51 protein-coding genes and 2 pseudogenes (1 of these 53 running past the window's edge) are annotated in these 57,671 nt (G+C 45.3%); 52 read left to right on the top strand and 1 reads right to left on the bottom strand.

Annotated features, from left to right (window positions below):
- From alaS to V7M78_RS18135, 44 genes are all read left to right on the top strand, one after another.
- On the top strand, window positions 1–2,144 hold the 3' portion of the coding sequence (gene alaS / locus V7M78_RS18350; protein WP_333651833.1) for an alanine--tRNA ligase. Its footprint begins 463 nt before the window's first position; 2,144 of the gene's 2,607 nt are visible here — the last part of the coding sequence; its start codon lies off the left edge, out of view; its stop codon occupies window positions 2,142–2,144.
- A gap of 145 nt (window positions 2,145–2,289) precedes the next feature.
- Window positions 2,290–2,466, top strand: a complete 177-nt coding sequence (gene rpsU, locus V7M78_RS18345) for a 30S ribosomal protein S21 (RefSeq protein WP_008975787.1) — start codon at window positions 2,290–2,292, stop codon at window positions 2,464–2,466.
- Between the two features lie 129 nt (window positions 2,467–2,595).
- Window positions 2,596–2,862, top strand: a complete 267-nt coding sequence (locus V7M78_RS18340) for a YabP/YqfC family sporulation protein (protein WP_333651832.1) — start codon at window positions 2,596–2,598, stop codon at window positions 2,860–2,862.
- Between the two features lie 22 nt (window positions 2,863–2,884).
- Window positions 2,885–4,114: a sporulation protein YqfD gene (gene yqfD / locus V7M78_RS18335; protein ID WP_333651816.1), complete on the top strand. Its 1,230-nt coding sequence runs from the start codon at window positions 2,885–2,887 to the stop codon at window positions 4,112–4,114.
- Window positions 4,115–5,140 carry a PhoH family protein gene (locus V7M78_RS18330; protein WP_333651815.1) on the top strand — a complete coding sequence of 342 codons (1,026 nt, stop codon included), beginning with the start codon at window positions 4,115–4,117 and terminating at the stop codon, window positions 5,138–5,140. It abuts the gene before it with no gap.
- Window positions 5,130–5,627 carry an rRNA maturation RNase YbeY gene (gene ybeY / locus V7M78_RS18325; RefSeq protein WP_333651814.1) on the top strand — a complete coding sequence of 166 codons (498 nt, stop codon included), beginning with the start codon at window positions 5,130–5,132 and terminating at the stop codon, window positions 5,625–5,627. Before V7M78_RS18330 ends, ybeY begins: the two co-directional genes overlap by 11 nt.
- A complete protein-coding gene (locus tag V7M78_RS18320; RefSeq protein WP_333651813.1) occupies window positions 5,624–6,778 on the top strand; it encodes a DUF3048 domain-containing protein in 1,155 nt (384 codons plus the stop codon). Before ybeY ends, V7M78_RS18320 begins: the two co-directional genes overlap by 4 nt.
- Entirely contained in the window at window positions 6,765–8,441 is a 1,677-nt protein-coding gene (locus tag V7M78_RS18315; protein ID WP_333651812.1) for a putative polysaccharide biosynthesis protein, read from the top strand. The genes V7M78_RS18320 and V7M78_RS18315 overlap by 14 nt, the downstream gene beginning before the upstream one ends.
- A gap of 54 nt (window positions 8,442–8,495) precedes the next feature.
- On the top strand, window positions 8,496–8,882 hold the full coding sequence (locus tag V7M78_RS18310; RefSeq protein ID WP_158376331.1) for a hypothetical protein: 387 nt from the start codon (window positions 8,496–8,498) through the stop codon (window positions 8,880–8,882).
- A gap of 70 nt (window positions 8,883–8,952) precedes the next feature.
- Complete coding sequence (locus tag V7M78_RS18305; RefSeq protein ID WP_333651811.1) at window positions 8,953–10,173, top strand: NAD(P)/FAD-dependent oxidoreductase; 1,221 nt, start codon at window positions 8,953–8,955, stop codon at window positions 10,171–10,173.
- Window positions 10,170–11,765, top strand: coding sequence for an NAD(P)/FAD-dependent oxidoreductase (locus V7M78_RS18300; protein ID WP_333651810.1), 1,596 nt, complete (start codon window positions 10,170–10,172; stop codon window positions 11,763–11,765). The genes V7M78_RS18305 and V7M78_RS18300 overlap by 4 nt, the downstream gene beginning before the upstream one ends.
- A gap of 71 nt (window positions 11,766–11,836) precedes the next feature.
- Window positions 11,837–12,700, top strand: a complete 864-nt coding sequence (proB, locus tag V7M78_RS18295; RefSeq protein ID WP_333651831.1) for a glutamate 5-kinase — start codon at window positions 11,837–11,839, stop codon at window positions 12,698–12,700.
- A 9-nt stretch (window positions 12,701–12,709) separates the two neighbouring features.
- The gene (locus tag V7M78_RS18290; RefSeq protein ID WP_333651809.1) at window positions 12,710–12,931 is read left to right on the top strand and encodes a DUF896 domain-containing protein; all 222 of its coding nucleotides are present in this window, start codon (window positions 12,710–12,712) and stop codon (window positions 12,929–12,931) included.
- Window positions 12,915–13,451, top strand: a complete 537-nt coding sequence (locus V7M78_RS18285; protein ID WP_333651808.1) for a 5-formyltetrahydrofolate cyclo-ligase — start codon at window positions 12,915–12,917, stop codon at window positions 13,449–13,451. Before V7M78_RS18290 ends, V7M78_RS18285 begins: the two co-directional genes overlap by 17 nt.
- A 30-nt stretch (window positions 13,452–13,481) precedes the next feature.
- The gene (locus V7M78_RS18280) at window positions 13,482–14,726 is read left to right on the top strand and encodes a glutamate-5-semialdehyde dehydrogenase (RefSeq protein ID WP_333651807.1); all 1,245 of its coding nucleotides are present in this window, start codon (window positions 13,482–13,484) and stop codon (window positions 14,724–14,726) included.
- A gap of 35 nt (window positions 14,727–14,761) precedes the next feature.
- The gene (locus tag V7M78_RS18275; protein ID WP_333651806.1) at window positions 14,762–16,468 is read left to right on the top strand and encodes a LytS/YhcK type 5TM receptor domain-containing protein; all 1,707 of its coding nucleotides are present in this window, start codon (window positions 14,762–14,764) and stop codon (window positions 16,466–16,468) included.
- A gap of 23 nt (window positions 16,469–16,491) precedes the next feature.
- Window positions 16,492–17,211 (top strand): LytR/AlgR family response regulator transcription factor, encoded by a 720-nt coding sequence (locus V7M78_RS18270; protein WP_333651805.1) that lies wholly within the window; start codon window positions 16,492–16,494, stop codon window positions 17,209–17,211.
- 130 nt (window positions 17,212–17,341) lie between these two features.
- Complete coding sequence (locus V7M78_RS18265; RefSeq protein ID WP_333651804.1) at window positions 17,342–18,826, top strand: carbon starvation CstA family protein; 1,485 nt, start codon at window positions 17,342–17,344, stop codon at window positions 18,824–18,826.
- Between the two features lie 325 nt (window positions 18,827–19,151).
- Window positions 19,152–20,663, top strand: coding sequence for a ribosomal protection-like ABC-F family protein (abc-f, locus tag V7M78_RS18260; RefSeq protein WP_333651803.1), 1,512 nt, complete (start codon window positions 19,152–19,154; stop codon window positions 20,661–20,663).
- A 79-nt stretch (window positions 20,664–20,742) separates the two neighbouring features.
- The gene (locus tag V7M78_RS18255; RefSeq protein ID WP_333651802.1) at window positions 20,743–21,561 is read left to right on the top strand and encodes a DUF1189 domain-containing protein; all 819 of its coding nucleotides are present in this window, start codon (window positions 20,743–20,745) and stop codon (window positions 21,559–21,561) included.
- Window positions 21,562–21,648: 87 nt separating this feature from the next.
- Complete coding sequence (gene miaB / locus V7M78_RS18250) at window positions 21,649–23,091, top strand: tRNA (N6-isopentenyl adenosine(37)-C2)-methylthiotransferase MiaB (RefSeq protein WP_333651801.1); 1,443 nt, start codon at window positions 21,649–21,651, stop codon at window positions 23,089–23,091.
- A 44-nt stretch (window positions 23,092–23,135) separates the two neighbouring features.
- Window positions 23,136–25,790: a DNA mismatch repair protein MutS gene (mutS, locus tag V7M78_RS18245; protein WP_333651800.1), complete on the top strand. Its 2,655-nt coding sequence runs from the start codon at window positions 23,136–23,138 to the stop codon at window positions 25,788–25,790.
- 69 nt (window positions 25,791–25,859) lie between these two features.
- Window positions 25,860–27,863, top strand: a complete 2,004-nt coding sequence (gene mutL / locus V7M78_RS18240) for a DNA mismatch repair endonuclease MutL (protein WP_333651799.1) — start codon at window positions 25,860–25,862, stop codon at window positions 27,861–27,863.
- A complete protein-coding gene (gene miaA / locus V7M78_RS18235) occupies window positions 27,863–28,813 on the top strand; it encodes a tRNA (adenosine(37)-N6)-dimethylallyltransferase MiaA (protein ID WP_333651798.1) in 951 nt (316 codons plus the stop codon). The genes mutL and miaA overlap by 1 nt, the downstream gene beginning before the upstream one ends.
- Window positions 28,814–28,816: 3 nt before the next feature.
- Complete coding sequence (locus V7M78_RS18230; protein WP_333651797.1) at window positions 28,817–30,112, top strand: methionine gamma-lyase family protein; 1,296 nt, start codon at window positions 28,817–28,819, stop codon at window positions 30,110–30,112.
- A gap of 68 nt (window positions 30,113–30,180) precedes the next feature.
- Window positions 30,181–30,432, top strand: a complete 252-nt coding sequence (locus V7M78_RS18225) for a DUF4321 domain-containing protein (protein WP_333651796.1) — start codon at window positions 30,181–30,183, stop codon at window positions 30,430–30,432.
- A 48-nt stretch (window positions 30,433–30,480) separates the two neighbouring features.
- Window positions 30,481–31,176, top strand: a complete 696-nt coding sequence (gene radC / locus V7M78_RS18220; RefSeq protein WP_333651795.1) for a RadC family protein — start codon at window positions 30,481–30,483, stop codon at window positions 31,174–31,176.
- A complete protein-coding gene (gene mreC, locus V7M78_RS18215; protein WP_333651794.1) occupies window positions 31,177–32,076 on the top strand; it encodes a rod shape-determining protein MreC in 900 nt (299 codons plus the stop codon).
- Window positions 32,077–32,090: 14 nt separating this feature from the next.
- Entirely contained in the window at window positions 32,091–32,609 is a 519-nt protein-coding gene (gene mreD / locus V7M78_RS18210) for a rod shape-determining protein MreD (protein WP_333651793.1), read from the top strand.
- Window positions 32,602–35,466 (top strand): penicillin-binding transpeptidase domain-containing protein, encoded by a 2,865-nt coding sequence (locus V7M78_RS18205; protein WP_333651792.1) that lies wholly within the window; start codon window positions 32,602–32,604, stop codon window positions 35,464–35,466. Before mreD ends, V7M78_RS18205 begins: the two co-directional genes overlap by 8 nt.
- Before the next feature lie 21 nt (window positions 35,467–35,487).
- Entirely contained in the window at window positions 35,488–36,153 is a 666-nt protein-coding gene (locus V7M78_RS18200; RefSeq protein WP_333651830.1) for a septum site-determining protein MinC, read from the top strand.
- A gap of 53 nt (window positions 36,154–36,206) precedes the next feature.
- On the top strand, window positions 36,207–36,998 hold the full coding sequence (gene minD / locus V7M78_RS18195; RefSeq protein ID WP_333651791.1) for a septum site-determining protein MinD: 792 nt from the start codon (window positions 36,207–36,209) through the stop codon (window positions 36,996–36,998).
- A gap of 11 nt (window positions 36,999–37,009) precedes the next feature.
- A complete protein-coding gene (gene minE / locus V7M78_RS18190) occupies window positions 37,010–37,288 on the top strand; it encodes a cell division topological specificity factor MinE (RefSeq protein ID WP_333651790.1) in 279 nt (92 codons plus the stop codon).
- 2 nt (window positions 37,289–37,290) lie between these two features.
- Window positions 37,291–38,415: an FtsW/RodA/SpoVE family cell cycle protein gene (locus V7M78_RS18185; RefSeq protein ID WP_333651789.1), complete on the top strand. Its 1,125-nt coding sequence runs from the start codon at window positions 37,291–37,293 to the stop codon at window positions 38,413–38,415.
- Window positions 38,416–38,432: 17 nt separating this feature from the next.
- Window positions 38,433–38,828 carry a methylglyoxal synthase gene (mgsA, locus tag V7M78_RS18180; RefSeq protein WP_158376309.1) on the top strand — a complete coding sequence of 132 codons (396 nt, stop codon included), beginning with the start codon at window positions 38,433–38,435 and terminating at the stop codon, window positions 38,826–38,828.
- Window positions 38,829–38,842: 14 nt separating this feature from the next.
- Window positions 38,843–39,811, top strand: a complete 969-nt coding sequence (locus tag V7M78_RS18175) for a D-alanyl-D-alanine carboxypeptidase family protein (RefSeq protein ID WP_333651788.1) — start codon at window positions 38,843–38,845, stop codon at window positions 39,809–39,811.
- An 88-nt stretch (window positions 39,812–39,899) separates the two neighbouring features.
- The gene (locus V7M78_RS18170; RefSeq protein ID WP_333651787.1) at window positions 39,900–40,319 is read left to right on the top strand and encodes a twitching motility protein PilT; all 420 of its coding nucleotides are present in this window, start codon (window positions 39,900–39,902) and stop codon (window positions 40,317–40,319) included.
- 138 nt (window positions 40,320–40,457) lie between these two features.
- Complete coding sequence (locus V7M78_RS18165; protein WP_333651786.1) at window positions 40,458–41,873, top strand: HlyD family efflux transporter periplasmic adaptor subunit; 1,416 nt, start codon at window positions 40,458–40,460, stop codon at window positions 41,871–41,873.
- A 12-nt stretch (window positions 41,874–41,885) separates the two neighbouring features.
- A complete protein-coding gene (locus tag V7M78_RS18160) occupies window positions 41,886–42,581 on the top strand; it encodes a YggS family pyridoxal phosphate-dependent enzyme (RefSeq protein ID WP_333651785.1) in 696 nt (231 codons plus the stop codon).
- Between the two features lie 102 nt (window positions 42,582–42,683).
- Window positions 42,684–43,205 (top strand): cell division protein SepF, encoded by a 522-nt coding sequence (locus V7M78_RS18155; RefSeq protein ID WP_333651784.1) that lies wholly within the window; start codon window positions 42,684–42,686, stop codon window positions 43,203–43,205.
- Between the two features lie 170 nt (window positions 43,206–43,375).
- Window positions 43,376–44,458 carry a 3-dehydroquinate synthase gene (aroB, locus tag V7M78_RS18150; protein ID WP_442914676.1) on the top strand — a complete coding sequence of 361 codons (1,083 nt, stop codon included), beginning with the start codon at window positions 43,376–43,378 and terminating at the stop codon, window positions 44,456–44,458.
- Between the two features lie 10 nt (window positions 44,459–44,468).
- Window positions 44,469–44,987: a signal peptidase II gene (gene lspA / locus V7M78_RS18145; RefSeq protein ID WP_333651782.1), complete on the top strand. Its 519-nt coding sequence runs from the start codon at window positions 44,469–44,471 to the stop codon at window positions 44,985–44,987.
- Window positions 44,984–45,901, top strand: coding sequence for an RluA family pseudouridine synthase (locus tag V7M78_RS18140; RefSeq protein ID WP_442914674.1), 918 nt, complete (start codon window positions 44,984–44,986; stop codon window positions 45,899–45,901). The genes lspA and V7M78_RS18140 overlap by 4 nt, the downstream gene beginning before the upstream one ends.
- A gap of 105 nt (window positions 45,902–46,006) precedes the next feature.
- Entirely contained in the window at window positions 46,007–46,657 is a 651-nt protein-coding gene (locus V7M78_RS18135; protein WP_333651781.1) for a cytidylate kinase-like family protein, read from the top strand.
- A gap of 59 nt (window positions 46,658–46,716) precedes the next feature.
- Here the strand turns inward: V7M78_RS18135 and glmS are convergent, their stop codons facing one another.
- Window positions 46,717–48,534: a glutamine--fructose-6-phosphate transaminase (isomerizing) gene (gene glmS / locus V7M78_RS18130; RefSeq protein WP_333651780.1), complete on the bottom strand. Its 1,818-nt coding sequence runs from the start codon at window positions 48,532–48,534 to the stop codon at window positions 46,717–46,719.
- Window positions 48,535–48,946: 412 nt separating this feature from the next.
- Here glmS and V7M78_RS18125 point away from each other — a divergent pair, with 412 nt between their 5' ends.
- The 8 genes and pseudogenes from V7M78_RS18125 to V7M78_RS18090 form a co-directional block, all read left to right on the top strand.
- Window positions 48,947–49,804 carry a Cof-type HAD-IIB family hydrolase gene (locus V7M78_RS18125; RefSeq protein ID WP_333651779.1) on the top strand — a complete coding sequence of 286 codons (858 nt, stop codon included), beginning with the start codon at window positions 48,947–48,949 and terminating at the stop codon, window positions 49,802–49,804.
- A gap of 104 nt (window positions 49,805–49,908) precedes the next feature.
- Window positions 49,909–51,519, top strand: coding sequence for an NlpC/P60 family protein (locus V7M78_RS18120; RefSeq protein WP_333651778.1), 1,611 nt, complete (start codon window positions 49,909–49,911; stop codon window positions 51,517–51,519).
- A 98-nt stretch (window positions 51,520–51,617) separates the two neighbouring features.
- Window positions 51,618–53,087: pseudogene (locus tag V7M78_RS18115) on the top strand (LCP family protein); the annotation flags it as partial.
- A 26-nt stretch (window positions 53,088–53,113) separates the two neighbouring features.
- Window positions 53,114–53,650, top strand: coding sequence for a dCTP deaminase (gene dcd / locus V7M78_RS18110; protein WP_333651777.1), 537 nt, complete (start codon window positions 53,114–53,116; stop codon window positions 53,648–53,650).
- A gap of 157 nt (window positions 53,651–53,807) precedes the next feature.
- Window positions 53,808–54,167 (top strand): molecular chaperone Hsp90, encoded by a 360-nt coding sequence (locus V7M78_RS18105; protein WP_333651776.1) that lies wholly within the window; start codon window positions 53,808–53,810, stop codon window positions 54,165–54,167.
- Window positions 54,168–54,494: 327 nt separating this feature from the next.
- On the top strand, window positions 54,495–55,439 hold the full coding sequence (locus V7M78_RS18100; protein WP_333651775.1) for a GNAT family N-acetyltransferase: 945 nt from the start codon (window positions 54,495–54,497) through the stop codon (window positions 55,437–55,439).
- Window positions 55,440–55,833: 394 nt separating this feature from the next.
- Window positions 55,834–56,658 (top strand): choloylglycine hydrolase, encoded by an 825-nt coding sequence (locus V7M78_RS18095; RefSeq protein ID WP_333651774.1) that lies wholly within the window; start codon window positions 55,834–55,836, stop codon window positions 56,656–56,658.
- Window positions 56,659–57,091: 433 nt separating this feature from the next.
- Window positions 57,092–57,671, top strand: a pseudogene (locus tag V7M78_RS18090) (IS66 family transposase); the annotation flags it as partial.

The raw sequence follows: 57,671 nt of genomic DNA, 5'->3' as shown, positions 1-57,671 counted from the left end.
GCGGCCCATGTTCTGAGATTTACTATGACAGAGGCGAGAAATACGGCTGCGGAAAGCCGGAGTGTACCGTTGGCTGCGAATGTGACCGCTATATTGAGGTGTGGAATAACGTATTCACCCAGTTTGAAAGCGACGGCAAGGGCCATTATGAAGAATTAAAGCAGAAGAACATCGATACAGGCATGGGTCTTGAGCGTCTGGCAGTGGTGGTTCAGGATGTGGATTCCATCTTTGATGTGGATACCATAAAGGCCCTTTTAACAAGAGTCGGAGAGCTGGCAGGCAAGACCTACAAAGAGGATTACCAGGTGGATGTTTCCCTGCGTCTGATTACAGACCATATCCGTTCCTGTACCTTTATGATCTCAGACGGAATCATGCCTTCCAACGAGGGCAGAGGCTATGTACTGCGCCGTCTGTTAAGAAGAGCAGCCCGTCACGGAAAACTCCTTGGAATCGAAGGGAAATTCCTGGCTGAGCTTTCTGAAACCGTCATTGCTTTATCCAAAGACGGATATCCTGAACTGGAAGAGAAAAAGGCCATGATCTTAAAGGTTCTCACCCAGGAAGAGGATAAGTTCAACAAGACCATTGACCAGGGTCTTGCCATTTTAAATGATTTGCAGGAGGAGATGGTAAAGAACAGCGAAACCGTTCTTTCCGGAGAAAATGCCTTTAAATTATATGATACCTACGGATTTCCTCTGGATTTGACGTTGGAGATTCTGGAAGAGAAGAATTTCAGCGTGGATGAAGACGGCTTCCAGGCTGCTATGAAAAAGCAGAGGGAAACTGCCAGAAACGCCAGAAAGACCACCAATTACATGGGCGCAGATGTGACCGTATACCAGTCCCTTGATCCGGCTCTTACGACAGAATTTGCAGGTTATGACACATTAGTGCTGGATTCCTTTATTTCCGCCCTCACCACAGAGACAGAGGTGGTGGAAGCCTTAACTGATGGGGAACTGGGAACTATTGTAACGGAAAAGACACCTTTTTACGGCACCATGGGCGGCCAGCAGGGCGATGTGGGCTATATCTGCAATGAAAAGGGAGAATTTAAGGTAGAAGATACCATTCACTTACAGGGCGGCAAGGTAGGCCATGTAGGAAAGATGGTGCGCGGAATGCTGCAAAGCGGAGATGCGGTCACCCTGCGTGTGAGCGAAGAAAACCGCCAGAATACAGGAAAGAACCACAGCGCTACCCACCTTCTTCAAAAGGCATTGAGGACCGTATTAGGCAGCCATGTAGAGCAGGCAGGCTCTTTTGTGGACAAGGATAAGCTGCGCTTTGACTTCACGCATTTTTCAGCTCTGACACCGGAGGAGATTTCCCAGGTGGAAGCCCTTGTCAATGAAAAGATTAAGGATAGTCTGGCTGTAAAGACCGAAGTCATGAGCCTGGACGATGCAAAAAAAGCCGGCGCTATGGCTCTCTTTGGAGAGAAGTACGGCGAGACAGTCCGCGTGGTACGGATGGGAGATTTCTCCACCGAGCTTTGCGGCGGAACCCACATTTCCAATACAGGAGTCATCGGCGCATTTAAGATTCTTTCAGAAACAGGAATCGCAGCCGGTGTCCGCAGAATTGAGGCACTGACAGGAGACGGTCTGACACGTTATTATCAGGATACAGAAAGAGAACTTCACGAAGCTGCAAAGGCAGCTAAGACAATTCCTTCCGGCCTGACAGCAAAGATCGAATCTCTTATGGAAGAAATCAAAGCCCTTCATTCTGAAAATGAGAAATTAAAGAGCAAGCTGGCAAATGACTCCCTTGGCAATGTAACCGATCAGATCAAGGAAGTAAACGGAGTTAAGGTCCTTGCTACAAAGGTTATGGATGTGGATATGAATGGCCTTCGCAACCTTGGAGACCAGTTAAAGGATCAGTTGGGAGAAGGCGTGGTTGTCATTGCTTCCGTTCAGGATGGCAAGGTAAACTTAATGGCTTCTGCAACAGAAGAGGCTCAGAAAAAGGGTGCTCATGCAGGAAATTTAATCAAAGCCATTGCCTCTTTCGTGGGCGGCGGCGGCGGCGGACGGCCTAATATGGCTCAGGCCGGCGGCAAAAATCCGGCAGGAGTTGACACGTGTCTTGAAAAGGTTTACGAAGTAGTTGCAGAACAGGTGAAATAACCGGTTCTGTGACGATAATTGAAAAAATAATAATTTTTTTCTTGACGAATGGCAAAATTATGCTATAATCATATCAGTGCTATAAAATACCCAAACAGTTGTATTATGCACAAGTACACAACTGGAGGGAGGTTAGGTGTGAGCTATGTCAAATGTAATCGTTAAAGATAACGAGACCTTAGATAGTGCTTTACGCAGATTCAAAAGAAACTGTGCAAAAGCAGGTATCCAGCAGGAAATTCGTAAGAGAGAGCATTACGAGAAACCAAGCGTAAGACGTAAGAAAAAGTCTGAAGCTGCAAGAAAACGTAAATATAACTAATTGTTAAAAGATGAATCCCTGGTCTTGTTTCGGCATGACCAGGGGTTTTTTCGACTTTTTGGTAGGGTAGAATTTTCTGGCTTTTATTTGCATATAGTGTAGGGAAGCAGAATGGAAAGGCATATGGATATGTTGGAAGAATCAAAGGAAAAGGCAGCTTCCGCTTTAAAACTTCCCAAGGATGTGGTTCTGGGAGAGGTGCTCATATCCTTTTTAGGACGCCGAAGCGTTGTCATCGAAAACTACCGGAGCATCATCCTCTATACGGATTGTTCTATCAAGCTTCAGGCCAAAAACTGCCGGGTGATCATTTCCGGAAACAGGCTGATGATTGAATATTATACCGGAGAGGAAATGAAGATTACCGGCTACATAAAATCCCTGGAGTTTGAATAACAGGCAAAAGGAGGTGAGGCAAATGATCATATGGCTGAACCGTTACATATTTGGCTACCTTTTCGTAGAACTGACCGGATATTCTCCGGAACGTTTTTTCAATATATGCAGCGTTCATGAAATTGAATTGTGGAAGATTGTAAATACAGGGACATCCTACCGTTTTTTCATGTCAGTGAAAGGGTTCCGCAGGATCAAGCCCCTGGTCCGTAAATCGAAGGTCAGACTTAGGATACTGAAAAAGTTTGGACTTCCTTTTTTTTTATATCGAAACCGGAAGAGGAAGGCATACGGAGCAGGGTTTGCCTGCTTTTTTATCCTTCTTTACGGCCTCTCCCTTTTTATCTGGGACATTGAATTTGAAGGTAACCGGATGTATACTTACGATACCCTTTTGAAATATTTTGAGTCAGAAGAAGTTCATTACGGAATGAGAAAGTCGAACATTGACTGCGACGCCCTGGAAGAAGCTCTCCGGACTAATTTTCCGGAAATAACCTGGGTATCGGCCAGGGTATCAGGAACCAGGCTTTTGGTTAAGATAAAGGAAAATGAGGTTTTGTCTGAGATTCCTGCAAAAGATGAGACTCCCTGCAACATTGTGGCGGAAAAGGACGGGGTGATCACCTCCATGATCGTACGAAGCGGCGTGCCGAAGGCTGCCATCGGGGATCAGGTGGTAAAGGGACAGGTGCTGGTCAGCGGCGTCCTTCCTATCATCGGAGACAGCGAAGAGATCATGAATGTTCACTACATCCGGTCCGATGCGGACATCACAGCCAGAACAGAATATCATTTCACAAAACAGCTCCCGCTTCTGCAGAAAATCGATGTGGAAACAGGAAAGACCAGAAGGGGCTGGTATGGAAAGCTTTTCAGCTATTCCCTTCTTATCATCCGCCCAAGGCCGGAGGGAACCTTCTGGAAGCTGACCATGGAAGAAGAGCAGCTTCATTTATTCCAGAATTTTTATCTTCCCGTTTATTTTGGAACAATAACAGGGAAAGAATACATTTCCTATGAACGCCCTTACACAGAAGAAGAAAAAAATCTGCTGGCGGATGATATGAACGAAAGACTGAAAAAAAAATTATTGGAAAAAGGGGTACAAATTCTGGAAAATCATGTTAGAATACTAGATAATGAATCTCTATGCCAGGCTGCCATAGATTTTGTGGCAGAGGAGCCTATAGGCAGGCGGGAAGGGCTTGAGATACAAAGAACAGAGGAGCCAAAGGAGACCAGTCAATAGATGAGCGTAATTGAGACAATCATAGATATTCCGGTGGAACACGAAAAAAATGTCTGCGGACAATTCGACAGCTATTTAAAGAAAATCGAGAGAACTCTTCACGTCACCATGATCGGACGGGATGGGGCTCTTAAGATCATAGGACCGGAGCAGATGGTCCAGAGAGCAAAAAGCGTATTTAACAACTTAATCGAGCTTTCCAAACGGGGAAATGCCATTACAGAGCAAAACGTGGACTATGCCCTTTCCCTGTCATTTTCCGACAGTGAAGGCCAGATCCTGGAAATTGACAAGGATATTATCTGCAGGACTGTTGCAGGAAAACCGGTAAAGCCAAAGACCATGGGACAGAAGCATTACGTGGACCAGATCCGTAAGAAGATGATCGTTTTCGGCATTGGCCCTGCAGGAACCGGAAAGACCTACCTGGCTATGGCCATGGCCATCCAGGCTTTTAAAAACGGAGAGGTGAACCGGATCATTCTGACAAGACCAGCCATTGAAGCAGGAGAGAAGCTGGGCTTTCTTCCGGGAGATTTACAGAGCAAGATCGATCCCTATTTAAGGCCCTTATACGATGCCCTTTATCAGATCATGGGAGCGGAAAGCTACCTTCACAATTCAGAGAAGGGGCTGATTGAGGTGGCTCCCCTGGCCTATATGAGAGGCCGGACCCTGGATAATGCCTATATCATCCTGGATGAAGCCCAGAATACCACACCGGCCCAGATGAAGATGTTCCTGACCAGAATTGGATTTGGATCAAAGGTGATCGTCACCGGAGACCAGACCCAGAAGGACCTGCCTGCAGGCGCTGTATCAGGCCTTGATACGGCCGTACGGGTGTTAAAGAGAATTGACGATATCGGTTTCTGCTATTTGAGCAGCAGCGACGTGGTCCGTCATCCTCTTGTCCAGAAAATCGTACAGGCATACGATTCTTATGAGTCTAAGGAGTCTAAGAGAAAGCCGGAAGAACGAAAGACAAAGACCGTGGGAGGCAGAAAGGCGCGCAATGACAATTAATATTGAGTACGAGGCGGAAAAAAAGCTGGACATCCCTTATGAAGAGATTATCACCAAGGTAGTGGAGGAATCCATGGATTATGAGGACTGTCCTTATGAAGCGGAGGTCAATGTACTGATTACGGACAACCAGGAGATCAGGCAGATCAACCGGGAATTCCGCAGTATAGACAACCCTACCGATGTTCTGTCCTTTCCCATGGTGGAATATGAGACTCCCTCTGATTTCGACTTTTTGGAGGAAGAGGGGGGAGACTGCTTCAATCCTGAAACAGGAGAGCTTATGCTTGGAGATATCGTCATATCCGTGGACAAGGTGGAAGAGCAGGCAGAGAAATACGGTCATTCCCAGACCAGGGAACTGGCCTTTCTCACGGCCCACAGCATGCTTCATCTCTTCGGCTACGACCATATGGAAGAGGAAGAGCGGATTCTGATGGAAAAAAAGCAGGAAGAGATACTGGCCAGGGGAGGATACGAAAGATGATGAAAAAAGCGTGTTTTTGGTTTGTAAGCGTGATGCTGTGTGCCCTTTTACTTCCGGGCTGCGGCAAAAAGTATCAGGAAGTGTCTGCCAGTGAGGTATCGACGGAAACCAGCCTTTCCCAGGAAACTAAGGAAATCAAAATTGACAGCGAAACAGAGGCGAAAAGCTCTGAAGATGAGGGTTCCGGCGATTACTATACTTTTGAAGACCGCAAGGAAAGGGATGGAAAGATCCGCAGCTATTTGACAGGAGAACTGGTGGACGTTTCTAAGGGAAACCGCAGGCCGGTTGCTGTCATGATGAGCAACGATAAGGAGGCCCTTCCCCAGTACGGAATCAACCGGGCCGATGTGGTTTATGAAGCGCCTGCTGAAGGCGGCATGAACCGCTACATGGCAATTATGGAAAACTACGACGATTTAGACCGGATCGGTTCCGTCAGAAGCTGCCGGACCTATTATACATACTTTGCCCGGGAATTTGATGCCATTTATGCCCACTTTGGGCAAAGTACCTTTGCAAAACCCTACTTATCCAAGTTAAACAACATCAATGGTCTGGATGCCATTGGCTCTGTGGCCTACTTCCGCACCAAGGACAAGAAAGCTCCCCACAATGCCTATACAAGCGGGAGCCGTCTTAATGAGTCCATTGAAAAGCTGGGCTATTCAGGCACTTATGATTCATCTTACCAGGGACATTACCGTTTTGCCAGAACAGGACGGGAAGTCACTTTAGAAGGCGCGCCCGGCGTTTTAGATGCCTACAAGGTCTATCCGGCCTATGCCATTAATAAGCCATGGTTTGAGTACCATGAAGATGACGGGCTTTATTACCGGTATCAGTATGGAAAGGCCCACATGGGGGATGAGGGACAGGTTAAAGTCAAAAACATCATCCTGCAGTATTGTCCTTCCGGCCATTACGCTTCCACAGAGTATTTAAACATCAATGTGGTGGATGATTCCTATGGCTGCTACGTGACAGAGGGCCGGGCCATTCCTGTCAAATGGACCAGGGATGGAGAAGGCGGGCCCACACATTATTACGACATGGAGAATAACGAGATCATCCTGAACCAGGGAAAAACCTGGGTTTGCATTATTTCTGCACAGGATTCTCCTAATGTAGAATTTTATGGAAAACAATAGGTTACAAAGAAGTACAAAGAAAAAAAACTCCCCCAATTTTCTCATTCAGGGAGTTATCCTTGCGGCGGCGGGCATTATTGTCCGGGTAATCGGAATGTTTTACCGCATTCCTCTGGCGGATATTTTAGGTGATGAAGGAAACGGCTATTACAGTTCTGCCTTTTCCATTTATTCCATTTTGCTGATTGTATCCTCTTACAGCCTGCCGACCGCAGTTTCCAAGATGATTGCCACCAGACTGGCCCGAAAGGAATACATCAATTCCTTCCGGGTTCTTCGCGTGTCCCTGATCTACGGAACCGTGGTTGGAGCAATCGGAGCCGCTGTGCTTTGGTTTGGGGCCGATATTTTTGCAAACCATTTTTTAAAGATGCCCTATACCAGCTATGCACTGAAAACCCTGGCTCCGACCATCTGGATTATCGCTTACTTAGGCGTGTTCCGAGGGTATTTCCAGGGGATCGGCACCATGCTTCCTACAGCCATATCCCAGATTTTGGAGCAGATCGTTAATGCAGTGATCAGTATTTATGCTGCTTCCAGGCTTTTTCAGGCTGGACTTCATTCCAATCTGGTCTACGGCTCATCGAAATATTCCTTTGCTTTTGGAGCGGCAGGAGGAACCATAGGAACCGGAATTGGAGCGGTGTCCGCCCTCTTATTCCTGCTGTTTATTTTTCTCAGCTACCGCCCGGTTATGAGGCGGCAGAGAAGAAGGGATTTGAGCAGACACCGGGAATCCTATGGGGAAATTTCCAGCATCCTGGTTATGACGGTTCTTCCCATTGTATTGAGCAGTGTGGCTTATAACATCAGTACAGTCATTGATAACAGCATTTATGGAAATGTCATGGCTTCCATGGGAATGGAGGATTCTGTGATTGCAACCAACTGGGGTGTTTATTCCGGCAGATATCATCTGCTGTTCAATATTCCGGTGGCTATTGCAAACTCCCTGTCCTCAGCCCTGATTCCGGCCTTGTCAAGAGCGGTAGCAGAGAAAAACCGGGGACAGATTATAAGCAGGGTTGCCATGGTAATCCGTTTTTCCATGATCATTGCCATTCCATCTACCGTAGGACTGACCGTCCTGGCAGGTCCTATCTGCAATATGCTTTTCAGAGGAAGGGACAATGCGGCTCTCATAGAAATGATTATGTACGGCTCCACAGCAGTGGCTTTCTTTTCCCTTTCTACAGTCACCAATGCGGTGCTTCAGGGAATCAACCGGATTCAGACACCTCTTAAGAATGCGGTCATTTCTCTTGGGCTTCACGTGGTCATTTTGCTGATCATGCTTTACGTGTTCCGGATGGGAATTTACAGCGTGGTATATTCCAACATCCTGTTTGCACTTACCATGTGTCTCTTAAATGGGGCCTCCATCAGAAGATTTTTAAAATACAGGCAGGAGATGAAAAAGACTTTTATCCTGCCTACTCTGGCCGCTGGCATCATGGGCGGTCTGGCTTACGGCGTTTACTTCCTGGTTCACATCACCTTAAAGCACAATGCTTTAGGGGTTCTGGCGGCAATCGGGGCGGCAGCTGTTGTCTATGGCATTCTGCTGTTAAAATTAGGATGTGTGGATGAAACAGAACTGTTAAGCCTGCCGGGAGGCAGGAAACTGGCCCGTATAGCAGTAAAATTCCATTTATTGTGATTAAAATGGTAAAAGAAAGCAGATACTATACTTACTTGAAGGAGGTATCAACTCATGAAGAAGTATATGTTCTGCTTTCTTTTGTTTGTGGCGGCATCAGCCGTCTGCTTAGGGATCGGTTTTGCTATTACAAAAGACAGCGTACGGCCTGAGGAGGCTCTTCCCGGGGCTACCATAGAAACGGAAACTGTGACGGAGGCACAAATCGTTATTAACCAGGAAGAGGTTGAACCGGTCAATGCCAAGGGCAAAGAAAAATTTTATCTCGTTGCAGAAGACGGATATCTTCTGGTCCTTTACCAGGACAAGACCACCATCTGTCTTTACACCCATATGCCCATTGTGGATTTTCCGGAGGAGGAACGGGGAAAGCTGATGGAGGGCATATGGTTTTCCTCCATGATCGAAGTATTTAATTATCTGGAATCCTATACGAGTTAAGGAAAGTATTACTTGAAATAAAAGGACAAACTGGATACAATAGATTTGTCTGAATACACAGGAGGAATCTATGAAACCAAAGGTAATTATTGTGGGAGGGGGCGCCTCCGGTCTGGCGGCAGGAATCCAGGCAGCCAGGCTCGGGGCGTCCGTTACCATTTTAGAACATACGGCCAGGCCTGGGAAAAAGCTTCTTTCCACCGGAAACGGAAAATGCAACCTGACCAATCTGGCTTCTCCTCCCGGCGCTTACCGGGGTGAAAATCCTGATTTTGCAAAAACAGTTCTGGAAAAGGTACCGGTATCCGAGGTGCTGGACTTTTTTAAAGGCTTGGGAGTTGTGCTCACAGACCGGAACGGATACGTATATCCCAACACCGGACAGGCTTCCTCTATCGCGGATGCACTTATGTTTGAACTGGATCATCTGGGAATCACTTTGATCTGTGACTGCCGGGTCCGTGGTATTAAAAAGGATCTGACTCTCATGACCTCAAAAGGGAACATGAAGGGAGATGCGGTGATTCTGGCTGCAGGTTCCATGGCAGCACCCAAAACAGGCTCTGACGGAAGCGGGTATGAACTGGCTGCCGCTCTGGGCCATACCATTATAAAGCCCCTTCCCGCCCTGGTTCAGCTTAGGTGCAGGGAAAAGTGGTATAAGCAGGCCGCTGGAGTGAGAACAGAGGCTTTGATAACTTTGAAAATAAACGGAAAAACAGCCACAGAGGACAGGGGAGAGCTTCAGTTTACGGATTACGGAATATCCGGAATCCCTGTATTCCAGGTCAGCCGTTTTGCCACCCGGGCTCTTGATGAAGGGCAGGATGTGACAGCGGAGCTGGATTTACTGCCTTCCATAGCTGAAAAGGCCGTGGAGGAGCTTTTGATTGACCGGGTAAAGCACTTTGCTTACCGCCCGGCTGAGGAGTTCTTAAACGGAGTCCTGAATCAGAAGCTGGCCCGGATATTGTTAAATGAAACAGGAATCACAAAGACGGCCAAAACCGGGGAAATCAAACCCGCCCAGATAAAAAAACTTACCGCAGCCATTAAGGGACTTAAAACAGCAGTCATTGCTGCCAATTCCTTTGACCAGGCTCAGATATGCAGCGGGGGAGTGGATACAAGGGAGATCGATCCATGTACCATGGAATCGAAACTGGTAAAACGGCTTTACTTTGCCGGAGAAATCCTCGATGTGGACGGCATCTGCGGAGGCTACAATCTGCAGTGGGCCTGGTCCAGCGGGATTTTAGCAGGCACTTATGCAGGAAGAGAGAAAATATGATCCGAATCAATCAATTAAAGCTGTCGGTGAACCATACGGAAGAGGATTTATGGAACAAGGCGGCAAAAACATTAAAAATTCCAGCGGGCGAAATACGCTCCCTTAAAATAATAAAACAGTCCATTGATGCCAGAAAAAAAGAAGAAATTCATTTCACCTACTGCGTGGAGGTGGAAGCCTTAAGAGAAGAGGCTGTTGTACATAAAGCTAAAAATGTCAATGTGACCATTGCAGAAAAGAGAGAATACGTTTTTCCAAAGCCGGGAAAGGAAACACTGGCACACCGTCCGGTCATCATCGGAACAGGTCCGGCGGGGCTTTTTTGCGGTATCATGCTGGCAAGAAACGGATACAAGCCCCTGCTTTTAGAGCGGGGAGAGGATGTGGACCGGCGCAGGGAAAGCGTGGACCGGTTCTGGGAAGGGGGAAGGCTGAAACCGGACAGCAACGTGCAGTTTGGAGAAGGAGGAGCTGGAACCTTTTCCGACGGAAAGCTGAACACCCTTGTGAAAGATCCTTTTATGAGAAACAGGAAGGTGCTGGAGCTGTTTGTGGAGTTCGGCGCAGATCCTTCCATCCTCTATGTCAATAAGCCTCATATCGGAACCGATGTTTTAAGCGGTATTGTAAAAAACATGAGGGAGGAGATTATAAGACTTGGAGGAGAAGTCCGCTTTCAAAGCCGTGTGACTGACTTTATAGCAGAAGACGGAAAGCTGAAAGAAATCGTTGTGGGAGAGGGAGAGAGGATTTTAACCGATGTCCTGATTCTTGCCATCGGACACAGCGCAAGGGATACCTTTGAGGTTCTGGAAAAGAGAGGAATCCCCATGGAGGCAAAGGCTTTTGCCATGGGACTTAGAATCCAGCATCCCCAGGAGACCATTGACCTTTCCCAGTACGGCACGAAGGATCAATCCCTTCTTGGTGCGGCGGATTACAAGCTGACCCATTCCTGCAAAAACGGAAGGGGAATTTACACCTTCTGCATGTGCCCCGGCGGATACGTGGTCAATGCTTCCTCAGAAGAGGGACGGCTGGCTGTCAATGGGATGAGTTATCATAAGCGGGATGGAAAAAACGCCAACAGCGCCCTGATCGTTACCATAACGCCTGAGGATTTCGGAGGAAAAGGGCCTCTTTCCGGAATCGCTTACCAGAGAAGGCTGGAGGAAGCTGCATTTTTGCAAAGCAATGGGAAGATTCCCATTCAGCTTTACGAAGATTTTAAGAAGGGCAGAAAAAGCCAGGCATTGGGCGGGGTGGAACCGGCATTTAAGGGCTTGTACGAATTTGCTGATTTAAGGGAAATCCTTCCGGCATATATGGCGGAATCCATTGTGGAGGGCGTAGAGGCCTTTGACCGGCGGATTCGCGGCTTTGCAAGGCCTGATGCCGTTTTGGCGGGGATAGAAAGCCGTACCTCGTCTCCTGTCCGTATATTCCGGGATGAAGCGCTGGAAAGCAGTGTGAAAGGAATATACCCCTGCGGAGAAGGAGCGGGATATGCGGGAGGAATCACCTCTGCCGCCATGGATGGTTTAAAGGTGGCAGAGGCCGTTGCAGCCAGGTTTCAGATGCAGGGATTATAAATTTGACGAACACGGGAAAATGATGTAAGATATGAGACAAAAAGAATACCAGAAAGCAGATGAAAATGACCATGAACGTTGAGGAACGAAAGAAACTGAGGGATAAGAAGAGGATTGTCATTAAGATCGGGTCTTCTTCTTTAACCCATACCTATACAGGAGACTTAAACCTGATGAAGATTGAAAAGCTGGTCCGGGTGATCAGTGATTTAAAGGGTCAGGGAAAAGAAGTAGTGCTGGTATCTTCCGGCGCCATTGCGGCAGGACGTCAGGCTTTAGGACACCATACCAGGCCGGGAACCCTGGCGGAAAAGCAGGCATTTGCCGCTGTGGGCCAGGCCAGGCTTATGATGGTGTATCAGAAGCTCTTTGCAGAATACAACCAAATCGCAGCACAGGTACTTTTGACCAAGAATAATATGGTGGATGACAGCACCCGCTACAATGCCCAGAACACCTTTGACGAGCTGTTAAAGCTGGGAACCATCCCCATTGTCAATGAAAACGATACCGTGTCTACCTCTGAAATCCCTTTTGTGGATAATTTCGGAGACAACGACAGGCTTTCCGCCATTGTGGCAGCTCTTATAGGAGCAGACCTTCTGATTCTTTTATCAGATATTGACGGGCTTTATTCTGACGACCCCAGGCAGAATCCTGATGCAGAATTTATTGGCCTGGTAAGGGAGATCACACCGGAGCTTCTTGAAATGGGAAAATCCACTTCCGGAAGCGATGTAGGCACCGGAGGCATGGCGGCTAAGCTGGCTGCAGCCAGAATCGCCACAGACAGCGGTTCTGACATGGTCATTTCCAATGGAGAGGACATAGACGGGATCTGGCAGATCGTGTCGGGAGAGGAAAAAGGAACCTTGTTCCTGGCCCATCAGAACCACGATTTTGATTTAATGGATTATCTTAACAAAGAATATTAAGGAGAAATTATGAATCAAGAGAGAATAGACAGAATCAATACACTTTATCACAAGTCAAAATCCGTAGGGCTTACGGAGGAGGAAAAGGCAGAGCAGCAGGCTCTCCGCCAGGAATACATTCTTGCAATCCGCAACAGCCTGAGAGGAAACTTAAATAATATATCAATTCAGGAAGCAGACGGTTCCGTTACGGACCTGGGTAAGAAGTATGGAGATGTGGGAAAAGAATGAAATCCGTAAATGGGTAAAGGAGCAGAGGGAAGCCCTGGATGCGGCCACCCAGACCTTGTGGGATGAGTCCATCTGCCGCCAGGTTTTAAATACACCCGCAATTCGGCGGGCGTTCTGCGTGTTCTGTTACGCCTCCTTTGGTAAGGAGGCAGGGACCTGGAAGCTTATGGAGGCCCTATGGAACCAGGGAAAATACATAGCGCTGCCTAAAGTTTCCGGAAAGAATCTGGAGTTTTATGCCATTTCCGGAAAAAGGGATCTGGAAGAGGGGGTTATGGGAATTATGGAGCCCAAGCCCACCTGCTTAAGAATCTGGGATGAGGGAGCGCCGGTAGTGGTTCCCGGCCTTGCTTTTGACAAGTCAGGAAACAGGATCGGGTACGGCGGAGGCTATTATGACCGCTTTTTCAAGCAGGAGCCCGATCATTTCCGCCTTGCTATCGGCTATGGCTTCCAGTTGTTCGAAAGTCTTCCGGCGGAACCTCATGACATACCCATGAACCGGATCATCACTCCTTAGGGAGAGGAAAAAAGATTGGAGGACTTCATTATGACGATTACAGAAATTGGAAAAAAAGCAAAAGAAGTGACATCACTCATTGGAATTCTGGGTACTGAGAGAAAGAATGAAGGACTGAAAGCGGCTGCGGCTGCCCTTTTGGAGGGTGAGGCAGAAATCCTTGCTGCAAACCAGGATGATGTGATCAAAGCCGTTGCAGCCGGCATGAATCCCGGTTTGGTGGACCGGCTGGAGCTGACTCCGGGAAGAGTCGAAGCCATGGCTGACGGCCTTCTATCTGTGGCAGCTTTGGAAGACCCGGTAGGCGAAGTGCTTTCCATGAAGGTCCGTCCAAACGGTCTTACCATCGGCCAGAAACGGGTTCCCATGGGTGTGGTAGGCATCATCTATGAGGCCAGACCCAACGTGACTGCAGATGCCTTCGGCCTTTGCTTTAAATCCGGCAATGCAGTGATCTTAAAAGGTGGAAGCGATGCCCTGGAGTCCAATAAGGCCATCGTGAAATGGCTGCGCCTGGGGCTTAAAAACGCCGGCCTGCCTGAAGATGCCATTCAACTGATCACCGATACAGACCGGGAAGTGACAAAAGAGTTTATGCGCATGAGAGAATACGTGGATGTTCTGATTCCAAGAGGCGGGGCAGGGCTTATTAAGAGCGTGGTGGATAACAGCACCATTCCCGTCATTGAAACAGGAACCGGAAACTGCCATATCTTTGTGGATGAATCCGCTGATTTTAACATGGCGCTGGATATTATATTCAATGCAAAGACCCAGAGAATCGGAGTGTGCAATGCCTGTGAGGCTCTGGTCATTCACCAGAGTATTGCCCCTGCCTTTCTGCCACTTTTAAAGGAGCGGCTTTCCTCCAAGTCCGTTGAAATACGGGCTGATGAGGCTGCCTGTGCCATCGTAGAGGGTCTGGTTCCTGCTTTAGAGGAGGACTGGGGACAGGAATATCTGGATTATATTTTATCCTTAAAGCTTGTGGATTCCCTGGAGGAAGCTATTGCCCATATCAACCGCTACAGCACCGGACATTCAGAGGCCATCATCACCTCGGATTATGAGAATGCCCAGAAGTTTTTAAATGAAATCAATTCTGCTGCCGTTTACGTAAATGCTTCCACCCGGTTTACCGACGGATATGAATTCGGCTTCGGAGCGGAAATCGGCATCAGCACCCAGAAGCTTCACGCCAGAGGTCCTATGGGGCTGAAAGAACTGACTACCACCAAATATATCATTTACGGAAACGGACAGGTGCGTCCATAGTGGGGTTTTGCCGGTGATTTCATGGAGGGGAGCAAATGAATGTAGAAGTCATGAAAAGCATTGTGCTGAATATCGGCCTTCTGGTGATCCTGGCCCAGATTTTAGCCAGGATGGGGTTGGTAAAAAGGTGTATTGCCAGAGAACGGCATGAGGCAAAAGAGGTCATCATACTGATTCTTATTTTTGGTTCTTTCAGCATATTTTCCACATACATTGGATACGGAATAAAGGGAGCCATTGCCAATACCCGTATCATCGGTGTTATGGCAGGAGGAGTCATCGGTGGTCCTGTGGTCGGCATCGGGGCCGCCGTCATTGGAAGCATCCACCGGTATATGATTGATATAGGGGGATTTGCCTCTTTCGCATGTACGGTTTCCACTTTGGCAGGAGGCCTTATCAGTGCCGCTGTCGGGAAATATGTAAAAAAGAATAAATACAGAAGTCTGGATTTGTTTATCATTACCTTTGCCGCAGAGCTTTTGCAAATGGGCATTATCCTGGCTTTTGCAAAGCCCTATGAGGAGGCTGTTGCACTGGTAAGGATCATTGCAGTTCCTATGACATTTCTCAACGCCATGGGCATGGTTTTGTTTGCCGGAGTATTTAAGCACATGCTTGAAGAAATAGAGTATGAGGTAGGGCACAAAATGGGCCTTATCTTTGAAATATCCAAAAAGTGTCTTCCTTTTTTGCAATCCGGTGTTTATAATGAGGAAATATGCGGAAAAATCGGCGATATTATGCTGGAATATTCAAAGGATCTGTCCGTTATTTTTACGGATAAGAAAAATATTATCTGCACCAAAGGAAAAATATTAAACAGTCTGAATAGCAGCAGGGCCTTGCCGGATCTGGCCGGAGAAATTTTGTCCGGTGAACAGGTATGTATTGCGGAAGATGCTCCCATAGGTGATATTCTGCATAAAACACTGGAAAAAAACGTTGCAATCGGAGCCCCTCTGATGAAATATGGAAAGCCTATTGGCTGTCTCATTATCTTTGCAAATAAACTCAGAGTCTCTTATCATTCGGATGTCCAGCTGGTGGAAGGCTTAAGCAAATTGTTCTCCATGGAATTTGAGCTGGAGGAAATGGAAAAACAGCAGGTGCTTTTACAGAAAGCGGAATTTAAAGCCCTCCAATCTCAGATTAATCCCCACTTCATATTCAATTGTTTAAATACCATCAGCTCTTTTTGCAGGGAAAAGCCGGACAAGGCCAGGGAGCTTTTAATTGCTCTTGCCACTTATTTCAGAAACTCCATTGAGACTAAGGATGGGGTTGTGAGCATTTACGATGAGATCGATTATGTGATTGCCTATCTGCAGCTTGAAAAAGCCAGATTTGACGAACGACTGGATATTACACTGGATATTCCGGAAAACCTGGAATGCAAAATTCCCTGTCTGATTTTACAGCCCATTGTGGAAAATGCGGTAAAGCACGGTGCTATGAAGAAGAAACACGGCGAAGTGAAGATCATAATCCGGGAGGAATCAGAAGGGATTAAGATTTCTGTCATGGATAATGGCTTTGGAATTCCGGAACATGTGGTCAATGGATTAAAGTGCAATACCTCAGACGGCCGCAGAATCGGGCTGATCAATGTAGAAAAACGGTTGCGCTATGTTTACGGAGAGAAAAACGGTCTGGACATTGTAACTTCGGAAAATGGCTCTATTGTTAATATCCGTCTGCCCAAGGGGATTTCCGGGGTTCTGGAAATGGAACACGTATAACTGCAGAAAAGGGAGAAAAGATCATGAGAATCGCCATTATTGATGATGAAAAACCATCAAGAAATGAATTGACATATCTGATTAAAAAAGTGTTGCCTGATGCATCAGTATCGGAATTTGCAAGCGGGGAAGAAGGTCTGAAAGCCATTGCAGAGGAGCCCTTTGACCTGCTTTGCATTGACATTAATCTAGGAGACATCAGCGGGATCTCTCTTGCTGTGGCTGCCAGGAAATTTATACCGGAAGCGGAGATTGTGTTTGCTACGGCTTATAATAATTATGCGGATAAGGCATTTGAAGTGGAGGCGCTGTACTATCTGTTAAAACCCTTTTCAGAGGGGAAAGTAAGACAGATGCTGGAGAAATACAATCAAAAGCATGAAAAAAACATTTACGATACCAGACCACTTCTTTCGAAAATTTCATTATACGTGGATAAGAAGATTGTTTTGCTTGAGATTTCTTCTATTATATATATTGAGTCCCAGAACAGGGTCTGTATTGTCCATACCAAAGGAAAAAGCTATAAAGACAGCAATCCTTTAAGTTATTTTGAAGAACGGCTGGCAGAGAACGGATTTTTCCGGATACAGAAAAGTTATTTGATCAACTTAAACTATGCTGTGGAATTATATCCCTGGTTTAATAATACATATTGTGTGAAGATGGAAGGATTTGAAGATGCAGTTTTGCCAATAAGCAGGAACCAAATTAAGAAATTAAAAAATATAATTTGCATTTGATACATGTTATTTTACATATCGCCCCTGAAAATATACAATATACACAAAAAACGGAATATGTGTTAAGAAAGTGTGGTAAAATGAATGAAAGACAAGATGAATCAACATTCATTTATTTCAGGAGGTAGTCATGATTATATTTTTAGTTGGTATGGCAATTTTGATTTTCGGAGGGGCCTTCTATGGAAAGTTCTGCGAAAAAGTTTTTGAACCGGATGACAGGGAGACTCCGGCAGTGGCAATGGCAGACGGTGTTGACTATGTTGCCATGAAGCCCTGGAAGAACAAATTGATTGAGCTCTTAAACATTGCGGGAACAGGGCCGATTCTGGGGCCCATTCAGGGGATTTTGTTCGGTCCTATTGCATTTCTTACAATTCCCATTGGCTGCGTCATTGCCGGTTCCCTTCATGATTATTTTGTGGGCATGATTTCCATGCGAAACGGAGGAGCCCAGGTTCCGAAGATGATGTATAAGTTTATGGGCAAAGGAGCAACAAGAGTTTATACTATTATTATCTGGATTTTAATGCTCCTTACGGGTGTAGTATTTATTTATACCCCAGGAGACTTAATTGTCGGTGATGTGCTGGGAATGGATGTAAAGAGCAGCGTAATATGGGTTGTATATGCAGTTATTTTGCTTTATTATGTTATTTCCACCATCTTCCCCATTGACCAGATTATCGGACGTGTTTACCCGGTATTCGGTGCGGTGCTGATTATATCTGCTATTGGTGTATTTGGCGGAGTTATGATGGATGGCGGTGCCAGCATGATGGATTTAAGCAGCGGTTTATTGATGCAGCATCCCACCGGGCAGTCTTTTATTCCAGTATTTTTTATTACCGTTGCATGCGGAATTATGTCAGGCTTTCATGGCAGCCAGGCAACCTTGATTTCCAGAACTGTAAAGCATGAAAAAGAGGGGCGTCATACCTTCTACACCATGATGCTGGTGGAAGGAGCTATTGCTATGGTCTGGGCGGCGGGAGCCATGACTTTATTTGGCAGAGGAACCGGTATGGATACTGGGGCAACCCAGATGGTAGGAATCATTTCCAGAGAATTCATGGGAAATATAGGAGGATTGTTTGCGATTATCGGAGTTATTGTTCTACCCATAACCTCCGGTGACACTGCATTCCGTGCTCTTCGTCTGATGATTGCAGAGCAGTTTAATATTGATCAAAAGGAAGCAAAAAAGCGGGTCACGTTATCCTTAATAATTTTTATTCCTGCTATTGCAATTCTCTTCTATGCAAAATCCTCTCCGGGCGGATTTAACTTATTGTGGAGATACTTTGGATTTACAAACCAACTGGTTGCCGTGTTTGCCCTTGCAATGATCACGGTATACTTAAAAACGAACGGGAAAAATTACATGATTTCCCTACTGCCGGGAACCTTTTATACCTTTATTGTATTCAGCTACATATTCCATGAGAAAATTGGCTTTGGCCTGGAAGCCAGAATAGGCAGAATATTTAATATTCCTGCCACCAGCTATGTCATCTCCTATGTATTAGGTGTGATTTGTGCAGTCCTGTTTTTCTGGCTGGTGCCGAAGCTGGCTGTTAAGAGAAAGGATACCATTCTCAATTATAAAATGTAATTTAAGGTCAGGAGCTATTATTTGACAATACTTTGTGTTTGTGATAGAATATCAGCAGATTAATGGAAAGGGGTGAAAGGATGAAGTAATGATTCTTGCTTAAGTAACTGCATGATGAAAAAACAGTGGAGTAACATCCATTTTTTGTCGTGCCTGTTTTGCAAGAATATTATTTCATCCTCAAGCCCTTTTTTTCGTGTCCGGAAGGGACAGAAAAAACGTAGACTGCCCTAATGGGAGTTTTGAAGCAATGCGGCTGCGGGAAACATTCTTGCAGCTTTTTTGTGTGCAGAAGAAAATTTTCTGCTTGAATGGAGGATTGTCTATGTCGTTGATACAGGTTACAGATTTATCATTTACCTATGAAGGAAGCTATGATCCGGTATTTGAACACGTTTCGTTCCAGATTGATACAGACTGGAAGCTGGGATTTACGGGAAGAAACGGAAGGGGGAAAACCACCTTTTTAAACCTTTTGATGAACCGGTTTGAATATTCCGGAAGTATTTCTTCCAGTGTTATATTTGATTATTTCCCTTTTTCGGTGCCGGACCAGGAGAGGGACACTCAGGAGATTTTAGATTCCCTGCTTGGGGATTATGAATATTGGGAGTTGAAAAGAGAATTAAATAAGCTGCAGGTTTCAGAGGATGTAATGTACCGGCCATTTTACACCTTGTCAAACGGGGAGAGAACCAAGGTTCTTTTGGCGGCTCTTTTCCTGCGGGAAGGCCATTTTCTTCTGATTGACGAGCCTACCAACCATCTCGACCGGGAGGGAAGAAGACTGGTGAGCCAGTATTTAAGCGGTAAAAAAGGCTTTATTCTGGTATCCCATGACAGGAAGTTTTTAGACGCTTCGGTGGATCATATTTTATCCATCAATAAAAGGGATATTGAGGTACAGAAAGGGAATTTCACCTCCTGGTATGAGAATAAGCAGAGACAGGACCAGTATGAGTTGTCCGAAAATGAAAAGCTGAAAAAGGATATCCGTCACTTAGAGGAATCTGCCAGACGGTCCGGCCAATGGGCGGATCAGGTGGAATCCACGAAAATCGGTAAGAAATCCGCAGGCCAGGAAAAATCCATTGACAGACGGGCGTATATCGGTGAAAAGTCCAGGCGTATGCAGATGAGGAGAAAAAACCTGGAGAGAAGACAGGACCGCGCCTTGGAGGAGAAAAGAGGACTGCTAACCAATATAGAAGAAGCGGAAAGCTTAAAGCTTTATCCGTTAAGGCACCATTCCCAAAGGCTTATTTCCTTAAAGGATGTGGTTCCTTATTATGACGGCCCGGTCTGTGAGCCTGTAAGCTTTGTCTTAGAACAGGGACAGCGCGTTTCCCTCCAGGGGAAAAACGGCTGCGGAAAATCCAGCTTATTAAAGCTGATTCTTGGAAATGAAATGACTGACGGCCCTTCTCATAAGGGAACGGTAGAACTTGCCTCCGGTCTGAAAATCTCCTATGTGTCCCAGGATACTTCATTTTTAAAAGGCAGCTTAACAGAATATGCCAGGGAAAGCGGGGTGGAGGACTTTCTTTTTAAGGCCCTTTTGCGCAAGCTGGATTTTTCCAGGGAACAGTTTGAAAAGCCCATGGAATCCTACAGCGAAGGACAGAAGAAAAAGGTTCTCATTGCCAGCAGCCTTTGCCAGCAGGCTCATGTCTATATATGGGATGAACCCCTTAACTTTATTGATGTGTATTCCAGAATCCAGATTGAAGACCTGATTCTCAAATTCCAGCCTTCTATGGTACTTGTAGAGCATGATGAAGCTTTTACGGGAAATGTGGCAGACGTGGTGGTACAGATTCAGATGGATTTACCGTAAGAAATACTATTTTACTTCCATACAGCCATATGATAAGATTATTATGTGTAAAAACTCTTAAGGGAAAGGATATGCGCTGATGGGCGGAGTATGGAATGAAAAAGCTGATGAAGGAGAACAGAGAGTAAAAATGAATGTATTCAAGGAACTTATACTATCGGTTTATAAATATGAAAGCTATAGAGATTTTTTGAAAAACAAACGCAGGAAAGCTTTTTTAGCAGGGATTGTTCTTATGGTCATATATTTTTCTTTGACCATGATTTTCCCCTTTATAAGATTTCAGGTTCATACAGGAGGATTTGCAAGGATTATAGAGGATTTTATACCTGACTTTGATTTAAGCGGCGGAAAGCTTTGGGTGGAAAGGCCTATTGAATATGAATCCGGCGGCATCTATCTGAATATTAATACAGACCCGGATAACTCTTTTTATGATGTGGATGAAATTGGGGAATATATTTCAGATTATTATCAGGTAGTGTTGATGGATTCGGAAAAGGTTATTACAAAGAATCAGGGTGAAATATTAGGAGAATATTTTTCTGATCTTAATATAGAGTTCAACCGGGACAGACTTCAGCAGCTGGTTCCTCAGGCTTACCTGATTGCGGCGGCTTTTATGGTCCTTGCATTTATCTTTATGACGGCGGTGTTTTTCTTTGGCGTACTGATCGTTGCCCTTCTTGGTATGATCGTTGCCTCCGTCATGAACTACCGGCTGACCTTCGGACAATTGTATCAAATGGGTATCTATACCAGAACACTGCCTTTAATGACTAAGGCCCTTCTATCCTTTTTACCCTTTCCCATGCCCATGTTCGAAATTATCAATTTCGGTCTTTCCGTGCTGTATATTGTATTTGCCATCAGAAAAATGAAGGAGCTTGATGAGTGACTTTTTTGGTATTTGCAATAAAAGGGATTTATGATATACTGTTCACTGCGGATATATGCCATAATAAAAATTTAAGAGGTTATGTAAATGAATGATATAAATATGACTTATGAAGAAGCCCTCAGTCACGCTCCAAATGAAGAACCGGCAAGACAGTACTTTTTTATTGAGCGCTGTCAGGATATGCTGGAAAAATTAAAGGAGTCCTCAGGAAAAGAAGAATTTACCTTTCACATCGCCACATTCGGCTGCCAGATGAATTCCAGGGATTCTGAAAAGCTCCAGGGTATTTTGGAAGCAATCGGCTTTGTGGAAACCGATACGGAAGAAGCAGACTTCGTTCTTTATAACACATGCACAGTCAGGGAAAATGCCAATGACAGGGTTTATGGCCGTCTGGGCTTTTTAAACAGCTTAAAAAAGAAAAATCCCCACATGATGATCGCTTTATGCGGCTGCATGATGCAGGAAGAGAAGGTAGTTGCCAAGATTAAGAAAAGCTACCGCTTTGTGGATATTATTTTCGGCACTCACAATATTTTCAAACTGGCAGAGCTGATCCATGAACGCCTGGAAGCGAAAAAGATGGTTGTAGACATCTGGGAAGGCACGGACCGCATTGTGGAGGATCTCCCGACGGAACGGAAATACCCCTTCAAATCCGGCGTCAATATTATGTTCGGCTGCAACAATTTCTGCAGCTACTGCATTGTTCCTTATGTAAGGGGCAGAGAGAGAAGCAGAAGCCCCAAGGATATTGTGGAAGAGGTAAGGCAGCTTGCAGCAGATGGTGTTGTGGAAATCATGCTTTTGGGACAGAACGTCAACTCTTATGGAAAATCCCTTGAAACCCCAGTCAGCTTTGCAGAGCTTCTGACTCAGATCGACCAGGTGGAAGGTTTGGAGCGGATTCGCTTTATGACCTCTCATCCAAAGGATTTATCAGATGAACTGATTGAAGCTATGAAAAATTCCAAAAAAGTGTGCACCCATCTTCACCTGCCCCTTCAGTCCGGCAGCAGCCGGGTTTTAAAAATCATGAACCGGAAGTATACCAAGGAACGGTATCTGGAACTTGTGGAGAAAATCAAGACAGCTATGCCCAATATTTCCCTGACTACGGACATTATTGTAGGATTTCCAGGGGAGACAGAAGAGGATTTCCAGGAAACCCTTGACGTGGTGAGAAAAGTTCGTTTTGACAGTGCCTTCACCTTCATTTATTCTAAGCGCACCGGAACTCCGGCGGCGGATATGGAAGAGATTCCTGCAGATGTGGTCAAGGACCGGTTTGACCGCCTGCTTACAGAAGTCCAGAAGATATCGGCAGAGGTCTGCGGACGTGATGAACATACGGTGCAGAAGGTTCTGGCTGAGGAAGTAAATGACCATGAAAAGGGCCTTTTAACCGGACGCATGAGCAACAATACAACTGTACATTTTAAAGGAGATCCTTCTCTTATTGGAAAAATCGTGGATGTCCATCTGGATGAATCCAAAGGATTTTATTATATGGGAACCCTGGCTTAAGAAACCGTGGAAACGCAAGCATAAGAAAAGAGGAAGTACAAACCATGGCCGGATTATCACCAATGATGACCCATTATCTGGAAACAAAAAAAGAGTACCCGGACTGTATTCTGTTTTACAGGCTGGGTGACTTCTATGAAATGTTCTTTGAAGATGCGGTTACCGTATCCAGGGAACTGGAAATTACATTGACAGGAAAAGAATGCGGACTGGAGGAACGGGCACCCATGTGCGGCGTTCCTTACCATGCCGTTGATACATATTTAAACCGCCTTGTGCAAAAGGGCTATAAGGTGGCCATTGCCGAGCAGATGGAAGATCCCAAGCAGGCAAAGGGCCTTGTAAGGCGGGAGGTCATCCGGGTGGTGACTCCCGGAACCATAACCAGCGCCCAGGCTCTTGATGAAACAAAAAACAATTATCTCATGGGTATCGTCTACATTGGAGAAACCTTTGGAATCGCAGTTGCCGATATCAGCACCGGAGACTTCCTGGTGACTGAGGTGGAATCCGAGCGGGAGCTGGTTGATGAGATCAATAAATTCACCCCTTCTGAAATTATCTGCAACGAAGCTTTTTACGTTTCAGGAGTGGATATAGAGGAAATCAAAAACCGCTATCACGCGGTTATTTCATCTCTGGATCATCATTTCTTTTCCGATGAAGCTTGCCGGAAAATTCTGAAAGAACATTATAAAGTAGGCACTTTGGCCGGGCTGGGACTGGAGGATTACGACACTGGAGTGATTGCTGCCGGCGCTGTTATGGAGTATATGTATGAAACCCAGAAAAACAGCTTATCCCATATCACCGCCATCACCCCTTATTCCACCGGGCAATTCATGATTATTGACACCTCTACCAGAAGGAATCTGGAGCTTCTGGAAACCCTGAGGGAAAAACAGAAGAGGGGAAGCCTTCTCTGGGTCCTGGACCGGACGAAAACGGCCATGGGAGCCAGAATGCTTCGCACCTATATTGAACAGCCCTTAATCCATAAGTCTGAAATCATAAAGCGCCAAAATGCCATTGAAGAGCTGAACATGAATTACATATCCAGGGAAGAGATCTGCGAGTATTTAAACCCTATTTACGACCTGGAGCGGCTCATTGGCCGGATCAGCTATAAAACTGCCAATCCCAGGGATTTAGTCGCCTTTAAAAACTCTCTGGAAATGCTCCCTTACATCAAGGACATTTTAAAGGAGTTTACCAGCGACTTGTTGAAAGAATTGTGGGAGGAACTGGATGCCCTGGAGGATGTCAAGGATTTGATTGACAGGGCCATTATTGAAGACCCGCCTATTACAGTTCGGGAAGGCGGAATCATCCGGGATGGTTTTCATGAAGAAGCGGATAAGCTGAGAGGTGCCAAGACAGAGGGGAAAAACTGGCTGGCTGAGCTGGAATCAAAGGAAAAGGAAAAGACGGGAATCAAAAACCTGAAGGTGAAGTTCAACAAAGTTTTTGGATACTATTTTGAAGTGACCAATTCCTTTAAGGACCTTGTGCCGGATTACTTTATCCGCAAGCAGACCCTTGCCAATGCAGAGCGCTATACCACGGATGAACTGAAGGAACTGGAAGAAGTCATCGTAGGGGCTGAGGACAAGCTGTTTGCCCTGGAATACGAGTTATTCGGCCAGGTGAGAGATTCGGTTGCAGGAGAGGTTTTAAGAATTCAGAAGACAGCCAGAGCCGTTGCAGGAATCGATGTCCTGACTTCCCTTTCCTCTGTTGCCTCTAAAAATAATTACGTCAAACCTGCCATCAATGAAAAGGGAATCATTGACATTAAAAACGGACGCCATCCGGTTGTGGAAAAGATGATGAGAGATGATCTCTTCGTTTCCAATGATACCTACCTAGATAACGGTAAAAACCGGCTTTCCATCATTACAGGCCCCAACATGGCAGGAAAGTCTACCTATATGCGCCAGACGGCCCTCATTGTCTTAATGGCTCAGATCGGAAGTTTTGTGCCTGCCCAGGAGGCCAATATCGGCATCTGTGACCGTATTTTCACCCGTGTGGGCGCTTCTGATGATCTGGCATCCGGCCAGAGTACCTTTATGGTGGAAATGACAGAGGTTGCCAACATCCTTCGCAATGCCACCAAAAACAGCCTGATTGTCTTAGATGAAATCGGACGGGGTACCAGTACCTTTGACGGGCTCAGCATTGCATGGGCTGTGGTAGAGCACATCAGCAATTTAAAGCTTTTAGGAGCAAAGACCTTGTTTGCAACTCACTACCATGAGCTGACCGAGCTGGAAGGCACCATGAGCGGTGTCAACAATTACTGTATTGCAGTAAAGGAACAGGGCGAAGACATTGTATTTTTAAGAAAAATCATCAAAGGCGGAGCGGACAAAAGCTACGGCATCCAGGTGGCCAAGCTGGCAGGGGTGCCGGATTCGGTCATTGTCAGGGCCAGAGAACTTTTGGAAGAGCTGAGCGATGCGGATATTGCCACCAGAGCCAGGGAAATTGCAGAAGGTAATGGAAACGTCCCCCGCAGAAAAGCTGTTCCAAAGCCTGACGAGGTGGATTTGCAGCAGATGACTCTTTTTGACACTGCAAAGGATGATGACATCATCAGGGAGCTGGGAGAGTTAGAACTTGGAAACATGACTCCCATCGATGCCCTTAACACCTTATACCGCTTACAGACAAAGCTGAAAAACCGCTGGCAGTAGAGCGTATCTGAAAAAGGCTTGTATTTTTCAGACACGCTCTTGGGGCATGTTTAAAAAGGAGCTGATACCATGCCGAATATAACCGTACTGGACCAAAATACGATCAATAAAATAGCCGCAGGAGAAGTGGTGGAGCGGCCTGCCTCAGTGGTAAAGGAGCTTTTAGAAAATGCCATTGATGCAAAGGCCACGGCAGTGACTGTGGAAATCAAGGATGGAGGAACTACCTTTATCCGGGTGACCGACAATGGCTGGGGGATTCCAAAGGAAGAGGTTCCCCTGGCTTTCCTGCGCCATTCTACAAGCAAGATCAAGACTGTAGAGGATTTGTTTACCGTGGCTTCCCTGGGCTTTCGCGGGGAGGCTCTTGCCAGCATTGCATCAGTTTCCCAGGTGGAGCTGATTACCAAGACCAGCACCGGCCTGACCGGAACCAGATACCAGATTGACGGGGGAGAAGAGCGCTCCTTAGAAGAGATCGGAGCGCCGGAGGGAACCACCTTTATTGCCAGAAATTTATTTTACAATACCCCGGCCAGAAAGAAGTTTTTAAAGACTCCGGCTACCGAAGGGGCTCATGTGGCTGATCTGGTGGAAAAGCTGGCCCTGTCCCATCCGGAGGTATCCATCCGCTTTATCCAGAATAATCAGAATAAGCTTCACACCTCTGGGAACCACAATTTAAAGGATATTGTATACACGGTCTTTGGAAGGGAAATCGCTTCCAATCTTTTAGAGGTTTCTGTGAAAAAGAAAGAGGTTTCCATAGAAGGCCATATCGGAAAACCGGTTATTGCCAGAGGAAACCGGAATTATGAGAATTATTTTATCAATGGGCGGTATATTAAAAGCAGTGTTATTTCCAGGGCAATTGAAGAAGCTTATAAGCCCTTTATGATGCAGCATAAATATCCCTTTACCATGCTTCATTTTTCCATTGAACCGGAGCTTTTGGATGTAAACGTCCATCCCACCAAGATGGAGCTGCGTTTCAGAGATGGGGAGCTGATTTACCAGACAGTATATCAGGCAGTGTCCGGGGCTTTGGCTCATAAAGAGCTGATACCGGAGGTGGAGCTGATCAAAAGGGTGGAAGAAAAGCCGGTATTTGCAGCCAGAAAACACGAGCCTGCGCCGGAACCCTTTGAAAAGCGGCGGATCATGGCTATGCAGCAGGCAGCCACTGAAGAGAAACAGGAGGCAGGTTCCCTCTTTCCCAAACGTTTGGTTCCGCCTAAGCCGTCTTTTGTGAGAGAAGGAAATGACCTTCTGGAAAACTGGCTGAAACCGGAATCAGGGTCTTCAGAAAAGGAAGGCTTTCAAAAACTGTCAGAGTCTGTGGCGGCGAAGCCGGGCGGTGAACGGAGTTCAGAACCAAGCTCTGAATTAGTTATATATCCGGCCGCTGACAGGGGAGAGTCTTCTTCGTCAGTGAAGGAAGAAACGCCGGAACAGTTGGACTTATTTGACGGAAAGCTGTTAGAGCCAAAAGCCCGTTCCATGCACAAACTGATCGGACAGCTTTTTGATACCTATTGGCTGGTGGAATTTAACGGACATCTTTACATTATTGACCAGCATGCTGCCCATGAAAAGGTTTTATATGAGAAAACCATGGCAACACTGAAAACCAGAGAGTATTCCTCCCAGTTGGTGAGCCCTCCCATTATTCTCACTTTAAACCGCAATGAAGAGGTGCTTTTAACCCAGCATTTAAAATATTTTACTGACATCGGATTTGAGATAGAGCCTTTCGGCGGAAAAGAGTATGCGGTCAGGGGAGTTCCGGCCAATTTATTTTCTATTGCAAAAAAGGAACTTCTGATTGAAATGATTGATGGATTGTCGGAGGAAGGCTTTTCCCACAATCCTGACGTGATTTACGAGAAAGTCGCTTCCATGTCCTGTAAGGCCGCAGTAAAGGGAGGACACAGGCTGTCTGCTGCAGAGGCAAATCAGCTGATTGACCAGTTGTTAAGCCTGGAAAACCCTTATGCCTGCCCTCATGGCAGGCCCACCATCATCTCCATGAGCAAGTATGAGCTGGAGAAAAAATTCAAGAGGATTGTTTAATGAAACCACTTATTATTTTAACCGGACCGACAGCAGTTGGGAAAACAGCCCTGTCAGTCCGCCTTGCAAAAGCAGTGGGAGGAGAAATCATAAGCGCTGACTCCATGCAGGTTTACCGCCATATGGACATCGGCTCCGCAAAGATTACTAAGGAAGAGATGGAGGGGATTCCCCATCATTTAATTGACGTTTTAAATCCTGATGAGGAATTCAATGTGACAACCTTTCAGCAGCTGGCAAAAAAGGCTGTGGAAGAGATTTATTCCAGAGGACGTATTCCCATTGTGGCAGGGGGGACTGGTTTTTATATCCAGGCCCTTCTTTATGATATTGATTTTACGGAAAACGGAGAAGATACCTCCATCCGGGACGAACTGGAAGCTCTGGGAAGAGAAAAGGGAGCCGGGTTTCTCCACCATATGTTAAAAGACATTGACCCGGAATCAGCGGAGGAAATTCATGCCAACAACCAGAAGCGGGTGATCCGGGCCATTGAATATTACAGGCAGACAGGAGAGCGTATTTCAGAGCATAATAAGCGGGAAAGGCAGAAGAAGTCTCCTTACGATTTCCTCTATTATGTGGTGAACACAGACCGGAATGTTCTCTATGAGCGGATTGACCGGCGGGTGGATTTGATGGTTCAGCAGGGCCTTGTCAAAGAGGTGGAACAGTTGAAGGCCATGGGCTGCACCAGGGACATGGTATCCATGCAGGGCCTGGGTTATAAGGAGATTCTGGATTATTTACAGGGAGCTGCCACTCTTGAGGAGGCAGTCTATATCCTGAAACGGGATACCAGGCATTTTGCCAAGCGGCAGCTCACCTGGTTTAAACGGGAACGGGATGTGAGATGGCTGAACCTTCCTGACTTTGGAAATGACCAGGAAAAGGTATTGGAAAAGATATTACAAGACATAAATGAGATGTACGGATTGGAGAAAAAATAGATCATGGATATCAATGCAATGTACGAAACTCTGGGAATCAGCCGCCAGGTGCTGGATTTTGGAAAAGAGATCGAAGAAGCTTTAAAGGACCGTTTTAAGGAAATTGACGAGACTGCGGAATACAACCAGATGAAGGTCATAAAGGCCATGCAGGATAACAGGGTCAGTGATATTCATTTTGCAGCAACCACTGGCTATGGCTACAATGACTTGGGCAGGGATACTTTAGAAGATGTGTATGCCGGCGTATTTCACACGGAAAGCGCCCTTGTAAGGCCGAACCTGATCAGCGGCACCCACGCTCTTTCCATCGCCCTTTCTGGAAACCTCCGTCCGGGAGACGAGCTTCTTTCTCCGGTGGGAAAGCCTTATGACACCCTGGAGGAAGTCATCGGCATCCGGGACAGTGTCGGTTCCTTAAAGGAATACGGAGTTGTATACCGTCAGGTGGACCTTCTTTCGGACGGAACTTTTGACTATGAATCCATTGCAAAGGCTGTCAATGAAAAGACAAAGCTGGTCACCATCCAGCGTTCCAAGGGCTATGATACACGTCCCACATTTTCCGTTGCCCAGATCGGTGAACTGATTGGTTTTATTAAAAAAATAAAGCCGGATGTGATCTGCATGGTAGATAATTGTTACGGGGAATTCGTGGAAAAGCTGGAACCCAGTGACGTGGGAGCGGATATGGTGGTGGGTTCCCTCATTAAAAATCCGGGAGGCGGCCTTGCTCCCATTGGAGGCTATATTGCAGGCCGGGCGGACTGCATTGAACGGGCCTCTTACCGCTTAAGCGCTCCGGGTCTTGGAAAAGAGGTGGGAGCCAGTTTAGGGCTTAACCAGTCCTTTTACCAGGGATTATTTTTGTCCCCCACCGTGGTGGCAGGAGCCTTAAAGGGGGCCATTTTTGCAGCCAATGTCTATGAAAAGCTGGGCTTTCCGGTGGTGCCAAACAGTTCGGAATCCCGCCATGATATCATTCAGGCCATTACTTTTGGATCCCCGGAAGGCGTGGTCGCATTCTGCCAGGGAATCCAGGCAGCAGCTCCTGTGGACAGCTTTGTGACACCGGAGCCGTGGGATATGCCTGGCTACGATGCACCTGTTATTATGGCGGCAGGAGCCTTTGTTCAGGGTTCTTCCATTGAGTTGAGTGCCGACGGTCCCATAAAGCCCCCTTATGCCGTTTATTTTCAGGGAGGGCTTACATGGTATCATGCAAAGCTGGGAATCCTTAAATCCATGCAAAAGCTTTTGGAAGCCGGAGTCCTCAAAAAAGGCTATACACAACTGTAAATCTATGCTAAAATATTTTGATAGGCACGGAAATTCCTGCCATAATACCAAAAGGGGTAGCAGAGCAGATGAAGTACAAAAACTGCTGGGTACTGCTTCTTCTTATGCTTGCCGGTGTTGTCTTAGGAGGATTTATGGGAGATCTGGCTAAGGGGATATCCTGGCTGTCCTGGCTGAATGTGGGACAGTCCTTTGGGTTTGACACCCCGCTTGTGGTCAATTTAGGCATCCTGGTCATTACCTTTGGGATCAACATTAAAATAACCATGGCAGGCATCATAGGAGTGGCAGCAGCCCTCATCACATATCGGTTTATTTAAAACGTATGTCCTTTTTTTCGTACCTGGAGAGTAACGGTCAGGAGGCATATGGAACGTATAACAATGAAACACATTCCGGCACAGGAGCGGCCCTATGAAAAATGCTTGACGGATGGGCCGGAGGCTTTAAGCGATGCGGAGCTCTTATCCATTATTATCCGCACCGGTTCCAGGGAGGATAATTCCCTGGCTCTGTCACAAAAGATACTGGCCTTAAATTATCCGAAAGAGGGTATTTTAGGGCTTTTGCATCTTTCCATTCCGGAGCTTATGGCTGTCAAGGGAATCGGAAGGGTCAAGGGAGCACAGCTCATGTGCATTGGAGAGCTTTCCAGGCGTATCTGGAAGCGGAGCGCTCTTTCAGAGACCGTTTCCTTTCACAATCCCCTTGAAATCGTCAATTATTTCATGGAAGATATGCGCCACAAGGAGCGGGAACAGGTTTTCATTCTCCTTCTCAATACAAAGGGAGCTTTAATCAAAGAAGTCCTGATTTCCCAGGGAACGGTAAATGCTTCGGTGGTTTCCCCCAGGGAGATCTTTATAGAAGCCGCCAGATACCACGCTGTGAGCCTGGTACTGGTCCATAACCATCCCAGCGGAGATCCCTCTCCCAGCAAAGAGGATATCAGCCTTACCCGCCGGGTAAAGGAAGCCGGGGAATTAATGGGAATCCGGCTGCTGGATCATATTATCATAGGAGATAATTCCTATATCAGTTTGAAGGAACGGGGAATTTTATAGATGGAATCAAAGCGCAGCAAATATGTTCTTATCGCTTTAACAGTATTTTGTGTCCTGCTGATCGGGCTGACCTCCATTCGGGATGAATGGCTGACACCCCTTAGGACCGGAGTGGGCTATTTCCTGATTCCGGTGCAGTCAGGGGTCAATGCGGTGGGGTCGTCCATTTACGACCAGATCGTGGATTATACAAAGCTGCGGGATGCGTTAGATGAAAACAAAGAGATGAAAGAGATCATTACCCAGCTTACGGAGCAGAATACCAGGCTTCAGGCTGAGGAATTTGAATTAAAGCGGCTCCGTCAGCTTTACAGCCTGGATCAGGAATACGGCCAGTATGAAAAGGTGGGGGCAAGGGTCATTGCCAATGACTCCAGCAACTGGTTTCAGATATTCCGTATTGATAAGGGCTCCAAAGACGGAATTGCCGTGGACATGAATGTGGTGGCCGGAGGCGGTCTGGTAGGTCTTGTGACGGATGTGGGAGCCAATTATGCCACGGTCCGCTCCATTATTGACGACTCCAGCCGTGTCAGCGGAATGGCTATGCAGTCCGCTGACAGTTGTATTGTGGCCGGAGATCTGACTTTGTTTAAGGAAGGCAGGCTCAGGATCACCAATGTATTAAAAGAAAGCGATTTAAAAGACGGTGACAAGATCGTGACCTCCAACATCAGTTCCGTATTTCTTCCGGGCATTTTGATCGGTTATGCCGCTGATGTGACCAACGATACCAACAACGTGACCAAATCAGGATATTTAATTCCGGCGGCAGAGTTTGACAGCCTCCAGGAGGTTTTAGTCATTACAGAGCTTAAGGCTGACATGATGAAGGAAGAGGAGTCTTCTGAATCACCGGAGGCAGAAGCGCCTTCTGAAGAAGAGAGCGCTTCCCAATAACAAAAAGGAGAAAAATGAGACGGATTTTTATTAACGTATTGCTGATTCTTCTGGCATTTACCATTCAAAACTGCATATTTCCCCTTTTGCCGTTTTTATCGGCTGCTCCCAACCTGCTTCTGATCCTGACTTTTTCCTTTGGATTCATCTATGGAACAGAGGCGGGAATGTATTACGGACTTATATCAGGGCTTATGATGGATTTGTTCTACAGCGGCCCCTTTGGTTTTTATACCCTGATCTTTGTTCACGTGGGTTATATCAACGGTATTTTCCGGAAATATTATTATGAGGACTATATCACTCTGCCCCTGATTTTAAGCATTTTGAATGAGCTGGCTTATAACATGTATATTTATGTTTTCCGGTTCCTGATCCGTCAAAAGATCCGAATCGGATATTATTTCACCAACCTGGTGCTGCCTGAGATCATTTTTACAGTCGTGACGACTTTGCTTTTTTACCGTCTCTTCCTGATCTTAAACCGCCGGCTGGAGGAAATTGAAAAAAGAGGTGATTCTTCCATTGTTTAGAGATTTATTAGATATACTGACAGATTTTTTTAAAAAGGCGATTTCTTCCAGACTTTTTATACTTGGATGCATTTGCTTTGCCATGTATGCCGGATTGGTGGGAACTCTTTTTGATATGCAGATCATTCGTGGAGAAGAAGCTCTTAACGAATATATGCAGATTACAGAGCAAACCATCACAACTGCCGGAACAAGAGGAAATATTTATGACCGCAACGGAAAGCTCCTGGCTTACAATAAGCTGGCTTATTCCGTAACCGTACAGGATACGGGAGCCTATAAAAAGGCAGAAGATAAAAACAACATGTATTTAAGGCTGGTGAGAATCCTCGAAAAGCATGGAGAAAAGGTTCAGGGGAAATTTGAAGTAGCCCTGGATCCTAATGGAGATATGGTTTATACCTCCTCTTCGGAAAGCGCAAGAAAGCGTTTTCTCCGGGATTATTACGGTGTGAAAAAGGTGGAAGACTTAGATGATGAAAAAGGAAAATATCCTTCCAATTTAAACGCCAGAGAATTGTTCCAGATGGCTTATGAGGATAACGGTTTTGACAAATTAAAGGACGAGGATGGAAATCCGGTTACTCTCACAGACCAGGAGGCCCTTGATATCATCAATATTAAGTACGCCCTTCGTCTCATGTCCTTTCGTAAATACGAAGCAACCACTGTGGCTACTCAGGTTTCCGATGAAACCGTTGCCGATATTTTAGAGCACACCGGAGATTTACAGGGCGTAAATGTGGAGGAAACCACCATCCGGGCTTATAACGACAGCATTCCCTTTGCACCTGTCATCGGTTATACGGGTAAGGTGCCTGAGGATCAGTTGGAGGAGCTTCAGCAGAAAAAACCTGACTACGATATTAATGATATCGTAGGCCGGACAGGCATCGAATACACCATGGAGCAGGATCTTCAGGGCACTAAGGGGAAGAAGACCATTTACAAGGACAGCATGGGGCGGATCAGAGAAACAAAGGATGAAACGGATTCCTCTGCAGGCAATGACGTTTATTTAACTATGGATGCGGACCTTCAGAAAGGTATTTACCATCTGATCGAACAGTCCCTGGCCGGAGTCCTTATAAAAACCATTGTCAACGGGGATTATCAGGTTGGCAGTACCACTGACGGTTCCAATATGAAGATACCTGTCAAGGACGCCTATTATCAGCTGATTAATAACAACGTGCTTTCTTTGAAAGGAATAGAGGAAGAGGATGCCTCCGATACGGAGAAAGAGATATACCGCAAATACGTGTCCTCCCAAGAGCAAATTTTTATAAATCTCACCAATGAACTGATGAGTCCTCACGCTACGGCCATGAAGGACCTGCCTGAGGATATGAAGGCTTATATGTTTTACATTTACTCCTACCTGGCAGGGCCTACGGTGGGAATGATCAAAGAAGATGCCATCGACACCTCCAGTCAGGAATACCAGGCCTGGAAGGCCGATGAAATCAGTCTGAGAAATTATTTATACTATGGAATTGCAAACGGCTGGGTGGACACCACCAAGCTGGAAACAGGTGCCAAGTATTCCAATGCAGACGATACCTTTGAAGCTCTGGTCCGCTATACCTTGGAAAGCCTGAGAGAAGACCGGAACTTTACCAAGAGAATTTACCGTTATTTAATTAATGATGATGTAATTACAGGACAGGAACTTTGTCTTGCCTTATACGATCAGGGAGTCCTGATTGACAAAGGGCAGGAAGCCGCAGAACTTCGGGCTTCCGGCGACGCTTATTCCTTCCTGCTGAAAAAGCTTTCCACCCTGGAAATCACCCCGGCCCAGCTGGCTCTGTCTCCCAGCAATGCAGGTGTGGTGGTCACCGATGACAAGACAGGGGAGGTTCTGGCTCTCGTTTCCTATCCGGGATATGACAACAACCGGATCGGTGACGGCACTTATTTCAGCCAGCTTCAGGCAGATTTATCCCTGCCTTTATATAACAATGCAACCCAGACCAGAAAGGCACCGGGTTCTACCTTTAAGCCCATTACTGCCGTGGCGGCTCTGGAAGAACATGTGGTCAACACAGAGGAAACCATCAATTGTACCGGTGAGTATGATGAGATAGCCATGCCTATCAAATGCTGGATTTATCCCGGATATCACGGTCATTTAAATCTTGTGGAAGGTATTGCAAATTCCTGCAACGTCTTTTTTGCTGAGTTAGGACATCGCCTTTCTACAGATGCATCGGGGAATTACTCCCCGGATGGAGGACTTGAAGTCCTGAGAGAATACGCATCCAAATTCGGGCTGGATCATAAGTCCGGAGTGGAAATAGCGGAGCTGGAACCCCAGATATCCAAGGAGGACCCGGAGCGTTCTACCATGGGACAGGGAAGCCATGCTTATACCAATGTTCAGCTTTCCAGATATGTGGCGGCTCTTGCAAACAGGGGAACCGTGTTTGAACTCAGTTTATTAGATAAAACAACGGATTCTGAAGGCAATCTGATTAAAGATTATACCCCTGAGATTTCTTCTCATATTGACGCGGCGGACTTAACGTGGGATACTGTACAACAGGGGATGAGAGAGGTGATAACAAACGGTTCCTCAAAAAGGCTGTTTGCAGACCTTGAGGTGGAAATTGCAGGAAAAACGGGTACTGCCCAGGAGGCCAGAAATAAACCGAACCACGCATTTTTCATTTCTTTTGCACCCTATAATGATCCGGAAATCTGTGTTACGGTGAATATTCCTTATGGATATTCATCCTCCAACGCTGCCAATATTGGAAAAAACGTCTATGAATATTATTATGGATATAGAGACCTGGAATCCATTGTAAACGCAGGCGCCCTGGATGCAGCACAGGTCAAAATTGGTGATTAACTAGGATTAAGAGGTGATATGATGCACAATACCGTAGTGATTAAAAGCAACCGAGCAGGTATGACTGTCATCCTGGATCCGGACATCCCCTTCCCTCAGCTTCTTTCTGACATAGGGAAAAAATTTGGGGATAACGCAAAGTTCTGGGGATCTGCACAAATGACCCTGACCCTTGAGGGAAGAGAATTAACGGCTGAAGAAGAATTTGCGGTGATTAACCGGATCACGGAAAACTGCAATGTGGAAATCGTCTGCATTGTGGACAAGGATATAAACCGGATCGAGCGCTGCGAAAAAGCACTGAATGAAAAACTGATGGAGCTGTCCTGCCAGACAGGCCAGTTCTTTAAGGGAAATTTACAAAATGGAGAATCTCTGGAATCAGAGGCCAGCATTGTCATCATCGGAGATGTGTGCAAAGGCGCAAGGGTTCTGGCAAAGGGCAATGTGATCGTCCTTGGAAAACTTGCCGGAACTGTATGTGCAGGAGTGGCAGGCAATGGAGAAGCCTTGATTACGGCTCTCGATATGGCTCCTGTCCAGCTTCGCATCGCAGACTGCACCTCCGGCCTTGACGGGCGCGGAAAGCGCCTGGGACACGGTCCAATGAAGGCATATCTGGAGAATAATAAAGTTATTATTAAACCAATGAAAAAAAGTGTGGAAATATTCCGAAAATTAAGGTAGAATAGAGAATGAAAGCACTAACAAAGTAATTTTAAGTTTCAGGAGGATATGATATGAGCGAGGTAATCGTAATCACTTCTGGAAAAGGCGGGGTAGGCAAGACGACAACCTCTGCCAATGTAGGTACCGGCCTGGCAATTCTGGGTAAAAAGGTAGTCCTGATTGATACAGATATCGGACTGCGCAACTTAGATGTTGTCATGGGACTGGAAAACCGCATTGTCTACAATTTAGTGGACGTGGCAGAAGGGAACTGCCGTATGAAGCAGGCCCTGATAAAAGACAAAAGATACCCGAACCTGTTTTTGCTTCCCTCGGCGCAGACCAGGGACAAGACTGCCGTGAATCCGGAACAGATGGTAAAGCTGGTGGATGATTTAAGAGCAGACTTTGATTACATTCTGCTGGACTGCCCGGCAGGAATTGAACAGGGATTTCAAAATGCCATTGCAGGCGCTGACAGGGCCATTGTGGTCACCACACCAGAGGTTTCGGCCATCCGGGATGCAGACCGCATCATCGGGCTTTTGGAAGCCGCCGACATGGGTATGATTGAACTGGTCGTAAACCGAATCCGGGCGGATATGGTAAAGAGGGGAGATATGATGTCCTTAGACGATGTCATGGACATCCTTGCCGTAGATATGATCGGCGCCATTCCTGACGACGAGGATGTGGTCATTTCCACCAATCAGGGAGAACCCCTGGTAGGTATGGGAACTCCGGCCGGACAAGCTTATATGGACATCTGCAGGAGGATTATGGGGGAAAACGTACCTATTCATACCCCCACGCTGCGTGGAGGCCTGTTCTTTAAACTCTCCAGTCTCTTAAAGAGAGCATAGGAGGGTAGAATATGAGCCTGTTTCCTGTATTCCGTAAGAAGAATTCAGGAGAAATTGCAAGAAATCGTCTGAAACTTTTGCTGGTTGCGGACAAGGCTGATTGTTCTCCTGAGATCATGCAGATGATAAAAGACGATATGGTCCGCGTCGTTTCAAGATACTTAAATATAGATTCCGACAGAATAGAGATACAGATGAAAAAGCAAAAGCAGGAAGATTGTGAACGTTTCACCCCTGTGCTTTATGCGAACATCCCTATTCGCGATATACCTGATAAGGGGATATACTAATTATGTTTTCTGACTACAACTTTAGATACTACAATTACCGATTGGTCTTATACATGCTGTCGCTGTCCATTATCGGAATTCTGGTGGTGGCAAGTGCCTCCAACCAGGATTCCTCCACAGTGACCAAACAGATAACAGGCGTAATGGTTGGCTTTGCCCTGGCTATTGGGCTTTCCATCATTGATTATCGAAAAATAATCAGGCTTTATGCATTGGACTATGGGAGCTGCATCCTTTTACTGGGTGCAGTTTTAGTCGTGGGGCATACGGCCGGAGGCGCCACCAGATGGATCAATATTCCCGGCATAGGCCGGATTCAGCCTTCTGAATTTGTAAAGATAGGCTTGATTGTATTTTTTTCCTGGTTCTGGAACAAATACGAGGAAAAGATAGATACACCGGTCATGGTAGGGCTTGCGGCCATACTTGCGGCCGTTCCCATTGGACTTATTTTGGCAGAGCCTAATTTGTCCACCAGCCTTGTGGTCACCGTCATTATTTTATGCATGGTGTTTGCCGCAGGCATCAGTTACAAGTGGATCGGAAGCGTGCTTGCCGTGGCAATTCCGGCAGGCGTACTTTTCATATTCCTTTTGACCAAAGGATTGATCCCATTTATCCACGGATATCAGGCCCGGCGTATTCTGGCCTGGATTTATCCTCATGCAGAACAGTATGCGGAAAACCTGTATCAGCAAAAAAACTCCATTATGGCAATCAGTTCCGGACAGCTTCAGGGCAAGGGACTTTTTAATACAACCATTGCATCAGTCAAAGACGGTAATTTTTTATCAGCCGGAGAAACCGACTTTATTTTCGCCATCATCGGTGAAGAGATGGGATTCCGGGGCAGCGTCATCGTCATCATTCTTTTTGGTCTGATTGTATTTGAGTGTCTTTATATGGCTTCAAAAGCCAAAGATATGTCCGGGAAACTGATATGTACCGGCATGGCGGCCTTAATCGGCTTTCAGGCCTTTGCCAACATCGCAGTGGCCACACAGATATTTCCCAACACGGGTCTCCCCCTGCCTTTTATCAGCTCGGGAGTCAGTTCCCTTGTCAGTATATTTATTGGCATGGGATTTGTTCTGAATGTTGGACTGCAGCGCAAAATCGGTAATTAATAAGGAGGTATATCGTTATGAATATAGGTTTAGTTGCCCATGATTCAAAGAAAAAACTGATGCAGAACTTCTGCATCGCCTACAGAGGAATTTTAAGCAAGCATATGCTTTACGCCACCGGCACCACAGGGCGCCTGATTGAAGAGGTGACCAATTTAAATGTCCACAAGTATCTGGCGGGACACTTAGGCGGAGAACAGCAATTAGGATCTCAGATCGAGCACAATGAAATCGACCTTGTGATCTTTTTAAGGGATCCCTTGACGCCAAAATCCCATGAACCGGATATTGTAAATATTATGAGTACCTGTGACATGCACAACATCCCTCTTGCAACCAATCTGGCTACAGCAGAGCTTCTTATCAAGTCCTTGGAGCGCGGGGATCTTGAATGGCGGGAAATGTATAAATAGCAGAGGTAAGTCCAGTGAATAAAAAAGTTTTTGTAAAAACAGGGTGCATTTTTTTCTGTTCCCTGTTTCTGACAGGCTGCGCCGGTCTGGGAAAGCTTGAGAGTCCCTACGTTTTTTCGGAAAGGACTGCCCTTTACCAGTCCGGTACAGCCGCCGGCAAGGCGGAACCCTTTGCAAACGATCTCTGTGTGGTGTCGGAAGACACCCCTTTTTCGGATGGCAAAGTGACTGCAGAGGCGGCGGCAGTTTTTGATATCAAAGACAAAGAGGTTCTGTTTGCAAAAAATCCCTTTGAACGGCTTTATCCGGCCAGTGTCACAAAAGTCATGACAGCTCTTGTGGCCCTTGAATACGGAGACTTGACCGATGAGGTCACAGTGACCAAGGATGCCGTTATTACAGAGGCAGGAGCCACCTTATGCGGAATCAAGCCGGGAGATAAACTGACCATGGAACAGCTTTTATACGGTCTTATGCTTCCATCTGGCAATGATGCCGGAGCAGCCATTGCCGTACACATGGCTGGAAGTGAGGAGGCATTTTCCAAGATGATGAACGAAGAGGCATTAAAGCTGGGAGCCACAGGCACTCAATTTGTCAATCCTCACGGCCTCCACAATCAGAACCATTACACTACGGCCTATGACCTGTATCTGATTTTTAACAAGGCTATGGAATATTCCAAATTCCGGGAGATCATCGCTGCTAAGGAATTTACTGCTTCTTATAAAAATGAAGCGGGGAGTCCGGTCAGTTCCACCTGGAAGGCGACCAACTGGTATATGACGGGAGAGCAGCCTATGCCTTCCGGCCTTACAGCCTCAGGCGGAAAGACAGGCACCACCCAGGCAGCTGGAAACTGCCTGATTATGGGAAGCTCTGATTCCTCAGGCCGGGAATATATTTCTGTGGTTTTAAAAGCGGCCGGCCGGCCCGGGCTCTATGAGAATATGTCAAATATATTAAATAAAATTGTAGAATAGCATTGCGTTTTTTAGAGATTTGTACTATAATTATTTTAATCCGAATAGACTTTTTATACAAATCATATAACGCAAGGAGGAGATTGCTATGGTGCAGATAATAGCAGGTAAAAAGGGGAAAGGTAAGACAAAGCATTTGTTGGACAGAGCTAACGCAGCTGTAAAGGAGTCCGCCGGTTCTATCGTATACCTGGACAAAAGTTCTAAGCACATGTACGAATTAAGCAACAAGATCCGTCTCATTAACGTTAATGAGTATCCAATCACATCCAGCGAAGGATTTATTGGTTTAATCTGTGGTGTCATATCCCAGGATCATGACTTGGAAATCATGTTTTTTGACAGCTTTTTAAAGCTGGCCTGCCTGGAAGGCGAAGACATATCTGAGACCATTGCGACCTTGGAAAAAATAAGTGAAAAATATCATGTAACCTTTGTTCTCAGCGTATCCATTGATGCAGAGAATATGCCTGAGGATGTTAAGGCTCATGTGGTTGTTTCATTATAATCATACATAGTATTTAATTTTCCTCAAAAGGGGGCTGCAGGGCGGCCTCCTTTTTACATGTCAGGAAATTTTTCTCCTCTGACTTGAATTTTTTGGTAATTCCTTTTATAATAGCTAGAAGGGAAGGGAGGCGTCAGGTTGGCAAGACAAAAAGCAAAGAAGCCAGGAAAGAGCAAGAAGATCATCCGTTACCGGCGGCCTCTGAATATCAATGTAGGTATGATTATCTTTGGCCTGATTTTTATTTATATGGTGTTCAGTGTATCCGCTTACGTACGCAGAGATAAAATCAGATTCTATGAGGTACAGGAAGGCAGTATTGTAAATAACAAAAATCACACAGGCATCATCCTCCGGCAGGAGGAGGTAAAGCACGCGGACAGGTCGGGCTATATCAACTATTACGTGAGAGAGGGAAAGCGGGCTTCTGCTGGAACCCGTGTTTATTCCATTGACGAAACAGGAAGCATTGCGGCCTTTCTGGCAGAAAATGCAGAGGAAAGCGTTTCTTTGACACCGGAAAATTTATCCGAATTAAAAAAGCAGCTGACTGCATTCAGCCTCACTTATGACAGCAATCAGTTCCGCACCGCCTATGATACCAAATTCTCTTTAGAGGCTGAGGTTATGGAGTGCGTGAATTTCAATGTACTGGACAACCTGGGTGGAGTGATGGACCAGGCCGGCATTAATTTTCAACAGGTAAAGGCGGATCAGGCCGGAATCGTCTCCTACGGAATCGATTCTTATGAAGGGCTGCAGCCTTCGGCGGTTTCAGAAGCCGTATTTGACTTAAGCAGCTATACAAGAGCAGCCGCAAAGTCAGAGCTGATTGAAAAAGGTGCTCCTGTCTATAAGATCATCACTTCTGATTCATGGTCTGTGGTATTTCCCCTTACGGAAGATGATCAGGCGGCTTACAGAGATAAGACAAGCCTTACGGTGGAATTTACCAAGCAGGATTTAAAAGCCTCCGGCAGCTTTTCCGTATTTAACGGAACAGACGGAAAGGCCTTTGGAAAACTGGATTTTGATAAGTATATGATTCAGTTTGCTTCCGACCGGTATGTTGATTTTGAAATTATCTCCGACCGGGCAGAGGGTCTTAAGATTCCTGTTACGGCGGTGACTACAAAGGAATTTTACCTGGTCCCCATGGATTACATGACCCAGGGCGGCGACAGCACAGTAAGCGGTTTTAATAAAGAAGTGTATGCTGAATCCGGAACCTCCGTTGTATTTGTCCCTGCGGATATTTATTATTCAGAAGGGGATAATTACTATATTGAAATGGGCGGGGAAGATGGCTTTAAAGCAGGAGATTACATTGTAAAGCCTGATTCTCAGGAACGGTATCAGATCGGGGCAAGCGCCTCTCTCCAGGGTGTGTATAATATAAACAAAGGATATGCGATATTTAAGCAGATCGATGTACTGGCCTCCAATGACGAATACTACACTGTGAAAAAAAATATGACTTATGGCCTGGCTGTATATGACCACATTGTTTTAGAAGCGGCTACAGTCAGTGAGGGACAGCTAATTTATAAATAAGAGGTGATTGACTTGGTAAAAGAAAATCTGGAGGAAGTGAGAAAACGGATTTTAAATGCCTGCAAAAGAGCGGGAAGAAATCCGGAGGAAGTGACTCTCATAGCGGTCAGCAAGACAAAGCCGGCTGATATGATTACAGAAGCATACAGCAGCGGTGTCCGGGACTTCGGTGAAAACAAAGTGCAGGAGCTGACGGAAAAATGCCTGATTCTGCCTGAGGATATCCGGTGGCACATGATCGGCCATTTACAGCGCAATAAGGTGAAACAGGTTGTTGATAAGGCGGCCTTGATTCACAGCGTGGATTCCTTGCGGCTGGCAGAGCAGATTGAGGAGGAAGCGGCCAAAAAAAATATGGCTGCAGATATCCTTTTAGAGGTCAATGTGGCGGAAGAAGAAAGTAAATACGGCTTTAAGCTGGAGGACACAGAGACGGCAATTCGCGAAATCGCCACGTTTCCTCATGTTAAGATAAAAGGTCTTATGACAATTGCTCCTTTTGTAGAAAATCCTGAGGAAAATCGGCCTATATTTAAGAAATTAAATCAATTTTATGTTGACATGCAAAGGAAAAACATTGATAATGTTAATATGACCGTGCTCTCAATGGGCATGACCGGAGATTATGAAGTTGCAATCGAAGAGGGCGCTACTCTGGTCAGGGTCGGTACCGGCATTTTTGGTACAAGATATTATATGAACACCTGATGGATGCAGCAGTGCAGGCACCGGTCAGGTGAGAATATATACCTGGAGGCTGGATGGCTGACGAATATAGCCGACATGGTATAAGATTGGAGAGAATGAAGTATGAGCATTTTAGGCAAACTGATGGATAGCATGCGCTTGAATGATACGGATGAAGATGACGATTACTACTTAGATGACGACTACGAGGATGAAGGTGACAGACCTGTCAGAAAGCCTCTCTTTTCAAAGAAGGCGGAAGAAGACTATTACGATGAGGAAGAGGAATATGAGCAGAAGCCCCGTTTTCTGTCCCGTTCTCCGAAGGTAGTTCCCATGAAGCAGCAGCGTACCATGGAAGTATCCATGATAAAACCTACTTCCATTGAGGATGCAAAGGAAATCTGCGATTATATGCTGGCAGGAAAAGCCGTCGTTCTTAATATGGAGGGAATCCATACTGAGGTAGCCCAGCGAATTATTGATTTTACTTCCGGTGCTACATACTCCATGAATGGAAATTTGCAGAAAATATCAAACTACATATTTATAGCAACTCCGGAATCTGTGGAACTGTCCGGTGATTTTCAGGATCTGTTAAACAGCGGAGGTCTGGATATGGGCGGGATGAATCTTCGCCTGTAACAGATTGATCTGGAAGGAATAACGAATTTATTTGAATGGTACAAGCAGACAACTTCCCATATCCCAGGCATATTCTGCTTTGGGGGCGTAGTTGTTTGCTTTCTTCCGTCATGGAGGAAAAAAGGTTAAAAGAAAAAATACAATGGAGGAATGGCGCCGTGGGAAATCCAATGACCGTACACAAAGACGGAACCCCGATTTATGATATTGTTATGGAGACCTCGTTTAAGGGATTGGCAGAGGAGTTAAAGAAGCTGAAGCTGGACGGAAGAAAGGTATGCATTGTCACGGATTCAAATGTTGCCTCTCTTTATCTGGATGAGGTGGAGAGCATTGCCGCCGGATGCTGTAAGCAGACAGAGTGTTTTATCTTTCCTGCGGGAGAAGAGAACAAGAATTTAGACACTGTCCGCAGCTTATATGAAGCTCTGATTAACATGCAGTTTGACCGTCATGACTGGCTTTTAGCCTTAGGCGGAGGAGTTGTGGGCGATTTATGCGGCTTTACGGCGGCCACCTATTTAAGGGGAATTTCATTTATTCAGGTGCCCACAACCCTTCTGTCCCAGGTGGATTCCAGCATAGGCGGAAAGACCGGGGTGGATTTTGATGCCTACAAAAACATGGTGGGTGCATTTCATATGCCAAAACTGGTTTATACTAATATCGGAACCTTAAAGACCCTTTCTGATGAGCAGTTTTCTTCCGGTATGGGAGAGGTTCTTAAGCATGGATTAATTAAGGACTCTTCTTATTATGACTGGCTGATTGATCATGCAGAGGAAATTCAGAACAGGGATTTAAACATTCTGGAGGAAACGGTGCGCATAAGCAACCAGATCAAAAAGGATGTGGTGGAAAAGGACCCTACAGAGCAGGGAGAACGGGCACTTTTAAACCTGGGACACACCTTAGGCCACGCCATTGAGAAGCTTTCTGACTTCCAACTGGTTCACGGCCACTGCGTAGGCCTTGGCTGCATCGCTGCCATGGCAATTTCCGTAAAAAGGGGCATGATAGAAGAGGGTGAGCTCTCCCGGCTTATATCTGTTATGAAGCAGTTTCACATGCCTGTGACTGTCGGCGGGCTTTTGACAGATGATATTATTGAAACTACGAAAAGTGATAAGAAAATGGATTCCGGTACCATCCGTTTTATTCTCTTAGACCAGATAGGAAAAGCCTGTGTGGATAAAACCGTCACAGCAGAAGAGATGGCAGAAGGACTTAACTACATTTTAACCTTAGCATAAGGAGATTTACATGAACCAGAAAACAAAACTTACCCTGGGGCTGATTGCCGGCTTTTTTATGGCCATAGGTCTGGACCAGTGGACCAAACGTCTTGCAGTACAGCATCTTATGAACCGTCCGCCTTACCAGATCTGGGAAGGAGTATTTGAATTTTTTTACCACGAAAACAGAGGGGCAGCCTTTGGAATGCTTCAGGGGAAACAGACCTTTTTCCTGTTGATCGCTGTTGTGGTTTTATCCTTTACCGTCTATGGGGTGTTCCGTATGCCTGCAACCAGAAAATACCTGCCCCTGCACCTTATTGCCATGTTTTTGTCCGCCGGAGCGGTGGGAAATATGATTGACCGCTTTACCCAGGGGTATGTGGTGGATTTTCTGTATTTCAAGCTCATTGATTTTCCTATTTTCAATGTGGCTGACTGCTATGTTACGGTTTCCATGTTTGTTTTCATGATTCTGTTCCTGTTTTACTACAAGGAAGAGGACTTATCCTGTCTTTCCCTGAAACAAAAGGAGGGGCAGGCTTGAAGCAGCAATTTACAGTGGCAGCGGAAGATGGAGGAATGCGCATTGATAAGTACTTATCAATGTATTGCGAAGAATTATCCCGTTCTTATTTACAGAAGCTTTTAAAGGAACAGGAAGTTCTGGTCAATGAAAAGGCAGTTAAAAGCAATTATAAGGTGAGTCCGGGAGAAACAGTTCAGCTATCTCTTCCTGAGGCGGTGGAACCGGAAATTGAAGCTGAGGACATGGACCTGGATATTCTGTATGAAGATGAGGATATTATCCTCATTAACAAACCGAAAGGAATGGTTGTCCATCCGGCTGCCGGACATTACAGTGGAACCCTGGTCAACGGCCTTATGGCACACTGCCGGGACAGTCTATCAGGCATCAACGGCGTTATGCGCCCCGGAATCGTTCACAGAATCGATATGGACACCACCGGAGTCATCATTGTATGCAAGAACGACATGGCTCATAATTCCATTGCAGAGCAGCTTAAGGAGCATTCTATTACCAGAAAGTATTATGCTGTGGTACACGGGGTCTTAAAGGAAGATGAGGGCACCATAAACGCCCCCATTGGCCGCCATCCTGTGGACCGCAAAAAAATGAGCATTAATGAGAAAAACGGAAGAGAAGCTGTCACCCATTACCGGGTTTTGGAGCGGTTTAAGCAGTTTACCTATGTGGAATGCCAGCTTGAAACGGGGCGGACCCACCAGATCAGGGTTCACATGGCCAGCACTGGTCATCCCATATTAGGAGATCAGGTTTACGGCCCTGCCAAATATCCTTTCCGGTTAAACGGGCAGACCCTCCATGCGGGGGTTCTGGGCATTATCCATCCGAAAAGCGGAGCTTACATGGAATTTACGGCTCCCCTTCCTGAATACTTTGAAGACTTGTTAAGAAAATTACGGGGAGCCTTGTAAAAGGCTCCTTTTTCTTAGAAAACTGTTAAGTTCAGAATAAATATGGATTTTTCTGAAACTTTGATGTATAATATACTTATAAGACGATTGGAAGGAGTGATTTTCATGAGCGGAAATTTAGTGATTACTATAGGAAGGCAATGCGGAAGTTCAGGAAAAATCATTGGTCAAAAGCTGGCGGAAGAGCTGGGGATCAAGTGTTATGATAAGGAATTGCTGGCTTTGTCCGCTAAGAAAAGCGGGTTGAGCGAAGAACTGTTTCAGACTCACGATGAAAGGCCCACCAACAGCTTTTTGTATTCCCTTGTTATGGATACATATCCCATGGGCATGGCCGCTTCCGGCCACCTGGATATGCCCATCAACCATAAGTTGTTTTTAGCCCAGTTCAACACCATCAAGCAGCTTGCAGAAGAGGAATCCTGCGTGATTGTTGGGCGGTGTGCGGATTATGCTCTCGCAGAAAATCCCAATCTTGTATCGGTTTTTATCAGCGCCAACGATGAGGATAGGATCAGCTCCTTAAAAGAGCTTTATCAGATTGAAGAAGGAAAAGCCAGGGATATTATGATCAAGACTGATAAAAAACGTTCCAGCTACTACAATTACTATTCTGACAAGAAATGGGGAGATGTGAAGAGTTATGATCTATGTATCAACAGAAGCGCAGTAGGCGTGGAAGGAGCGGTAAGAATTATCCGCAGTTTTGCAGATGCAAAAATGAAGTGGAACGAAGAGAAGAAATCAAAGTCATAATCCATATAAAAGACGGGCATTTCCATTTTACCGGAAGTGCCCGTCTTTTATTGTACCAATTATTCCACTGTTACGGATTTTGCCAGATTTCTCGGTTGATCCACATCCAGGTTTTTCCCTACGGAAGCGTAATAAGCGATGAGCTGAAGGATGACTGCTACGGGAAATACTGCAAATCGGTCATCAACCTCAGGGATGGGGATTATAACATCTGCAATTCCTTCCTCAACCCGGGACTTTTCCCCAACCAGCAGGATTACGAAGGCACCTCTTGCCCTTACCTCCCTGATATTTGAAATTGTTTTTGCAAAGACCTTTTTCTGGGTTCCGATGGCAATGACAGGAACCTGATCTGTTATGAGGGCGATGGTGCCGTGCTTTAATTCTCCGGCAGCATAGGCTTCGGCATGGATATAGGAGATTTCTTTTAATTTCAAAGCCCCTTCCAGAGAAAAGGCGTAATCCAGCCCCCGTCCGATAAAGAATGCATCAGGTTCATTGATCAGGTGAGTAACCAAAGCTTTCACCGAATCCCTCTTTTCAATCATAGCTTCCATGGCAGGAATGGCATCCAAGAGCTCCTTCATGAAATTCTCCGCTTCCTCATGCCCGTATGCTCCTCTTACCAGGGCCATTCTGCAGCATACCATGTAAAGGGCCGCCAGCTGGACAGAATAGGCTTTTGTGCTTGCAACGGCGATTTCCGGGCCTGCATGGGTGAAAAGAACGTAATCGCTTTCTCTGGCAATGGTAGAACCCTTCACATTGACCACTGACAAGGTGGAAGCCCCATAGCTTTTCGCAAGTCTTAAGGCTGCCAGGGTATCGATGGTTTCTCCTGACTGGGATATGACGATAACCAGAGTTTTGCTGTCAATGAGCGGTTCCTCATACCGGAATTCAGACGCAATGGAGACTGTGACAGGAATCCGCAGAAGAGGCTCCATAAGGGCTCTTGCCACCATTCCTGCATGCATGGCAGTGCCGCATGCCACAATGTGGATCTGGCTGCACTGCTCTAAGATGGAATCCGGAATCTGGTCATCGGTAAAATCAGGAAGCCCCCGTACCATGCGGGGCAGTATGGTGTTTTTCAAGGCTTCAGGCTGTTCATGAATCTCCTTCAGCATAAAGTGAGGGAAGCCGTTTTTCATGGCGGCATCTGTATTCCAGCTCACCTCCATCATCTCAGGGTTGGTTTCCTTTTGGTGAAGGTCATAAAGATGAACCTTATAGGAGGTAAGCCTTACGATGTGGTTTTCAGGAACCACGAAATATTGTTTTGTATAAGGAATGAGGGCGGTTAAGTCTGAGGCCACAAAGGAGCCGGAGCGGGTGTAGGCCGCCACCAGAGGGCTTACACTTCGGATAGCATAGATTTCTCCGGGGTGGTCTTCAAACATCATACAGAAGCTGTATGAGCCCTTGAGATAAGATACAAACTTGCTTATGGCTTCTAAAGGTCTGCCTTCATAAAGACTTTCCAGAACCCATGCAGCCACTTCACTGTCAGTCTCAGACTGAAGCTTGCCTTCCAAATGAAAGTCAAGGGTGAGCTGATGATAATTCTCAATGATACCGTTGTGGACAAGGGTAATTCTTCCGGCCTGGTGGGGATGGGTATTTTCTGTGGTCACTCCTCCGTGAGTCGCCCACCTGGTATGTCCCAGTCCGCAGTGGGAGGTTTCGGAAATTTTCCTGCATCCTTCTTTTAAATTAGAAACCTTTCCGGTATGCCTGATGAGGCGGATGCGGGAGTTCTCCATGCACAGGGCCACCCCTGCACTGTCATAGCCCCTGTATTCCAACTGGGACAAGCCTTCCAACAGAATTCTTTTTGAGTCCAGAGGACCTGTATAACCAATAATTCCACACATAATTTACGTTCTCCTTAAATTTTCACATGATGTCTGCCCTTTTTTTTCGAAAAAAGGTACACAAAAAACAGGCTCCGGTTCCAGCGTGTTTGTTTTGCAGTTACCTGCATATTTCACACTGGATACACGCCCGGAACGGCATGGAAGGGCATCCGCCGAATATTCGATAAACCCTTCACCTCGTTAACCCCTGATACCATTTTCCTTAGAAAACGTTCACGATCGCATCAGCAGGTGCATGGCGCTTAGCTTTGCTATTAATATTTATGCCTCCTTCATAAATCTAGTTTATTATAGCCTCTGTTGCTTTGTGCGTCAATACCATGATTTACATTGATTTTACCATAAGCCTCTTTTTGATTTTACATTCATCCTTTAAAATGAATTTAGAATACAAAGAAAGGAAGAATATATGATACGATTAGTAGCATCTGACATGGATGGAACACTGTTAAATCCATGGGGGAAGATATCCCCGTTAAACGTTGCAGCCATTAGAGCTCTCAGACGGAAAAACATCGATTTTGTAGTATGTACAGGCAGGGGCTTTGCAGACGCTTCCTCGCCTTTAAAAGAAGCCGGAATATCCTGCGATATCATCTGTATGAACGGTGCCGCTGTTTTTGACAGCAGTGGAAAGCAGCTTCGGAAACAGCCTATGTCCAGGAATCAGATCAGACGCATTTTGGACATCTGCCGTTCTTTCCCGGTTCTTTATGATTTCATGACAGAAAACGGGAGCTATACCACCTCGGACGTGAAAACGTTCCGGAAAAGTTTTGAGGATGGAATATTTCTCCCCATGGTTTCCAAAGAACACTCTTATGAGACCATAGCACGGAGATTTCAGTTCACCACGGAGGAAGCCCTGCTCAATTCACCTTTTGATATTTATAAAATGTCTGTGGTTCATGAAAATCCGGAGGTTTTAAAGCACCTTCGACTTTTTCTGGAACAGGAAGACGCGCTGTCTGTTGCCTCATCTGATTCCTCAAACTTAGAATTAACCCATACAGGAGCACAAAAGGGAACGGCTCTCTTGGAATATGCCCAAAACGCCGGAATTCATCCCAGGGAAATCCTGGCAATAGGAGACAGTGAAAATGATCTCTCCATGCTGAAACTGCCTCTGGGATACACCGTTGCCATGGAAAATGCTTCGGAAGCGGTAAAACGGAAAGCACGCCTTATGACCAGAAGCAATCATGCTGATGGAGTCGCCGCAGCCATAGAAGCTCTGATCCTTTCTGAAGCAGCCGCAGCGGGCTGACCCTTCTCTTAATCTTAATAAACTATTAAACCTTTCTTTCTGTATTTTGACCTTAGATTATGCTATAGTTCTATTTTAGAAAAATATGACTGGAATGATAGCATATGAAATTTAAAAAGACGGTCAGGGTACAGATTTTTGCTGCCATATTTATGGCTTTTATGGGTGCGTGTGTCTGCGCATTTTCCCGTTCTTATTCCTCCCCTTACAGTCATGTACAAGAGGCTTCGGCCATAAAAAATATTGTCCAGACAGAAGCTGAAACAGAAGAAGCTTCTATGGAAAGTCCTTTGGAAACAACGGCGGAAGAAGAGGGGCCTGCCCCCTTTGTTCCGTCTCTTTCTGCGTTTAATCTGGCATTTCTCTATGGAGAAGGAGATGAGCAGGAGAAGAGCCTGGGTACAGAGGCAGCAGAAGCCCTTTCCCTTAAAGATTCTAAGTGGATGGCTTCTATTTATCATTTGGCAGATGAAAGCCCTGAAAAGGTGGCTTTAAGCCTTGGAATGCCTGCAGAGCCTTACAGAGGACTTTCCTTTCATCAGGTACGCATCGAATTTTATGATGAGAAGGGAAAACAGATCACTCCCCGGTCTAATATCCAGGAGATCATGTCCATGGCTAATACATATTTTTACTATGCTGCGCCGAAGGATTCAGATGCTTTCTTAAGCTATGCTTTTAAGCTGTGGGACAGTTCCCATAGCTTTCAATACTCCATCAGTGAGGTCTATGGGGACAGTCCGCAGCCGGCCACACCGTCACAGGCAGAGGCAGGAGATGTTTCAGGAACTGTTTCAGAGTCTTCAGATTCATTGGAAAGCCTTAACCAAACATTTGCAGAAGCTAATATTTCCCCGGAAACCAATGCCTCCCTGGAAACCATCTCTTCTCTGGAAGATTCCGGAGAAATCGGTCCCGGTATTGCCCTTAAGAAAGATTCTGAAACAGAAGCGGAAACAGAAGCTCAGCCAGAAACAGAAGAATCCTTGCCTTCTGAGCCTTCCAGATATGTAGATCTCCATGTAAGAGCAGTGATTACCGGATTGTCAGATTCCGGAAAGGGGTTATTTGCCCTCGATTCCCTTGGAAATGAAAGGAAAGAAGATATTGGCTGGCAGGGCTGGACGGAGGAAAACAAAGCCTATTCCTCTGACCTTGCAAAACAGGACTGGGCAGAGCTTTACGGCCTGACCCTTTCCCCTTGCCTTGGGGCAAGTTCTCTTTCTTATGATGAAATCGACAGCTATATGAGCCGTCTTCCCCAGGGGATTTCAGAGGAGAGGAAAAAGCTGGTCCGTTACGCCTTGTCCTCCGTCGGCAGAGTTCCCTACTATTGGGGCGGAAAGCCGTCTTCGCCCGGTTATGAGAAAAATTTCTTCGGTGTTCTCACGGAACCGGATAATAAGGGACGATCCATAAAGGGACTGGACTGTTCCGGCTGGATCAGCTGGATTTATTGGTCCGCCCTGGACAGGCGCTTAAATTATGAGAGCACGGAAGGGCTGGCTTCCTGCGGAACGGCGGTGGAGAAATCTTCTTTACAGCCAGGGGATATTATGATAAAAGCAGGAGAGGAAGCTCATGCAGCGGTATTTCTGGGTTGGGAGGATGATAAAACCATGATGATCATCCATGAATCAAGCACATTGTCCGGCAATGTGATTATTTCTACTGCAAAAGGGGACTGGACCCATTACAGAAAGCTGATTGACTGATAAAATCTTTTCTGGTAAAATGGATAGGATCTGCCAGAGAATTGATTGGAAGGCCCGGAAAATAAGGGCTGTAAATAAGAAAGGACAATGGTTCAGTTATGAATTATGAGGACGAATTAGACCGCATGAGAGCCCGCAAAAAGAAAAAAAGCGGCAAAGGATCAGGACATGCAGACAGGAATCCGGACAGAAAGCAGACAGCCGAAAGAAGACAGCAGGAGCAGACAGTCAGAGGGGACAGGACCTATTACAATGCAGGCGATGGAAGAAACCCCAGAGTCCGCCGCAATGAGCATCAAAACAGCGCAAAGCTGAAAGCGGACAAGAAAAGAAAGCGGAGACATAAAAGGAAGGTCTTTCTCATACAGCTTACCGTTCTGGCACTGTTGCTGTTAGGCGCATTTTTCATGTTAAAGCAGCGTACAGGGCAGAAGGGCTATTGGACCATTGCAGTCTTTGGTGTGGATTCCAGAGACGGCAATATGGGAAAGGGAGCCCTATCTGATGTGGAGATGATCTGTAACATCAACAAGGCTACCGGAGAGATCAAGCTGGTGTCCGTTTACAGAGATACATATTTAAAGATCAACAGCAAGGGGACTTATCATAAAATCAACGAAGCATATTTCAAAGGCGGCCATAAACAGGCTCTTGAAGCCTTAAACGAGAATCTGGACCTTAAGATTGATGATTATGCCACGTTTAACTGGAAGGCCGTTGCCGATGCCATTAATATCTTAGGCGGAGTTGATGTAGAAATTACAGATTCGGAGTTTGCCTATATCAATGGCTTTATTACAGAAACCGTTAATTCCACCGGCGTAGGCTCACACCATTTAAAAAGTGCGGGTATGAACCACCTGGATGGGGTACAAGCTGTATCCTATGCCAGACTCCGTCTCATGGATACGGATTACAACCGTACGGAGCGTCAGAGAAAGATTGTTTCCCTGGCTATGGAAAAGGCGAAGAGTGCTGATTTTGCCACCTTAAAGACCCTGGCTACTGCCGTACTTCCTCAGATTTCCACCAGCGTGGGCATTGATGATGTTCTGCCAATGGCGAAAGGAATCAGCAAATACCATATTGGAGAAACAGCCGGTTTTCCATTTTCCAGGACTGCTATGAAAATTGGAAAAATGGACTGTGTTATTCCTACCACCTTGGAAAGCAATGTAATTCAGCTCCACCAGTTCCTCTATGACCAGGAAAATTATTCTCCGTCTTCAACCGTTAAAAAGATCAGTGCCAAGATTTCTGAGGACAGCGGCCTTTCAGAGCCCGGGGCAAACGCTCCCTCTGGGGGCGGTTCAGGAGGAAAGAAAAAGGGCAGTGCTCCAAAGGAGACAGAACCGCCTCAGACAGAACCGTCTGTTGAGCCAAGTACAGAGGAAACCACGGCTGAAAGCACGGAAGAAGTGATTTCCGAAACAATGGAAGAGGAGAGCGAGGCTCCCACTAAGGAAGATGGAGGTCTGGTAGGTCCGGGTGCTAATTTACCGGAAACCAAAGAGGAAACAACGCCTCAGGAGGAGCCGGAAACAGAAGAAGTGGGACCAGGGGTATCATAAGCAAAAAGAAAAGGAGAATATTTGTGATATTATCTGATAAAACTATTCTTGAAATGATCAAAGAAAAGACACTGACCATTTCCCCTATTGAAGAACACCAAATTCAGCCGGCCAGCGTAGACATCCGGCTGGGAAATACATTCTGTATCGTGGAAGATACAAGCAATGGAATTATTTCCCTCAATGATGAAATTAAATACAAAACCATGGTGACAGACCACTATTTACTCCTTCCAGGTCAGTTTGTACTGGCTACCACTATGGAATATTTCTGTCTTCCTGACAACCTGACCGCATTTGTGGAAGGAAGAAGCTCCCTTGGAAGGCTGGGGCTCTTCATTCAAAATGCCGGCTGGGTTGATCCTGGATTTGAGGGAGAGATTACCCTGGAACTTTTTAATGCCAACCGATGCGCCATTGAGCTATGCGCCGGACGCCGGGTGGGGCAGTTGGTATTTGCCCAATTGGACGACCATGCTTTAAATCCCTATCGGGGCAAATATCAGGGCCAAAGAGGAGCGACGTCTTCTAAAATCTTTTTGGATACGGATAATCAATAACAGGACTTTGTGTTTTATCGTTGGGAGAGAGGGCTGTGTGATCTGGGCTTATGTCAGAGGAGCGGATGGGAGATAAGCTCAGAATCTTTAAATTGCAAAGCCTGAATGATTATGGTAAAATATAGATAAATTCCAAAAGAAAGAAGGAGTATCAATTATGAATAAAGAAATATTAAATTATACTGTTGAAAAAACACACGAATTAATGAATGCTCCATCATGCAGTAAAGAGGCAAAAACAGCAGCTCAGACCTGGCTGGATGCAATTGGAACTGAAAAAGAAGCCACAGAAACAAAAAGATATATTGATGAGCTGGAAGCAGATATTATGCCCATTGACGGTTTAATCGGTTTTGCAGAATCTGATACCGGAATCCAGGTTTTCGGAGCAGAAACTGCTAAACATATTGCATCACACGCAAAGGATATTAAATCTGCCGGAGCGAACTATTGTGATTGTCCGGCTTGTGCAGCTGCAGCTGCAATTCTTGAGAAGAAAGATGGGCTTCTTAAATAAGAGAAGATTAACAACTGTAAAAACAAATGACAAAACTATGAAAACGACAAAACCAAATGATTGAGTTTTGTCGTTTTTTATAAAAGAAAAAATATTTATTTAACTGGTAAATTGAGATATGATATGACTTGGTATAGATATGGAGAAGCCAATTCAATGTATTTATACCGATGTTATCTATAGACTTTATATGATGGCGCAATTTTGCGTTATTATAAATATTCAGTAAAGGAGCGATTGCATATGACAGATAAATATTCAGCTATTGAAAAACGTGTAAGGAGGGCTCACGCAAAATAACCCTCCACATTAGAATGGAGGATTAATATGAAATTTTTAGATTTTGAGAGGGATCATGTGGAAAGCGCAAAGCTGATTGCTGTTGAGAATTACTATGAAGAGCGTGAATACGTACCAATTCTGCCCGGCATAGATGTGCTTCCTGATTTAGAGTATTTTGCATGTAATGGACTTGGCGTTGCAGCTTTTGAAGGTGACCGGTTAATAGGTTTTCTATGTTGTTATGAACCATGGGACAATGCATTTGGTTCAAGTGCCAAGGGAACATTCTCACCCATCCATGCCCATGGTGCTGTAAAAGAGAATAGAAGATTAATATATCAAAAAATGTATCAAGCCGCTGCAGAAAAATGGGTTAAACGTAATATAACATATCACGCAGTAGCACATTATGCACATGATACGGAATCAATAAATGCATTTTTTACATATGGATTTGGCCTTCGTTGTATGGATGCCATTAGACCAATGGCGGAATTTGAATGCCAGCCATGTGATGGCATTTATTTTGAAGAACTCCCTAAGACAGATGTGATCAGAGTTAGGCAAATGCGTCAAATGGAGTCTGAACACATGGGAAACAGCCCATGTTTTATGTATTCCTCATCAGAGAATTTTAAATCTTGGCTGGCTCATGCAGAAGAGCGCACCTCAAGGCTATTTGTTGCTAATAATGGTGAAAAACTGATTGCATTTGTTGAAGTAAAAAGCAATGGCGAGAATTTTGTTACTGAATCCGATAATATGTGTAATATTTGTGGTGCTTTCTGCCTTCCTGAATTTCGCGGAAAAGACATCTATCAGAATCTATTGAATTTTACAATACTGAAGCTTAAAACAGAAGGATATAAGATTCTGGGAGTAGATTTTGAGAGTTTCAATCCTACAGGATATGGTTTCTGGCTTAAATATTTTACTGCATATACGAATAGTGTAGTTCGTAGAATTGATGAATGTGCATTACATGATTAATGCCTGGAGTCTTTATAGGTTTTAACTTATAATTTCCATTGAACAAAATCGCTATGAATGTTATAGCGATTTTGTTCATGAGCTGCAGCGTTCTAGCCTGAGTATCAGTAGCAAAATGCAGTAGGAATAAACAATAACATTTTAAATTTATTTTTGAAATGAAAAAAGGCAACGAATAACAAAATGCGTCATAAAGCAATTCCTCCGAATAAGCTTAATTGGCGCATTTTTGATTCTGAAAAATTTTGTGGGTTGAACCATCATGAAGCCTGGTGATATCATATGGATAGAAGTTTAAGAAAGTGGTGAAGCCAATGGTAAAATAACCAAATGATTCTCTAAATACTCTAAGCATATTATATGACAAAATTATATATTAAAAGGAGGTTCCAAAGTGTGTACAAGTTTTGCAGTATACAGTCAAGAAAAAGCTATTTATGGTATGAATTTCGATGCTGATGATATTGATTTAAAACTAAAAGTCAATAGTTATAATGACATGAACTTATTTTACTTTTCAGGCTTATTAGATAACAAATACAGGGATATCGCTGGTTTTAATAGTGAGGGTCTTTTTATCTGTACTCAAGCAGTAAAATATAGTCCAGGTTTTAAATCAAGTTGTGACGAAAATGATTGGTTTGCTTTTGATATTTTTGATGAGGCGCTAAAGAAAACAAGAAAAACATCTGAATTTTTTGAAATTCTTAATAAAAGAGTAATCTCGTATCCTAGAAATCCATTATTCCCGGACTTAGGGCTACATACTATTATCGCTGATAAAACTGGAGATGCGTTTATTCTGGAAGAAGGAAATGATACAAATATAGTAAGTCCTTGTCATGATGATTTTATTATTATGACTAATTTTCCTAATGGGGATTTCAAGGAATCAAATTATAATAAAGTATATGGTATAGGTGCGGAAAGATATATTTGTGCTCATGAATATATTCATAATAATATTCATAGCTTTGGAATAAATGAAGCCTTTGAAGTTTTAAGTAAAACTAGTCAGGAGAATACTCTGTGTTCAATAGTATATGAACCATTAAAAAATGAAATTTATATTAGTTTTAAAAAAGATTTAAGCAAAAAATGGAAAATTTCTATTATTGAAAAAACAATCCAATCATTGGATGGATTTTTAAGCAATAATAAAATTCAATTTACAAATGAAGAAATATTTGTGAAGGATCTTATTAGCTTATATAAGTAAAAAACATTTAAATAAAGAAGATCAATTTGTAAGACAGATTTTTAGGGTATTCAAGAAAGCATAAGAAATAGCCATACATGGCGATTTCTGAATAACAGGGCACGGTCAATCGCCTAACTGACGTTCTGGAACGACCAAATAGGAGAGGGCAGGAGAGGAACGCTTTGCAATTCTTAACCAGTCAGAAAGCTTCTTTACACATCCATTATAATTATACCTATCTTGCGATAATACCCCTTATAAACAACATCCTGATGATACACCTGGAACTACCTTGTAAGATCAGGATAGGTGATAATTTTCACATTATAAGGCTCCATAAAATAGCCCCCTTTATCTAAAAAAGTGCGTTAAGTGTTTATATTGTCAAGTAATGGTCATCGGTCACATCGGGGGTGTGACACGCTGTCCATGGCTCAAATTAGTTAGAAATCTTGCAGAAGAGGATCGCTTCTGCGAGACCTGTGGCACTCCCCTTGTATCTGTTGGGGAAGAATTCGTCCGCACAGAAATTAAATTTATTCCTGCCAGCGTGCGTGTCATTGATTATTATCTTGAGACCTTTGAATGCAGAAAGTGCCGTAAGGAAGGAAAAGAATATATGGAGAAGTCTCCAATGCCTTATCCGGTTATCCAGCACTCTTATGCTTCCCCTGGAGCGGTTGCATGGGTCATTCATCAAAAGTATGAGCTGGCTGTTCCTTTATACCGTCAGGAAAAGGAATGGGAAAACCTGTGGGTAGCCTTAAGCCGTGCAACGATGTCAAACTGGATCCTTATCAGTTACCGGGACTGGCTTTCCCCGGTGGTTGGGCTTCTTCATAAAAACTGTTAGAGCAGCAATACCTTCACATCGATGAAACTCCTGTACAGGTCATGAATGAACCGGAAGAATACAACGGATTCTTATATGTGAGTATACTGCTCCATCAAAAACTCCGGGCAGCCAGTCCGCCATTTCGTTTATCAGCCAGGGCGGAGCGGAACATATCCCCAGAAATATTTAAAGGGAT

This window comes from Lacrimispora sp., assembly GCF_036758025.1.
In the GTDB taxonomy this organism is placed as follows: Bacteria; Bacillota; Clostridia; order Lachnospirales; family Lachnospiraceae; genus Lacrimispora.
Note: the sequence above shows the minus strand (reverse complement) of the source record. Positions and strands in the feature narration are given on the sequence as shown.

Coding starts and splice junctions, on each gene's coding strand:
- V7M78_RS18230 (WP_333651797.1), top strand. CDS start 28,817: ATGGATATCAATGCAATGTACGAAACTCTGGGAATCAGCCGCCAGGTG.
- mutL (WP_333651799.1), top strand. CDS start 25,860: ATGCCGAATATAACCGTACTGGACCAAAATACGATCAATAAAATAGCC.
- rpsU (WP_008975787.1), top strand. CDS start 2,290: ATGTCAAATGTAATCGTTAAAGATAACGAGACCTTAGATAGTGCTTTA.
- V7M78_RS18320 (WP_333651813.1), top strand. CDS start 5,624: ATGATGAAAAAAGCGTGTTTTTGGTTTGTAAGCGTGATGCTGTGTGCC.
- aroB (WP_442914676.1), top strand. CDS start 43,376: ATGACCGTACACAAAGACGGAACCCCGATTTATGATATTGTTATGGAG.
- V7M78_RS18300 (WP_333651810.1), top strand. CDS start 10,170: ATGATCCGAATCAATCAATTAAAGCTGTCGGTGAACCATACGGAAGAG.
- V7M78_RS18255 (WP_333651802.1), top strand. CDS start 20,743: ATGGGCGGAGTATGGAATGAAAAAGCTGATGAAGGAGAACAGAGAGTA.
- mgsA (WP_158376309.1), top strand. CDS start 38,433: ATGAATATAGGTTTAGTTGCCCATGATTCAAAGAAAAAACTGATGCAG.
- V7M78_RS18310 (WP_158376331.1), top strand. CDS start 8,496: ATGAAGAAGTATATGTTCTGCTTTCTTTTGTTTGTGGCGGCATCAGCC.
- V7M78_RS18305 (WP_333651811.1), top strand. CDS start 8,953: ATGAAACCAAAGGTAATTATTGTGGGAGGGGGCGCCTCCGGTCTGGCG.
- mreD (WP_333651793.1), top strand. CDS start 32,091: ATGAGACGGATTTTTATTAACGTATTGCTGATTCTTCTGGCATTTACC.
- V7M78_RS18340 (WP_333651832.1), top strand. CDS start 2,596: ATGTTGGAAGAATCAAAGGAAAAGGCAGCTTCCGCTTTAAAACTTCCC.
- minE (WP_333651790.1), top strand. CDS start 37,010: ATGAGCCTGTTTCCTGTATTCCGTAAGAAGAATTCAGGAGAAATTGCA.
- V7M78_RS18100 (WP_333651775.1), top strand. CDS start 54,495: ATGAAATTTTTAGATTTTGAGAGGGATCATGTGGAAAGCGCAAAGCTG.
- V7M78_RS18315 (WP_333651812.1), top strand. CDS start 6,765: ATGGAAAACAATAGGTTACAAAGAAGTACAAAGAAAAAAAACTCCCCC.
- V7M78_RS18170 (WP_333651787.1), top strand. CDS start 39,900: ATGGTGCAGATAATAGCAGGTAAAAAGGGGAAAGGTAAGACAAAGCAT.
- V7M78_RS18275 (WP_333651806.1), top strand. CDS start 14,762: ATGAATGTAGAAGTCATGAAAAGCATTGTGCTGAATATCGGCCTTCTG.
- abc-f (WP_333651803.1), top strand. CDS start 19,152: ATGTCGTTGATACAGGTTACAGATTTATCATTTACCTATGAAGGAAGC.
- V7M78_RS18270 (WP_333651805.1), top strand. CDS start 16,492: ATGAGAATCGCCATTATTGATGATGAAAAACCATCAAGAAATGAATTG.
- proB (WP_333651831.1), top strand. CDS start 11,837: ATGAACGTTGAGGAACGAAAGAAACTGAGGGATAAGAAGAGGATTGTC.
- V7M78_RS18120 (WP_333651778.1), top strand. CDS start 49,909: ATGAAATTTAAAAAGACGGTCAGGGTACAGATTTTTGCTGCCATATTT.
- V7M78_RS18155 (WP_333651784.1), top strand. CDS start 42,684: ATGAGCATTTTAGGCAAACTGATGGATAGCATGCGCTTGAATGATACG.
- mutS (WP_333651800.1), top strand. CDS start 23,136: ATGGCCGGATTATCACCAATGATGACCCATTATCTGGAAACAAAAAAA.
- V7M78_RS18225 (WP_333651796.1), top strand. CDS start 30,181: ATGAAGTACAAAAACTGCTGGGTACTGCTTCTTCTTATGCTTGCCGGT.
- V7M78_RS18200 (WP_333651830.1), top strand. CDS start 35,488: ATGCACAATACCGTAGTGATTAAAAGCAACCGAGCAGGTATGACTGTC.
- minD (WP_333651791.1), top strand. CDS start 36,207: ATGAGCGAGGTAATCGTAATCACTTCTGGAAAAGGCGGGGTAGGCAAG.
- V7M78_RS18185 (WP_333651789.1), top strand. CDS start 37,291: ATGTTTTCTGACTACAACTTTAGATACTACAATTACCGATTGGTCTTA.
- lspA (WP_333651782.1), top strand. CDS start 44,469: ATGAACCAGAAAACAAAACTTACCCTGGGGCTGATTGCCGGCTTTTTT.
- ybeY (WP_333651814.1), top strand. CDS start 5,130: ATGACAATTAATATTGAGTACGAGGCGGAAAAAAAGCTGGACATCCCT.
- V7M78_RS18135 (WP_333651781.1), top strand. CDS start 46,007: ATGAGCGGAAATTTAGTGATTACTATAGGAAGGCAATGCGGAAGTTCA.
- V7M78_RS18105 (WP_333651776.1), top strand. CDS start 53,808: ATGAATAAAGAAATATTAAATTATACTGTTGAAAAAACACACGAATTA.
- miaA (WP_333651798.1), top strand. CDS start 27,863: ATGAAACCACTTATTATTTTAACCGGACCGACAGCAGTTGGGAAAACA.
- miaB (WP_333651801.1), top strand. CDS start 21,649: ATGAATGATATAAATATGACTTATGAAGAAGCCCTCAGTCACGCTCCA.
- V7M78_RS18330 (WP_333651815.1), top strand. CDS start 4,115: ATGAGCGTAATTGAGACAATCATAGATATTCCGGTGGAACACGAAAAA.
- V7M78_RS18290 (WP_333651809.1), top strand. CDS start 12,710: ATGAATCAAGAGAGAATAGACAGAATCAATACACTTTATCACAAGTCA.
- V7M78_RS18280 (WP_333651807.1), top strand. CDS start 13,482: ATGACGATTACAGAAATTGGAAAAAAAGCAAAAGAAGTGACATCACTC.
- glmS (WP_333651780.1), bottom strand. CDS start 48,534: ATGTGTGGAATTATTGGTTATACAGGTCCTCTGGACTCAAAAAGAATT.
- V7M78_RS18265 (WP_333651804.1), top strand. CDS start 17,342: ATGATTATATTTTTAGTTGGTATGGCAATTTTGATTTTCGGAGGGGCC.
- V7M78_RS18125 (WP_333651779.1), top strand. CDS start 48,947: ATGATACGATTAGTAGCATCTGACATGGATGGAACACTGTTAAATCCA.
- yqfD (WP_333651816.1), top strand. CDS start 2,885: ATGATCATATGGCTGAACCGTTACATATTTGGCTACCTTTTCGTAGAA.
- radC (WP_333651795.1), top strand. CDS start 30,481: ATGGAACGTATAACAATGAAACACATTCCGGCACAGGAGCGGCCCTAT.
- V7M78_RS18285 (WP_333651808.1), top strand. CDS start 12,915: ATGTGGGAAAAGAATGAAATCCGTAAATGGGTAAAGGAGCAGAGGGAA.
- mreC (WP_333651794.1), top strand. CDS start 31,177: ATGGAATCAAAGCGCAGCAAATATGTTCTTATCGCTTTAACAGTATTT.